This is a genomic window from Candidatus Dependentiae bacterium, from assembly GCA_013821315.1.
Lineage (GTDB): Bacteria > Babelota > Babeliae > Babelales > Babelaceae > JACDHA01.
Genome location: JACDHA010000001.1, coordinates 57,672 through 115,342 on the forward strand (window position 1 = coordinate 57,672; position 57,671 = coordinate 115,342).

At 35.8% G+C, this 57,671-nt stretch carries 57 protein-coding genes (2 of these 57 cut by a window edge); 27 read left to right on the forward strand and 30 right to left on the reverse strand.

The genetic code is table 11. The annotated features are described in order from the left end of the window. Positions 1-99, forward strand: partial view of a hypothetical protein gene (locus H0X48_00300; GenBank protein MBA3953747.1) — the final stretch only. It extends 360 nt beyond the left edge of the window; 99 of the gene's 459 nt are visible here — the last part of the coding sequence; its start codon lies beyond the left edge, outside the window; it ends in the stop codon at positions 97-99. 49 nt (positions 100-148) lie between these two features. Here the strand turns inward: H0X48_00300 and H0X48_00305 are convergent, their stop codons facing one another. Continuing rightward, positions 149-406 carry a hypothetical protein gene (locus tag H0X48_00305; GenBank protein MBA3953748.1) on the reverse strand — a complete coding sequence of 86 codons (258 nt, stop codon included), beginning with the start codon at positions 404-406 and terminating at the stop codon, positions 149-151. Between the two features lie 326 nt (positions 407-732). Here H0X48_00305 and H0X48_00310 point away from each other — a divergent pair, with 326 nt between their 5' ends. The 3 genes from H0X48_00310 (at position 733) to H0X48_00320 (ending at position 2,625) form a co-directional block, all read left to right on the forward strand. Beyond that, positions 733-1,062: a transposase gene (locus tag H0X48_00310; GenBank protein MBA3953749.1), complete on the forward strand. Its 330-nt coding sequence runs from the start codon at positions 733-735 to the stop codon at positions 1,060-1,062. Positions 1,063-1,212: 150 nt separating this feature from the next. Then, the gene (locus H0X48_00315) at positions 1,213-1,440 is read left to right on the forward strand and encodes a hypothetical protein (GenBank protein ID MBA3953750.1); all 228 of its coding nucleotides are present in this window, start codon (positions 1,213-1,215) and stop codon (positions 1,438-1,440) included. A gap of 345 nt (positions 1,441-1,785) precedes the next feature. Next, positions 1,786-2,625, forward strand: coding sequence for an ankyrin repeat domain-containing protein (locus H0X48_00320; GenBank protein MBA3953751.1), 840 nt, complete (start codon positions 1,786-1,788; stop codon positions 2,623-2,625). Positions 2,626-2,923: 298 nt separating this feature from the next. On the opposite strand, the gene H0X48_00325 is transcribed toward H0X48_00320, so the two are convergent. Continuing rightward, positions 2,924-3,895, reverse strand: a complete 972-nt coding sequence (locus H0X48_00325; protein ID MBA3953752.1) for an ankyrin repeat domain-containing protein — start codon at positions 3,893-3,895, stop codon at positions 2,924-2,926. Between the two features lie 9 nt (positions 3,896-3,904). Next, entirely contained in the window at positions 3,905-5,194 is a 1,290-nt protein-coding gene (locus tag H0X48_00330) for an FAD-binding oxidoreductase (GenBank protein MBA3953753.1), read from the reverse strand. Between the two features lie 186 nt (positions 5,195-5,380). On the opposite strand from H0X48_00330, the gene H0X48_00335 reads away from it, so the two are divergent. Then, complete coding sequence (locus tag H0X48_00335; GenBank protein MBA3953754.1) at positions 5,381-6,172, forward strand: class I SAM-dependent methyltransferase; 792 nt, start codon at positions 5,381-5,383, stop codon at positions 6,170-6,172. 97 nt (positions 6,173-6,269) lie between these two features. Further along, a complete protein-coding gene (locus tag H0X48_00340; GenBank protein ID MBA3953755.1) occupies positions 6,270-7,031 on the forward strand; it encodes an NUDIX hydrolase in 762 nt (253 codons plus the stop codon). Between the two features lie 36 nt (positions 7,032-7,067). Here the strand turns inward: H0X48_00340 and murD are convergent, their stop codons facing one another. Further along, a complete protein-coding gene (murD, locus tag H0X48_00345) occupies positions 7,068-8,438 on the reverse strand; it encodes a UDP-N-acetylmuramoyl-L-alanine--D-glutamate ligase (protein MBA3953756.1) in 1,371 nt (456 codons plus the stop codon). Further along, positions 8,435-9,559 (reverse strand): ankyrin repeat domain-containing protein, encoded by a 1,125-nt coding sequence (locus H0X48_00350; GenBank protein MBA3953757.1) that lies wholly within the window; start codon positions 9,557-9,559, stop codon positions 8,435-8,437. The genes murD and H0X48_00350 overlap by 4 nt, the downstream gene beginning before the upstream one ends. Positions 9,560-9,789: 230 nt before the next feature. Between H0X48_00350 and H0X48_00355 the strand changes: the two genes are divergently transcribed. Beyond that, positions 9,790-10,299, forward strand: a complete 510-nt coding sequence (locus tag H0X48_00355; protein ID MBA3953758.1) for a YbhB/YbcL family Raf kinase inhibitor-like protein — start codon at positions 9,790-9,792, stop codon at positions 10,297-10,299. A 25-nt stretch (positions 10,300-10,324) separates the two neighbouring features. Here the strand turns inward: H0X48_00355 and H0X48_00360 are convergent, their stop codons facing one another. Beyond that, the gene (locus H0X48_00360) at positions 10,325-10,825 is read right to left on the reverse strand and encodes a hypothetical protein (protein ID MBA3953759.1); all 501 of its coding nucleotides are present in this window, start codon (positions 10,823-10,825) and stop codon (positions 10,325-10,327) included. A 16-nt stretch (positions 10,826-10,841) separates the two neighbouring features. Further along, entirely contained in the window at positions 10,842-11,333 is a 492-nt protein-coding gene (locus tag H0X48_00365) for a hypothetical protein (protein MBA3953760.1), read from the reverse strand. Between the two features lie 197 nt (positions 11,334-11,530). On the opposite strand from H0X48_00365, the gene H0X48_00370 reads away from it, so the two are divergent. Next, positions 11,531-13,435, forward strand: a complete 1,905-nt coding sequence (locus H0X48_00370; protein MBA3953761.1) for an ankyrin repeat domain-containing protein — start codon at positions 11,531-11,533, stop codon at positions 13,433-13,435. Between the two features lie 341 nt (positions 13,436-13,776). Further along, entirely contained in the window at positions 13,777-16,677 is a 2,901-nt protein-coding gene (ileS, locus tag H0X48_00375) for an isoleucine--tRNA ligase (GenBank protein ID MBA3953762.1), read from the forward strand. Positions 16,678-16,760: 83 nt separating this feature from the next. Here ileS and H0X48_00380 read toward each other — a convergent pair whose 3' ends face one another. Beyond that, positions 16,761-19,019, reverse strand: a complete 2,259-nt coding sequence (locus H0X48_00380; GenBank protein MBA3953763.1) for a hypothetical protein — start codon at positions 19,017-19,019, stop codon at positions 16,761-16,763. Between the two features lie 47 nt (positions 19,020-19,066). Here H0X48_00380 and H0X48_00385 point away from each other — a divergent pair, with 47 nt between their 5' ends. Genes H0X48_00385 through H0X48_00395 form a run of 3 tightly spaced genes read left to right on the forward strand, consistent with a single transcriptional unit; the run spans position 19,067 to position 20,306 of the window. Further along, positions 19,067-19,435 carry a type II secretion system protein gene (locus H0X48_00385; protein MBA3953764.1) on the forward strand — a complete coding sequence of 123 codons (369 nt, stop codon included), beginning with the start codon at positions 19,067-19,069 and terminating at the stop codon, positions 19,433-19,435. Further along, positions 19,432-19,911 carry a hypothetical protein gene (locus tag H0X48_00390; GenBank protein ID MBA3953765.1) on the forward strand — a complete coding sequence of 160 codons (480 nt, stop codon included), beginning with the start codon at positions 19,432-19,434 and terminating at the stop codon, positions 19,909-19,911. The genes H0X48_00385 and H0X48_00390 overlap by 4 nt, the downstream gene beginning before the upstream one ends. Beyond that, positions 19,908-20,306 carry a hypothetical protein gene (locus tag H0X48_00395; protein ID MBA3953766.1) on the forward strand — a complete coding sequence of 133 codons (399 nt, stop codon included), beginning with the start codon at positions 19,908-19,910 and terminating at the stop codon, positions 20,304-20,306. Before H0X48_00390 ends, H0X48_00395 begins: the two co-directional genes overlap by 4 nt. Here H0X48_00395 and H0X48_00400 read toward each other — a convergent pair. Beyond that, positions 20,291-21,040, reverse strand: a complete 750-nt coding sequence (locus H0X48_00400) for an ankyrin repeat domain-containing protein (GenBank protein MBA3953767.1) — start codon at positions 21,038-21,040, stop codon at positions 20,291-20,293. The two genes, H0X48_00395 and H0X48_00400, sit on opposite strands and share 16 nt — an antisense overlap. Positions 21,041-21,140: 100 nt before the next feature. Beyond that, positions 21,141-22,289: a hypothetical protein gene (locus H0X48_00405; protein MBA3953768.1), complete on the reverse strand. Its 1,149-nt coding sequence runs from the start codon at positions 22,287-22,289 to the stop codon at positions 21,141-21,143. A gap of 160 nt (positions 22,290-22,449) precedes the next feature. On the opposite strand from H0X48_00405, the gene H0X48_00410 reads away from it, so the two are divergent. The 3 genes from H0X48_00410 (at position 22,450) to dacB (ending at position 26,831) form a co-directional block, all read left to right on the forward strand. Then, on the forward strand, positions 22,450-23,997 hold the full coding sequence (locus H0X48_00410) for a hypothetical protein (GenBank protein ID MBA3953769.1): 1,548 nt from the start codon (positions 22,450-22,452) through the stop codon (positions 23,995-23,997). Between the two features lie 127 nt (positions 23,998-24,124). Further along, positions 24,125-25,366 carry a C40 family peptidase gene (locus tag H0X48_00415; protein ID MBA3953770.1) on the forward strand — a complete coding sequence of 414 codons (1,242 nt, stop codon included), beginning with the start codon at positions 24,125-24,127 and terminating at the stop codon, positions 25,364-25,366. A gap of 1 nt (position 25,367) precedes the next feature. Then, positions 25,368-26,831, forward strand: a complete 1,464-nt coding sequence (gene dacB / locus H0X48_00420) for a D-alanyl-D-alanine carboxypeptidase/D-alanyl-D-alanine-endopeptidase (protein MBA3953771.1) — start codon at positions 25,368-25,370, stop codon at positions 26,829-26,831. A gap of 18 nt (positions 26,832-26,849) precedes the next feature. On the opposite strand, the gene H0X48_00425 is transcribed toward dacB, so the two are convergent. Together H0X48_00425 and H0X48_00430 are read right to left on the reverse strand one after the other, a co-directional pair. Then, on the reverse strand, positions 26,850-27,263 hold the full coding sequence (locus tag H0X48_00425; protein ID MBA3953772.1) for a PIN domain-containing protein: 414 nt from the start codon (positions 27,261-27,263) through the stop codon (positions 26,850-26,852). Further along, positions 27,253-27,459 carry a hypothetical protein gene (locus tag H0X48_00430; GenBank protein MBA3953773.1) on the reverse strand — a complete coding sequence of 69 codons (207 nt, stop codon included), beginning with the start codon at positions 27,457-27,459 and terminating at the stop codon, positions 27,253-27,255. The genes H0X48_00425 and H0X48_00430 overlap by 11 nt, the downstream gene beginning before the upstream one ends. Before the next feature lie 189 nt (positions 27,460-27,648). Here H0X48_00430 and H0X48_00435 point away from each other — a divergent pair, with 189 nt between their 5' ends. Next, on the forward strand, positions 27,649-28,983 hold the full coding sequence (locus H0X48_00435; protein ID MBA3953774.1) for a pyridoxal-phosphate dependent enzyme: 1,335 nt from the start codon (positions 27,649-27,651) through the stop codon (positions 28,981-28,983). A gap of 62 nt (positions 28,984-29,045) precedes the next feature. Here the strand turns inward: H0X48_00435 and H0X48_00440 are convergent, their stop codons facing one another. From H0X48_00440 to H0X48_00455, 4 genes are all read right to left on the reverse strand, one after another. Next, positions 29,046-29,891 (reverse strand): SDR family NAD(P)-dependent oxidoreductase, encoded by an 846-nt coding sequence (locus H0X48_00440; protein ID MBA3953775.1) that lies wholly within the window; start codon positions 29,889-29,891, stop codon positions 29,046-29,048. A gap of 80 nt (positions 29,892-29,971) precedes the next feature. After that, a complete protein-coding gene (locus tag H0X48_00445) occupies positions 29,972-30,376 on the reverse strand; it encodes a transposase (GenBank protein MBA3953776.1) in 405 nt (134 codons plus the stop codon). A gap of 300 nt (positions 30,377-30,676) precedes the next feature. Beyond that, entirely contained in the window at positions 30,677-31,591 is a 915-nt protein-coding gene (locus H0X48_00450) for an ankyrin repeat domain-containing protein (protein MBA3953777.1), read from the reverse strand. 123 nt (positions 31,592-31,714) lie between these two features. Further along, positions 31,715-32,818, reverse strand: a complete 1,104-nt coding sequence (locus H0X48_00455) for a hypothetical protein (protein ID MBA3953778.1) — start codon at positions 32,816-32,818, stop codon at positions 31,715-31,717. On the opposite strand from H0X48_00455, the gene H0X48_00460 reads away from it, so the two are divergent. Then, positions 32,817-33,095 (forward strand): hypothetical protein, encoded by a 279-nt coding sequence (locus H0X48_00460; protein ID MBA3953779.1) that lies wholly within the window; start codon positions 32,817-32,819, stop codon positions 33,093-33,095. The genes H0X48_00455 and H0X48_00460 overlap by 2 nt on opposite strands. 366 nt (positions 33,096-33,461) lie before the next feature. Here the strand turns inward: H0X48_00460 and H0X48_00465 are convergent, their stop codons facing one another. Then, complete coding sequence (locus H0X48_00465) at positions 33,462-34,046, reverse strand: GNAT family N-acetyltransferase (protein ID MBA3953780.1); 585 nt, start codon at positions 34,044-34,046, stop codon at positions 33,462-33,464. A gap of 167 nt (positions 34,047-34,213) precedes the next feature. Beyond that, complete coding sequence (locus tag H0X48_00470) at positions 34,214-34,504, reverse strand: hypothetical protein (protein MBA3953781.1); 291 nt, start codon at positions 34,502-34,504, stop codon at positions 34,214-34,216. A 220-nt stretch (positions 34,505-34,724) separates the two neighbouring features. On the opposite strand from H0X48_00470, the gene H0X48_00475 reads away from it, so the two are divergent. Beyond that, positions 34,725-35,123, forward strand: a complete 399-nt coding sequence (locus tag H0X48_00475) for a nucleoside triphosphate pyrophosphohydrolase (GenBank protein MBA3953782.1) — start codon at positions 34,725-34,727, stop codon at positions 35,121-35,123. Between the two features lie 93 nt (positions 35,124-35,216). Then, positions 35,217-35,738: a GNAT family N-acetyltransferase gene (locus tag H0X48_00480; protein MBA3953783.1), complete on the forward strand. Its 522-nt coding sequence runs from the start codon at positions 35,217-35,219 to the stop codon at positions 35,736-35,738. A 52-nt stretch (positions 35,739-35,790) separates the two neighbouring features. Here the strand turns inward: H0X48_00480 and H0X48_00485 are convergent, their stop codons facing one another. Further along, complete coding sequence (locus H0X48_00485; GenBank protein MBA3953784.1) at positions 35,791-36,717, reverse strand: transporter; 927 nt, start codon at positions 36,715-36,717, stop codon at positions 35,791-35,793. A 476-nt stretch (positions 36,718-37,193) separates the two neighbouring features. Here H0X48_00485 and H0X48_00490 point away from each other — a divergent pair, with 476 nt between their 5' ends. From H0X48_00490 to H0X48_00520, 7 genes are all read left to right on the forward strand, one after another. Further along, positions 37,194-38,177: a hypothetical protein gene (locus tag H0X48_00490; protein MBA3953785.1), complete on the forward strand. Its 984-nt coding sequence runs from the start codon at positions 37,194-37,196 to the stop codon at positions 38,175-38,177. Next, a complete protein-coding gene (locus H0X48_00495) occupies positions 38,177-38,920 on the forward strand; it encodes a hypothetical protein (protein ID MBA3953786.1) in 744 nt (247 codons plus the stop codon). Before H0X48_00490 ends, H0X48_00495 begins: the two co-directional genes overlap by 1 nt. A gap of 111 nt (positions 38,921-39,031) precedes the next feature. Next, entirely contained in the window at positions 39,032-39,493 is a 462-nt protein-coding gene (gene rplI / locus H0X48_00500; GenBank protein MBA3953787.1) for a 50S ribosomal protein L9, read from the forward strand. Next, positions 39,493-40,872, forward strand: coding sequence for a replicative DNA helicase (dnaB, locus tag H0X48_00505; GenBank protein ID MBA3953788.1), 1,380 nt, complete (start codon positions 39,493-39,495; stop codon positions 40,870-40,872). The genes rplI and dnaB overlap by 1 nt, the downstream gene beginning before the upstream one ends. Next, positions 40,872-41,351, forward strand: a complete 480-nt coding sequence (locus H0X48_00510) for a crossover junction endodeoxyribonuclease RuvC (protein MBA3953789.1) — start codon at positions 40,872-40,874, stop codon at positions 41,349-41,351. Before dnaB ends, H0X48_00510 begins: the two co-directional genes overlap by 1 nt. 77 nt (positions 41,352-41,428) lie before the next feature. Beyond that, positions 41,429-41,869 (forward strand): hypothetical protein, encoded by a 441-nt coding sequence (locus H0X48_00515; GenBank protein ID MBA3953790.1) that lies wholly within the window; start codon positions 41,429-41,431, stop codon positions 41,867-41,869. A gap of 416 nt (positions 41,870-42,285) precedes the next feature. Beyond that, on the forward strand, positions 42,286-43,215 hold the full coding sequence (locus tag H0X48_00520) for an ankyrin repeat domain-containing protein (protein MBA3953791.1): 930 nt from the start codon (positions 42,286-42,288) through the stop codon (positions 43,213-43,215). A 15-nt stretch (positions 43,216-43,230) separates the two neighbouring features. On the opposite strand, the gene H0X48_00525 is transcribed toward H0X48_00520, so the two are convergent. From H0X48_00525 to H0X48_00575, 11 genes are all read right to left on the reverse strand, one after another. Continuing rightward, positions 43,231-44,316, reverse strand: coding sequence for a DNA replication/repair protein RecF (locus H0X48_00525; protein ID MBA3953792.1), 1,086 nt, complete (start codon positions 44,314-44,316; stop codon positions 43,231-43,233). A gap of 216 nt (positions 44,317-44,532) precedes the next feature. After that, on the reverse strand, positions 44,533-45,654 hold the full coding sequence (gene dnaN / locus H0X48_00530) for a DNA polymerase III subunit beta (protein MBA3953793.1): 1,122 nt from the start codon (positions 45,652-45,654) through the stop codon (positions 44,533-44,535). 104 nt (positions 45,655-45,758) lie between these two features. Next, on the reverse strand, positions 45,759-46,541 hold the full coding sequence (locus H0X48_00535; GenBank protein MBA3953794.1) for a site-specific integrase: 783 nt from the start codon (positions 46,539-46,541) through the stop codon (positions 45,759-45,761). 138 nt (positions 46,542-46,679) lie between these two features. Continuing rightward, a complete protein-coding gene (locus H0X48_00540; protein MBA3953795.1) occupies positions 46,680-48,098 on the reverse strand; it encodes a proline--tRNA ligase in 1,419 nt (472 codons plus the stop codon). Between the two features lie 74 nt (positions 48,099-48,172). Next, on the reverse strand, positions 48,173-49,657 hold the full coding sequence (locus tag H0X48_00545; GenBank protein MBA3953796.1) for a serine/threonine protein phosphatase: 1,485 nt from the start codon (positions 49,655-49,657) through the stop codon (positions 48,173-48,175). 77 nt (positions 49,658-49,734) lie between these two features. After that, positions 49,735-51,618 (reverse strand): hypothetical protein, encoded by a 1,884-nt coding sequence (locus tag H0X48_00550; protein MBA3953797.1) that lies wholly within the window; start codon positions 51,616-51,618, stop codon positions 49,735-49,737. A 113-nt stretch (positions 51,619-51,731) separates the two neighbouring features. Further along, a complete protein-coding gene (locus tag H0X48_00555) occupies positions 51,732-52,301 on the reverse strand; it encodes a D-alanyl-D-alanine carboxypeptidase family protein (GenBank protein ID MBA3953798.1) in 570 nt (189 codons plus the stop codon). An 87-nt stretch (positions 52,302-52,388) separates the two neighbouring features. Continuing rightward, a complete protein-coding gene (locus H0X48_00560) occupies positions 52,389-53,087 on the reverse strand; it encodes an ankyrin repeat domain-containing protein (GenBank protein ID MBA3953799.1) in 699 nt (232 codons plus the stop codon). A 53-nt stretch (positions 53,088-53,140) separates the two neighbouring features. Then, a complete protein-coding gene (locus H0X48_00565) occupies positions 53,141-53,788 on the reverse strand; it encodes an ankyrin repeat domain-containing protein (GenBank protein MBA3953800.1) in 648 nt (215 codons plus the stop codon). Positions 53,789-53,823: 35 nt separating this feature from the next. Beyond that, positions 53,824-54,537, reverse strand: coding sequence for an ankyrin repeat domain-containing protein (locus H0X48_00570; protein ID MBA3953801.1), 714 nt, complete (start codon positions 54,535-54,537; stop codon positions 53,824-53,826). Between the two features lie 464 nt (positions 54,538-55,001). Beyond that, entirely contained in the window at positions 55,002-55,901 is a 900-nt protein-coding gene (locus tag H0X48_00575; protein MBA3953802.1) for an ankyrin repeat domain-containing protein, read from the reverse strand. A gap of 290 nt (positions 55,902-56,191) precedes the next feature. On the opposite strand from H0X48_00575, the gene H0X48_00580 reads away from it, so the two are divergent. Further along, positions 56,192-57,671, forward strand: part of the annotated coding region (locus tag H0X48_00580; GenBank protein ID MBA3953803.1) for an ankyrin repeat domain-containing protein (this coding region is incomplete at its 3' end). Its footprint extends 123 nt past the window's final position; 1,480 of its 1,603 annotated nt are in view.

Below are 57,671 nucleotides of genomic sequence, written 5' to 3' on the forward strand. Positions count from 1 at the left end.
TTAGGCGGTGGTTTATTTATTGATAAAAAAGATGGTAAAGTTATTTGGCAAGCGTATACTTTTGACAATAAATTATTTGCAAGTAACACAAAAGCATAAATTTCAAAGAGTTGCTTATATAACTAAGCAACTCTTTAAGAGAAAAATATTAGCAGTTGCAAGGATTGCAGTTACAAGGAGAGCACTGGCAATTATTAGGACTTAAAACTGTTTTTACCGTTTTTACTACAGTTGTTACTAGTGCCCCTTGGGAACACTGACAAGGGTTAGCGCTACAAAGTGGCGCGCAAGTGCAGGCATTTGCATAACCCATTCCAGGTCTTCTTAATTGGTTATTGAAAAGTGGAAATGTTACGTTAGTGTAGGCTGTAAGAGCAAGTAGTGTGTATACTAAGCGAAAATTCATAGAGGTTCCTTTAGAGGTAAGTAGTAACAAAAAAGCGATTGAACTACTCTAGTATAGCTGCTATAAACCTAAAATTCACGTTTTACCTGATTTATGAGTCTTGACGTTCTCGCATAGTTAATGCTGGTGAGATTCTGAATTCAACCGGAGATAGCCATATTAAAAGGAAGACTAAAGGATCAAGTAACCAAAGCAAAGCACGACTGTCAGTAGCTAAAGCTCATGAAAGAGCAGCTGCTGCACGTAACCATTTTCAACATACATGGACAAAGCGATTGGTAGACGAAAACTAAGCTATCATCGTAGAAGATCTCCATGTTAAAGGTATGCTCAAAAATAGAAAGCTTTCTAAAGCTATTAGTGATGCTTCATGGTACTCATTTATAACTAAGCTTGAATATAAGCTCTCTTGGCAAGGAAAATGCTTTAAGAAAGTTGATCGCTTTTATGCTTCAACTAAAACATGTAATGCTTGTGGCACTCTACAAGAGACGCCATTAAATAAAAGAATATACAGTTGCAGTTGTGGTTGGAAAGCATCAAGAGATACTAATGCTGCGTTAAATATTAAAAAGCAAGGCATAGAAAAGTTAAAGGCGGCTGGATATACCCCAGATCATAACGACATGATTTGGTACCCGTGGAGGCCTGTGTAAGACTTCATCTGAAGCTACGGCCTATGAAGCGAGAAGCCTTCTCCTTTAGGTCGAGGAGATATCACCCAGAACAGAAATATATGTCACAACAAAGTTAAGTGTGTAGTCTTTAATGTTATCCCGCCTACCACTCGATGTGGACTAGATAGCATGCCTCTACATGGAACCGCTCAAGACCGAGTTACCCTAACTAAACTACTTAATAGTATATTAAAACGTGAATGTACTAAAAATAATATAGCTATGCTTGATGTATATAACTTTTATGCTTTACCTGATGGAACGCTTAATCCACGTTTAAGTGATAGTTGCATGCATATTAATATGCTTTGTAATTACCACATAAGACAGGCATTAGTAAGAATAGCAAGATCTTGACTAGGTCTCCAGTTACTATAATTGATAGACCTTTGGATAAGTATCTTTAAGTTTGTTAGGTATTATAGTTTTAGACTTATGGCAAATTTTTATACTCACTATAACACTTGTTTTACTAAAACTCTGTAATCAAGGCTGCTTTGACTTTATGTCAATCAAAAACAGCATGCTATCTTACGACAATCCTGTAGATTATTGAATGAAATAATTTTTAAGTGTGGCATTTAATTGTAGTAAAACAAATTGAATTAGTAAACCATATATCAAGTTAAATTATTGTATATTATTAATAAATGATATATACTGGTATAAATACTATAATTATCATAAATAGAAAGGTTGCATATGCAAAACAAAATAAAGATCATGATGTTATCATTAATAAGTATAGTTCCTCAGTTAAACATGATAGCCATGAATGAGTCTCGTTCGAATGCTGATCGTAATAAATACCGCAATGAAATAGCTCTTAGGGTTGCAGCTTATAAGGGTGATAGAAAGAAAGTATTAGAGTTATTAAATGCTGGAGTTGATGTTAATGCAACTAATCCATCTAATCCACAAGGTAATACAGCGCTTGAGTATGCTGTGGAAAAGGGACATACAGATATCGTAAAAGACTTAACTGCTGCTCAAACTCGTGGTGCTAAGATCATTAATGCCTCAGATAAAACAGGGCAAGATCTTTCTCCTATGATGAATAGCGATCTACAGTTTCTTAAGGAAAATGTTATTAAGGAGACTGCTGGTGACAGTGTTTATCCGTATAGAGAAAATCCTACAAAGGAACTTATAAGACAGCTTTTTGATGGTTGGAGTCCATCAATAGAATACATCAAAGATTTAATAGCTAATGGAGCGAATGTTAATGCTCGTGATCGCAATAATTATACCGTGCTTCACCAGGCTGTCACGCGAAATCGTTTAGATATTGTAAAAGAGTTAATAGCTGCCGGAGCTGATATTAATAGCTATAGTGGCGACAGGACAGCACTTATGCACGCCGCTGCTGTTGGTCATGAAGAGATCGTAAAGGCATTGATAGCAGCTAGGGCTGATGTTAATGCTACTGCTCGTGGTGGTTACAATCAGGGTTTGAGAGCGAGTGATTTTGCCCAGAGTAATACATATCGCAAAATTGCAGACTCATTAAGAGCTGCTGAATCTCGTTCTAGACCTTATTAATGCTCATGTCTATAATAATTTTAATGAAGGAGGATATTAGTGTCCTTTCTACCATTTTGTTGAACGTTAAAGTTTAGAAAAGGCAAGAGAAATTTGTCTTAATTCTGTATACTAAAAAACAAGGGCCGTGCTAAGTAGGGCCCTTGTTTTTAGTAAAAGTTATTTGTAAGTTATCAATAGTGTTTTCTGAAGACCCATCTCTCAATTTGATTGTAGTACATACGTTCATATATCTATTTATTATCCTTTGTAATTATCAAATAAGACAGGCGCTAATAAAAAATCTAGAAAAAGTTGGCTAAGTAAAGACATAGTTTGAAATAGCTTGGGCTATATCGAGCGGCACGGTAATAGTTTTTAATTGATCTTGAGCATTAATTACTATAAGTGGCTGTAAGGCAAGTAGCCGAGCTAAAGCAGTGCATGCTGCTTGATGATTTTGTGCTCGATAATCTAAAAGAAGGCTAACAATATGATTTTTAATAGAAGCAGTATTTAAAGGCCATGTTTTTTGGATAAAATCTGAACTTTCTTCTAATTTAGAAAAATAATACTCATGTAGCTCTTTGTTTTTTTTTTCCATATCAAATGCAGGAGCGTTAGCTGCTGTTTGATAAGCACATTCACCCTTTTGGTTTTTAATGCAGGGGTTAACTTTGTATTTGAGTAAACAGTTAATTAAATGAATATTAAGCTGTTCAGCAGCATGGTGGAGGGGTGTATTGCCTGAGTAGTTTTGACTATCTGGGGAAACACCATGCTGCACTAAAAGCTCTGCTATTTTCTCAATTGATTTGCTGTAGTTGCCGGGGTTATGTTTTTGTGTTAACCAATGGAAGCTGAACTCTTTTGTAGTTTGCACTAGCGAGGGTAAAGCCGTAAGAAAAAGTTCAATTACTTGGCTATTAGCTGTTTCTAAAGCATCTTTAAAAATACTAGTAAGTGATGAATAGAGAATGCTTTGTTGATCAGTATGTAATGCTGTATGAGTAAGCAAAAGTTTTAACATAGTATATTCTTTGTTAAGATAAGCCCAAGTAAGGGGAGTATGCATGCCCTGAAGAGTAAGTTGTGCGCCTTTACTTAATGCTTTTTGTACTTTGATTGTATCGTTAGTGTGTAATGCCTTCCAAAGTTGGTTACTATAATACTGTGTAGCTTTATTATTAAGGTATGTCTTAACCAAATTCATGCTTATACTAGCTAATGAGTAGCCTACTAACACTATAAAAATAACAAAGTAATAAGCTTTGGTAGAACCTTCATACATAATGAGACTTTATTTTAAATATTTATTTATAAAATTGCCTAAAGCAAACGATGCTTTTGTGCCTATGATATGCTGTACTCTATGATTTACACCAAAGCTTCGTGAGCTTGAAAAATACGCATCCATATCACTTTTGTTAGAGAGTATTTTTTCAGCACTATAGTTACCTAAAGCAGTTGCCCAGGAGAGCCCTGTTGCGCCACTTATATAATAAATATGTGAATACTGACTATCTGGTTCAGCTAACGGTAATAAATCTTTAGTTATACCAATAAGCCCGGGCCACATATACTCAAACTCAAGCTGCATATGAGGAAATACCTTGCTTATATAACGAGTAAGCTTATTATATATATGGGTTGCATGATGATTAGGATTTTTTGCATACGTTGATAGAATGCTTCCTCCTCCTAACAGTAGGCGATTAGTATGCGCAACTCTAAAATAGTTAAATACTAACTCTGTATCAGTAATCATAAGATTTTTTTCAGGAAACAGACTTTCTATTTGTCTATCAGAAAGTGGTTTTGAAACCATTAAAAAGGTTTGAGCATGATAGACGTCAAGCTCAAATTTATGAAGGTCCGGTAAAAAACGGTCAACAGCAACTATAATATGCTGTGCTTTTACCTGAGCATGAGGTGTAGTAATAGTGTGATCGTCTATACGTAAAGCGGGGGTGTTTTCATAAATTTGCACTCCTAAATTGATTAAAACATCTTTAAAACCTTGGCAATATAAATAGGCTATAATGCCAAACGTTGAGCTATCACGTACAGCATTTGTGTAATATGAGCTATTTATTATGCTAGACAGCTGTGGCTTTGTATACAAGCGACTTGGATAGTTAAGTTTAAGTCGTGCTTCATGTTCACGCGCCACCTCTTTAGCACTATGCTTACTTGTCGAAATAAAGAGCGTATCTTGTTTTTGATAATCACACTCAATACCGTATTTTTGTATATATTGTTCTAGTAAATTGCATCCAGATAAAGAAAAGTTCCATAACTTTTGAGCGCCCTCTATGCCCCAACGGCTAGTAAAGTTGTCTGCTTCTAATTCTGAATCAGGGCTAACAAAACCTGAACTTTTGCCACTTGCGCCAGCACCACAAAAATCTTTTTCAAGTAAGGCAACTGAAAGGCCTTTTGCGCGAAAACTATGAGCAGCTGCAAGTCCCGCAGCACCACCACCTATAACAGCGACATCAATTTGTATGTCGTTAGTAAGCTCTTTTTTAGAAGGATTTTTGAGAGTATACCAATATACTTTATCTTTAGGTAATATAGTTTTGCCCATAATATCTCTTTTATATACAAGTTCAGTATAATGCCTTAGCTAATGTGAGATTAATTAAAATTAGACCTCAAAGTAAAGAGATATGTGCTTAAATAAGTGAACTTAACTAAAAAATTGGTATACTAAAACTTAAGCTGATTTTAAAAATTATCAACAAAAAATTATTAACAATCGTAGGACGATACTATGAATAAAAAAGAATTAATGTCATCTAAGCCCCGTTTTTCTAACTATGGTATTGATGCACCGCTTGTTATAGTAGGTTTTGCCCTAAGTGGGATAGCTCTTTTAGCTTTCGCTTTAGGACTTTATTATACTACGTGCAATTCTTGGATGCACTGTAGCATTTCTTTGTTAGTGCTATTGGCTTCTCTCTATTGTTTAGGTGTAGCTGCTTATATGATATTTAGTAGTCTTTTTGGTAAATATATTCAAAGCCATAAAATGCTTGATAAAATTACTTGGCGAGGTAATGAGCGAGTACTTGATGTTGGTTGTGGGCGCGGTTTGTTACTTATAGGTGCAGCGCATCGTCTTACTACAGGAAAAGCAGTAGGTATTGATACCTGGCGCTATAGAGATCTTTCAGGCAATACTAAAAAAGCTGTTCTTGCTAACGCACAAAAAGAAGGTGTAGAACATAAGGTTTCTGTTTTTGATGCTGACGCTACAGCTTTGCCTTTTGAAAGTGGTAGCTTTGATGTTGTTTTGTCTAGTTTTGTTTTGCATGCTATATCTAACCGCAAAAGCAGAGAAAAAGCTTTACAAGAGATGGCTCGAGTTCTTAAACCCCATGGTACTATTGTTATTCAAGATTTTCAGTTTACTGATCAGTATGTAGCTGCTTATGAGAAGTTAGGTTTTAGTGTACAGCGTTCAAAAGTACAGTGGTTTGTATTTCCACCAGCACGTATAATAACTGTACATAATCAACCAGCCCTTACCCATGAGTCAGTAAACTATACTTTAGTTTCATAGCTCTATTACTTTAAGAAATTCTTGCACTACTAGTGTATTTTAAAATATAATTATAATTGATAATAAAAAATATTTTAAAAAAAATAAAGGAATTTTCATGAAGCAAAAAAGATTAATAGTTTACCTGATTGTAGGTTTTGCAACTTTACTCAACGCAGTATTTACTTTTGCTGCTCTAGCACCAGCACTAGCTTTGTCCAAGGTTCAGTATGGTGGTGCATCAGTTCTTCCTTATACACGCTGGAAGCCAAAAAACCAAGGTGGCAAAGCGTACCTTCTACTTTTACGAGAAGCATCGGGTACGGATAAAGGCACCTATGATGCTTTGGGTGGTAGAAGAGATCCAAAGGAAGAACCAAAGGACACTGCTTCAAGAGAATTATCTGAGGAAGCAATGGGACTCCTAGGTAATCCAGGGACGTTATTAACCTATATAGATAGTCTTGGAAAAAATACTCGCAATGTGGTAGTTAATGATAATAAGCATACGGTAATCTACATTACGAAATTCTCTCCTCAAAGTTTAGGAAACCTTGTAAGTAATTTTTATAGTAAACGTCAGCAGTTATTAACTAATCCTCAAGCTAATCGTAAATTTCTCGAAAAAGATTCCATTGCTTGGGTGAGTTGGCAAAACTTAGAGCAAGCTATAGGACAAGCTCCGCGTAATGCTAACGGACAACTTATCACTCCAATTAAAGTATGGGCAAACGTAGTAGATGCTGCTGGAAAAAAGAATGCAGCACAAATTGATTTGCGACCAGTCTTTGTAAGTAGCTTGCAATCATTTTTTAAAAATGCACAGCCCCCTATTTTAAGACAGGGACATAATCCTAAAGTGAAATTTTATACTTACTAAATTGGTTTTTAACTAACAACAAGAAGGCCTTACTATTTAAGTAAGGCCTTCTTGTTGTTCTAAAGCTTTTACTAATTGCTCAAAACAAGCACCACGCTCTTGGTAATTTTTAAAAAGATCAAAACTTGCTCCAGCCGGTGAAAGAAGCACAATGTCTTTTGGTTGAGCTTGAGTAGCACAAGCTTTAAATGCTGTCTCCAGGCTTAAGTGCTGTTCTGCCGGAATGCCAACTTCAAAGCAGTAAGAATACAGTAGTTCTGATTCAGCACCAAAGCAGACGATTTTTTTTACTTTATTTTTAAGTAGTTGAATAAGTGGTTTGCGATCAACTCCTTTACTAACACCACCAAGCAACAAGTAAAGAGGCTCAGACTGTAGATGATCCACAGCTGCTAAGGTAGCCTGCGCGATGGTAGACTTAGAATCGTTATAATAGCTTACGCCATTGATAGTTGCGACAAGGGCTAGTCTATGAGCTGGTAAATCAATGTCTGGCAAGCTTGTTAATTTTTCAAGTGGCAATCCAAGTTGATCACATACTGCTATAAGTATAACCCAATTAGCCTTATAGGATATGCTTGGCAGCAGTGCACTATCAAAAATAGTTTTAGCACCTAAAGTAGAAGTGTATTTAACGATACTAGTGTTATCAAAATAATAGAGTATGTCGTTAGCTTTTAATACTAATTTATCACTTGAAGATGGCGCTGTAGTGCTAAAGTAGACAAGCGGCTTTTCTGTAAGCTTTGGGATATTTAAAAAATAGGCTCCCAGTTCTAATGGTACAATAGTATGCTGAGCTTGGGTTTGCTGTGCTAAGATTTTATATTTAGCATCAAAATATTCTTTTACAGTACCATGGCGATCTAGGTGATTTGGATAAAAATTAGTCCAGACAGCAACTGTTGGCGCAAATGTTTTACATAACTCAAGCTGAAAGCTTGACAGCTCAAGCAAGCCAACATCTGCCTGCTGTTGTTGCCCAAGTAAATCGAGCATACCAAGGCCTATATTACCCCCTGTGGCAACTTGTTTGCTATAATGTTCTAATATTTTAGAGAGTAAGTGCACAACAGATGTTTTACCTACAGTGCCTGTAACAGCAATAAGTGGTTTATGCCATGCTTGGGAAAATAAATCAAGTTCAGACTGCCATTTATGGCTATACTGATTATATTTTCTTAAATCTATACCAGGACTCGGTATAATTTCGTTGTTAGAGTCTAAAAACTCGTTAAGCTCAGATTCAGGCCTATACATACACGAATGTTTATTTAAAAACGCCTGTTCCTCTTCAGTTGGTAGCCGCTTATCTAAAACTTGAAGTTCTACAGTGTCACTCGCAAGATAGCTTATTACTGATTTTCCCACAACGCCTAAACCCCAGACTCCAATTTTTCTTTTCATAGTTCCTCTGCGTCTATTGTGCTTGTATTTAAAGAGTTTACAAGCTCTTGTAAAAGTTCAAAGTGGTTAGTACTTGTTGTAACTGCAAGTTCAATAGGAGTAAGATTAGAGGTGTTTTCCTTACTTAAATGTTCCCTGCTTTCTTGCATACTCAAAAGAAGCTGTAGTGTGTTTTTACTTTTATGTTTACATGCTAAATGAAGAAGGGTATTTTTTTGCCTGTCCTTGCTTTTTAAGCTACAACCATGTTTAAGCAGTTGTATTACTGTAGTAACGTCATCAATGCCTATTGCATCAAATAATTCCTGAGTTTTGCGAGCAAAGTAGAGTTTTACTCGGCTGTTAGCATAAGCACCTTTGTTAAGTAAATGCACAATCTTACGAGCATCATCTTGTATTACAGCTGTCAATAAATGGCACTGGTTTTGTTGTGCATACTTGTACGTAGGATGACAATTTATTTTTTCGTTTGCAGGAGCATTATAGGCAATTAATATTTCGGTTGCTTTGGCTTTATAATGGAACACAGCGCTGTGTAAAGCGGTTAGTCTACAGGGAGTGTACGCTTTAATATGAGCTCCATACAGTAAAAGAAATTCAAGTGCCCTTACATGGTTATGACGTGCTGCAAGATGAAGGGGTGTAAATCTAGATTTATTACGAGCATTAACCTCTGCGCCATTATTAAGTAGAATTTCTAGTGCTTTTGTATGACCTTGACTAGCTGCTAAATGGAGAGGAGTTGCGTCAATACAATTGCGAGCATTAACATTTGCCTTGTAATCGATAAGTTTTTGTAATGTTCTCAAGGCGCCAGAATATGCAGCTGTATGGAGTGCTGTTTGTCTACTATTATTCTCAAGTTCTATTTCTGCCCCCTGATGGATAAGCAATTCGACTACTTCTGATTGATCATGAGCTGCCGCTTGATGTAACGGACTTATTCCACAATACCCTTGGGTGTTTACACAGGCCCCTTGATGCTCAATAAGATCTTTAATAAAAGTTGTATTATCCGTTTGAGCTGCATCAATAAGCTGCTGATTTGTACTAGGTGTACTAATAGAAGCAAAACCATATGCACTCATTGAGATTAAAAAAAGAATAATGGGTAATTTCATAAAGATGCCTATAATTATAGTAATGGTTTTTATCAAGAGTAGCAGGTCTTTTTTAAAGCTCAAAATTAAATGTATAACTTTATATATTTAATTGTTATCGCAAATGCCTTTTTCTTGGGTAAAAATAGTAATTCTTGCATTTTGATAGTAAAAAGTATTATTCTAAAAGAAATAAATAGGACAAAAGAACTGAGCTCAAGATGAACTATTTCTTACTTACAGGGGTTTTTATGAGTATACTAGACACACAGGCAGTGCCGCTCTTTAAGCTGCTAAGTACGGCGTTTGCGCATGAACAGCCTATTCCTAGAGAGTATACCTGTGAAGGTCGTAATGTTATACCGACCCTTTATTGGCAAGGAGTTCCTAAAGGTTCACGCAGTCTTGTGTTAATTTGTTTGGATCCTGACGCGTCAAAATCTGAGCCTTGGGTGCATTGGATAGTGTATAATATTCCGGTGAATCGTAAAAATATAGGTCCTATTTTAGATAGAAAAAAAGAAGTAAGTGATGGTACACTTCAAGGACGTAATAGTTCCAAAAAAATAGGATGGGACGGCCCTTGTCCACCAATGGGTGATGCGCACAGATACTTTTTTAGACTGTATGCACTTGATAGTATGCTTGATTTAAAGCCTGGAGCAACCAAAGAAGAGCTTCTTGATGCTATTAAAGAGCATATACTAGCTGAAACTGAGCTTGTAGGCCTTTATCAGAGTTCGAAAACTCCTAAATCTTAAGAAATATCCCATCGGTGCTTTTAAGTTATACTTTAAGCGCAGTTTTACTACCTTTACCTAGTGCCCATTTGCTTAATGCAACGGTGAAGGCTATTCCTATTGTGATAAGCACTAAGCTTAAAAAAATCTCCATAAGACTATCAATACCACCTTGTTGAGCTTTAATTTTATGGAAAAATTTGCCAATTTGTGACTCTTGTCCTTGCAGAAAATTAATTGTTTCACCAATTAGTAAACTATATAAAATAAAACTTAAAGGTATAACTCTTTTTTGCAATTGACTTAAGGCTTCCTCATGATATTTAGAATAAAAATAACCTATGATAAATCCAGATACCAAAAGATTACTTATAAACAATACAAGAAAAATAATAGTCTGCCAACCATTTGGTTCTTGAGTTGTATACATAGTTTTAAGCCACTGCAGCGCTAAAGCAGGAAGCATAAATAAAGCACCAAAAGTCAGGGAGACTAGTAAAAAAAACAGTCCTAATACAAGAGGGTTTTTAGAAAGTCGATCAAGCATAATAATCCTTTAGCTATTAGTTATTTTTATGGTGTTGTTGAGCTAATGCTACACGAGTACCCCATCTTAAAGATACTCTGGTTATTAAAATAAGCGCAGGTATAGCTAGGGTAAGAGTAAGTATAAAAAAGGCTGTACTACTAGATTCAGTTCCTAACCCTTGAGTATAATTTTGCACTCGAGTGGCAATGCTTGTTGAATTTAAAAGAGCAAAACCACGTATTGTCTCAAATAACACAGAAAAAGCAAGAGAGCTTATGGCTATAAGATAACTAGAGCTGCGTGTGATAAATGCGTGATAAGTTTTTCCATACAAATATCCTAGTATAAATCCTGAAACGACAAATGCTAGTAATGCTCCCAAGATATCTAAACTACTATCGCGTAGAGCTGTTTGAGCTGTTATATAAGGTGCTAAAGTAAAAGAATAAGTAACACTTAAAGTATAATTAATTAAAGCAGCTAGTAAGCCAAGAAGAACTGGGTTTTTAAAAATGCGTATAAGCATAGAAGACCTTAGGTAAGTAGTTATTAAGTATATTTTGCTAATAGTTTAGTGAGTTGATTGGTGCAAAGTCAATAGTAGCGTTTAGAGCTACCACTTAGAGTATTTTTAATGGCAAATATAATTTGTTGTACAATTTTTATTTTATGTTATAATTAAAAATATAAATTAAAATATTTGATATTAAGTTTGAGGAATAGATGAAAAAATTTATGATAGTATCCACGCTTGTATGTTCTTTAATGTTAACTTTTCAGCTTCTATCAATGGTGCAGCCTGTATTAGGTTCTGGTTATACTCAAAATTTTATTGATCGGATGAGGCTAACTGATTTAGAGAATAAAAAGATTGATGAACTCATGAGAAATGGTACTCAAGAGCACTTAGCTAGTTTGTTAGAGGAAAAAAAAATAGATGTGAATGCTGTATATGCTGGTGGTAAGACCTTGCTTCACTTAGCAATTGAATTAATCCCTAAATTGGTTGAAACACTGTTGAAGTATGGGGCCAACCCAAATATTGCTTGCAATTATGGTGCTCGAGTGCAATTAACGCCTTTGCAATTAGCTTGTGAGCAAAGGCCTATTAATAAGGAAGTAATTGGCATACTACTTAAAAATAATGCTAGCTCTGTATATAATTATGATCAAGCACCTTGGTGTTGGAACAGGCAAGTAAATATATTTGAAAAGTTTGTTGCAGCTGAATATAATCACGGTAAACTATGGTCACTTATTCATTATGCTGTACATTTAGGTGATAAAGAGCTATTACAGGTTATTATTGACAATGGCGTTGATATTAATACCTATTGTGGACACTATGCTCCTTTGCATACAGCAGTTGCTTGTAATAATCTAGAATTAGTCAAGTTTCTTATAGACTACGGCGTAGATGTAAATCTTCTTACAGCCAATGGTCATAGCACACCCCTTCATTTAGCTGCACAAAAAGGATATGTGGATATTGCGCGTTATTTACTAAGTAAAGAAGCTACATCAGATGAAGCTTATGATATTTCAGCTAATTTGCCTTTATGTATTGCTATTAAAAATGACGATATAGCAATGGTCAAGTGTCTTATTGAAGCTAAAGTTGATGTCAATGCTTCTGATGAGGAAGGACTTACAGCTATCATTATAGCTGCAGGTTACGGTAATAAAGAAATTATAGAATATTTACTTGCTAGTAGTGCATATATGGACGATGAGCCTAGTGGTCCAGTTTGCATAGCCCCTTTGCATGCAGCAGAATCAGGGCATATTGATGCTATTGAAGTATTTTTAAAGCATGGTTGGAGAATAAATGACTATGATGATAGTGGCCGAACAATGCTTCATCAAGCCATTTTATTTGGACAAGCAAAAGTCATTGAATTTTTACTTAATCATGGAGCTTCTTTTGAAACAGAAAGCTTTAAGGGTGAATATTTAGACGCACTATTACATGATGAATTTGATCGTACAGAATTAATACGCCCTAATCATTCTAAGTTGTATATTATTCAACAACTTTTAGCGCATGGGGCTCCAGTTTCTGAATTGTCAGCCGATAATGTAGAAATTAAAGAGGCACTTGGTATGCAAAGTAGCTTAAAGCATGCTGTATCAGTAGGTAATTTAAAATCAGTAACCTCACTTCTTAAAAATGAGGGCTATGCTTGCAAAGAAGTACTAGATTTTATTAATGTGCAACGTACTCAATTATTTAATGCTATTGAAGCCAACACTAAAGAAGCTAACAAAACTGTTATACATATGCTTCAAAGAGGCTTTACATTAAATACATGTGATAAAGAAGGTAATACTTTACTTCATAAAGCTATACAAGTGGGTAATCAAGAACTAGTTATGTTATTGCTTAGCTTATATGCTGGGAGAGAACACTTTTTATTAGATGATGAAAATATAGATCCCTTATCATATGAACATGTAATATGCAAAGTATATGTAGATAGAATACCCCAAGCTTTAAACAAGAAAAATAAGGTAGGTTTAACTCCTTTACATTTTACTCCTAACAACCCTGAAATACTCAAAAGTATTATGCAAGTTTGTACGTTCGACTCTTCTTCAACAAGAGTTTTTAAAAGAGCACATCAATAAAATAGTATAAAAACTTGTCTAAAAGTGCCTGCAAGAAGCGGGCACTTTTAGTGTAAGAGCAGGTCAAAGCGCCTGTATTAATTGTAATTATTTGGCTATTGAGCTATTATTAAATCAATAATAGCTTATATACTCTTGTAGCTCAGGAAACTGTAATTATGTTACAATTCTTTCTTTTATTTTTAACTATACCCTTTAGGCTGTGGTTTTTATGCCTTTTTGTAGGCAACTATTTTATACCTCTCTTATCTTCTATTAGTGGGCAGTATTGCCTAAATCAAACTACGATCTAACTACCTTATTTTTTATATAATTTTACTTTGTAATTGAAAGGATCCGCAATGGACTCTCACGATAACTCTAAAAAGAGTTTTAAAGAGACGCTTAATTTGCCCCGCACGGATTTTCCTATACGAGCAAATGCTGCTGTTGAAGATGTTACGCTTCTTGAGCGTTGGCAACAAGAAGATCTGTATCATGCTTCTTTTGAACATAATACCGGTCATGCTAAGTATATCTTGCATGATGGTCCTCCCTATGCTAACGGCAATATTCACTTAGGGCATGCGTATAATAAGATATTAAAAGATATTTTATGTAAATCGCGCCGTATGAGTGGTTATCATGTACCGGTAACTCCTGGATGGGATTGCCATGGACTACCTATAGAACTCAAAGTTGCTCAAGAAAACCCTGGGCTAAGCTCACTTGATCTTAAGAAAGCTTGCCGTACTTATGCTAATAATTGGATAGATGTACAACGTCAAGCATTTAAAAACTTAGGCGTGTTAATGGATTGGGACCATCCGTATATTACTATGGATTATGCTTATGAAGCCGTAACGGTGAAAGCTTTTGGTAAATTAGTTAAAAATAATTTTATCGAGCGTAAAAATAAGACAGTGCCTTGGTGTTTTAATGATAAAACAGTGTTAGCCTCTGCTGAAATTGAGTATAAAGATCGTAAAGATCCCTCTCTTTATGTGCTTTTTGAGTTCAAACAAGCTGATAGTCAACGTTTATTTGGTATAGATAATCCCGTAAGCATTCTTGTGTGGACAACAACACCATGGACTTTACCACTTAATAGAGCCGTGTTAGTAAAACCTAATGCTCAGTATGTGCTTCTTAACGTAAAAGATACTTATATTGTGGTAGGTGCAGATGTTGCTGATAAAATAGCACAGCTTGTTGAAGGTGAAAAACAAGTACTTAAACAATTTAACTCAAAAGAGCTTGGTGGTCTTTCTGTTAAACATCCTTTTATAGATCAAGATAGCCCGTTATTGTTTGATGATTCAGTTGGTACGCAAGAGGGTACAGCATTTGTTCATTGCGCTCCTGGTTGTGGTCCTATTGATTATGAAGTTGGTGTAAAAAATGGTCTATCTATTTATTCGCCAATTAGTGCTGATGGTAAGTATACCCAAGATATAGAGCCAAAAGAGCTTGTGGATATGCCAGTAGCTGAGGGTCAAATTTGGGTAATTCGTAAACTTGCGCAACTTCAAAAGTTATTTTATAAAACAAACATTACGCATAGTTACCCCCATTGCTGGCGTTGCCATAACGGCCTTATATTTAGAGCTACACCCCAATGGTTTTTTGACCTTGAGCGTCAGAATGTAAAGCAAAGAGCTCTTGATGCTATTGAGGCTATGAACTTTATTCCTGATAGAGGCAGAAACTTTTTGCGCGCAACTGTTGAAAACAGGTGGGAATGGTGTTTATCAAGGCAACGCGTGTGGGGTACACCAATTCCAGCATTATTGTGTGTTGGTTGCGATAAAGATTACTTGACTCCTGAGCTTATAGATAAAGTGGCTGAGGGTATAGCACGCGAAGGTATTGAATATTGGGATCGCGTAAATTTAGAAGATTTGATAGATCCAACACTTGCTTGCTCTGGTTGTGGCGTTACTAACTTTAAAAAAGAGTATGATATATTAGATGTTTGGTTTGATGCAGGGGTAAGTCATTACGCGGTTCTTTTTAATAATCCTGCTTTAGCATTTCCTGCAGATATCTATCTTGAGGGTGTCGATCAGCATCGTGGCTGGTTTCAAAGTTCATTGCTTACCAGTTTAGTACTTGAACAAGAGCCATGCACAAAAACTATTATGGCGCATGGCTATACAGTTGATGCTAAAGGCCAAAAAATGTCTAAATCACTTGGAAACGTGGTAGCTCCTCAGGATATAGTCAAACAAGTAGGCACTGATGGTCTCAGATTATGGGTAGCAAGTATTGGTCATGGAAGCGATCCCGTAGTATCTGATGTTCTTCTTCGTAACGTAGCTGAAGTGTATCGTAAGATACGTAATACCTGCAGATTTATGCTTTCAAATCTCTATGATTTTGATATTACAAAAGATGCAGTGCCTGCTGATAAGCTGCTGCCGTTTGATCGCTATGCAGTAACACAGCTTTCAATGATTAACGAAGAGATAACCCAGGCCTATGAGTCGGTTAACTTTACTGATGTATTTCATAAACTGGCTGATTACTGTAGCGTAGAGTTAAGTGCTTTTTATCTTGATATTGTTAAAGATCGCTTATATGTAGAAAAAGCTACGGGTACCGAGCGCCGGTCAGCTCAAACAGCTTTATGGTATATTTTAGATACTCTTACTCGTTTAATAGCTCCCGTGCTTTCTTTTACTGCTGAATGGATTTCAGACTTTTATCAGAAAGACAAAAAAAGCTCTATCCATTTGCAAAATTTTCCTAACACTCAAAAATTAAGAGACTATTCGTTTGGCGGCTTAGAACCTCTTTGGCCTGCTCAAGGTACGCAAGTGCAACAAGGTGCAATAAGCAAAATGCAATTACAACTTGAAGAACAGACTTATTTAGCTCAATGGGCAACGCTTAAACAAGTACGCTCAGTGCTTCTTAAGGCTCTTGAAGTTGAACGTGAAAAAGAACTTATCAAGCATTCACTTGAAGCTAAATTGGTAGTGTATCTTGATCTTAACCAAGAAAATCTTAAGTACCTTGAAACGTTGTTTTCATTATTTACCCGTTATAGCTATAGTCTTGAACAGTTTTTTAAAGAGTTTTTAATTGTATCTCAGTTTGAACTTGCTTCAAGTTCTCAAGGTTTACAGTCAACTACTATGCCTGGAGTGTATGTATTGGTATCTCATGCTGAAGGGGTTAAATGTCCTCGCTGCTGGCAATGGAGTATAACCTCTAATGTAGATAATCTCTGTGAGCGCTGTGCTTGCATTGTATGTTAGTAGAGAGTTTATTAGATTAATAAAAGAAAAGGTCCCAAGTAATTTGGGACCTTTTCTTTTAAGATATATAGCTAGAGGTGCTTTTAAGCTTCAGTGCTCGTTTCTGGTGCTGGTACTATTTGCCCAGCAAGAGGTCTAGGATTACCTATTTGAGCTACTTTTTTTTGTTCTTCACGATCTTTCTGTTCTTGTTCTTTAAGTTTAGGTGGAAACTCTTTAATGCCCAGTGCTTTAGAAATGGTATCAAAGTAATAGTGCGCTTCTCTTGGCCAATCGCGTGCGATAACAAAAGATCTACTAGCTGCTTCTTTTTGGGATTCTTTTTGACGACTTGCTGCTGGCTTTTTTAAGTCAACTTCAGGTTTATCAAGGCCATAGGTTTTAGCTTTTTCTGCATTAAAGGGTGGTTTGCGGTTGAGGCTGCGTGCTTGTTTGCTTAAAGCAGTATGTAAAGTAGTATGCCAAGAAATTATCTTATGACCATGTGGATCAAACACTTTTTCTTTCCACAATTTTTTAAGAGCACCGTTATCTTTTATTTTATTGACCTGAGATCCTATTTTATTAAGATTGCTTAACATGTCTTTGAAATCGGGTTGCAGAATAAAAGCATCAATCGGTTGTAAGACTTCTTGAGCAGATTGTGTGCTATCACGAGTTGTTGGCTTAGTAAAATAATTTTCTGCATTTTTAGCAGCGCTAATAAGAGAGGTGATTTTACTTGGGCTTCTCATAAATCCGTTACTATCACTATCGGCTGCTGTAGAGGTAATTAATTTGCCTTCGCTATCAAATGCATCTTTAATGCCAGCTATGTTTTTTGCTAACTGCTCTATAGTAGTTTCAAGCTTACCTTCTTCTTTATCGCTCATTTTTGGCGCTTTAGCACCTGAACCTGATCCTGGCCTTTGAGGAGCATCTTTTTCTTTAGTATCTTTTTTGTTTTCATCTTTTTTTTCTTTACCTTCGGGTTTGCCAGCTTTGCCTTGACCCGTAGATTTGCCGCCTTCTTGTTTTGAGTCTTGGCCAGAAGATTTGTTATCGCCAAAGGGATTGTTGTCTGAACCATTTCTCAAGTCGCGTGGTGCTTGCTGAGGGGCATACAGTGAACGAGCTGCATCTTGACGAACTTGATTATAAAAATCAGAGAATTCATCTTTTTGTCCTCGTGATTGCATACCACGTGTATCAATTTTTACTGGTTGAGCAAGTCGTTTAGCTGCTTGTTGTTCAAGGGCATCTTGAGCTTTTTTAATCTCGAGCTCTTTAGGCTGATGTTGCTTGATAAGCTGCTCTATATCTCCCAGAACTTTTTGGCTATAAAAAGCAGTGCTTAACTGATCTATTATTTGAGAAAAAGCTTTATGAGCAGTTTCTATTCGTTGCTTGTCGCCGCCCCTGTTTTCGCGTAGCAACCTATCAGTTAGTGCCCGCTGTTTAGGCTCCTTTAGTCGATCATAGGCATCTTGTATAAAGCTAAACTTTAATTTCGCTTCAGTGACTTTTTTATGCCGGTCTTGCTTAGAGATAGTTGGTTTATTTAAACGCCGTTCAATAGTATCGGGGCTATTAGTCTGTTTTAAAGTTTGGAAAGCTAGATCAATTTCATCTTGAGTTGCTGTAGAAAAGAGCCCTAGAGTATCATAAGGATTCTCTTCACTTAGTTTAGAAGGCTCTCTGAGCTTTATAAGTGGTTCATTTGTCGCTGCAACTTGAGCAAGTATCTCAAGATTTTTATAGAGTTTAGAGAATTCTTTGCTTGTTATATAAGTAAGCAAGGGCTCTTCTACTAAAATAGTAAGATAGTACATAAGATCGTTAAGTTCTTGGTGCCAACGCTCAAGCTTATGATTCATCTGAGGGAACTGGCCAGCTTTTTGGCGTACAGATGCTAAGTTTTTAGATAATTCTTTAAGCATGCTACGAGCATTTGTTGGGTCAACAACGGCTAGACGAGTTGTTGGTTTTTCTGGCTGCTTTTGTATTTCTGGTTTTGTAGTATCTTTTGGTATAGTGGGTAATTTTGTGCCCGTGGATTGCGCTTGTTCTTCTTGTTCCATAAACTTAAAAATATCATCTGGATTAAGAGGATCAAGCCCTTTAGAGCGCATTTTGTCGTCTATTTCTTTGCCTACTTTTGCAAGCTCTTCTTGAGCTTCAGGTGGCATATTATTTAAAAATTCAAGAAAATCATTAAGGCCTTGTGAATCAGCATCATTTAAATTAAGCCCTTCAAGATCAGCTGGATTGAGTTGTAATCCTCCACTTATTAGAGGTATACTGCTTACCATAGGTCCGCACGCAAGAGCAAAAGAAAGGCATACATGTTTAAAAAAGTTCATAGAGCTCGCTTTCTGTTACCTAGTTTTTTAAGTACTATTAATTAAATATGTCTATTTTTAATTTTAATTTAAAATCGCATAAAAGTCAATCGTCAGGGTTTATCCTGCTAGAGATTATGGTAGCGCTTATAGTGCTTATAACGTTAAGCATGGCACTTGGTGGCTGGTATAGCAGCGCTCTTACAGCACGTATGCGATCTGACAGAAAGGCGCAAGCACTTATACTTGCAAGTGCCTGCATAGAACAATGTAGAGCTCAAGGAACTATAGTGCAAAAAAATATTCCAGACTATTTTAAGCTCCATTGGCGATTGGTGCCTGACGCTGTTTTGTCTCATTTTGCTACATTGACTGTGTCTGTTAGGTGGTCTAAGTCTGAGGGTATAGAGCTTATTACTGGTATAGTAACCTCATGACCTGCCCTAAGTGTTCAAGAGCTGGTATCACTCTTGTTGAGTGTTGTGTCTATCTTATGAGCTTGATGTTGCTACTGAGCCTACTGCTTACTGTGCTTAGTGCTTTTTATAATCGCATGCAATCTGAGGTATATAGTACTAATACTTTTACTCAGGCTCTTATTGCTTGGCGTGTACTTGAATATGATATAGCAACAGCAGTTAAGCTTGATGTTAAAAGAGGCAAAAACAATCAACTAGAGCTTTTTATTAAAGATAGTAATAACTCCTATAAATGGCATCTTAAAAAAGGTTATTTAGTGCGTGGTGTTTGGAGCGATAAAAAACATGGCTATGTGTCTAATGCCATTGCTGGAAGTTGTAAGGATTTTACTGTTTCTATAGGCAGTGAACTTGTTCGTTTTGCTTTTAATTTTAACGCACAAAATACTAGTATACAGGGTACTGTTGCGCCACGTTTGAAAGCTCTACTATGATCTTGCCACTTGTGTTGAGCGTATTATTTGTTTTTAGTAGCTATCTTTTAGTGCTTTCGCGCCATAACGGCTATTTAATTGCCACGCTGCATGAGTTATGCAAAGAAAAACAGCAGTACTATTACACCGAAGGCTTACTTTCTTATGGTATTGCTCTCTATAAAAACCAAGGGCATACGTGGCACTTTCCTGTAACTAAGCAAGTGTCGTATGGTGGCAAAGAGGGACTCGTAGATTTTACAAAAACAGATGCCCTTATTACCGTAAAAGCCTCTAGTTTACCGGATCATTCGTTAACGCTTACTTGTGTTTTAAAGCTTCATAAAGATGGTACTATTACTTTGCAGGCCTGGCATAAAGTTAAAAGCATAAAAAATAATTACACACAAAGCTGAGCAAGGAGTTGCATACTGCTATAGGGGCTATTGGCTATATAGTTGAGAGGTGTTAATTCCCTTTTATTGCTTTTCATTATGTGCTGCATAGCACCATAGCATAACAAGATTTTAGTAGTTTCTTTACTATGCGCTTGTAGTGCTTTATGAAGCAGAGTGTTTCCTAAGTTGTCTTTAATATGTATGCTCATGCCTCGCTTGAGTAACTTTTTAACTATTTCTGACCTGTCTTGCTCTATAGCTTTAAAAAGTTCTTGCTTTTTACTAGCAAGAAAAGCAAGTGCGTTTTTGTTTCTTGGTGCACCTTGCTGCAATAGTTTTACTACATCTAATATACTATCTTGAGAAATTGCTTTATCAAAAAGACCATTGCAAATTTCGATAAAAGCTTCATTTTCTCTAGACTCTTTATCAATCGAAGCGCCATAAGCCAAAAACAAAGGGATGCATGGCAGGTAATTCTTTTTTAGAGCCCATAAAATTAAAGTAGATTCGTGGGTATATATTTCGTAAGGCGGCGGGAATCTGGTTTGCCATATAACTGGTATAAAAATATCATCAGGATGAGCAACCACCTGTTGCTCTAGGAGGATAGTATCTTGTTTTTTGATTAATGGTATTAATGGATGCTGTGCTTTATAATCATTTAAGAGAAATGGCCCAGGTGGAAATAAAGTGTATACCGTGCTCATAAAACACGCGGTAACTAATAATTTTAAAATAAGTAATTTCACAGTGTATTTCCTGACTTAATAATAAATAGCAAGCTTTAATTGAGTATAAATTTTATAGGTACTAAGTCTAGGTTAGCAACGGAGAGCGTCTAAACTGCTACTATTTTATGGGAGCATACACCTGTTGAGCTACTAAAGCGGCAATGTTTTTATAAAAAGGAGCTTCTTCAGAGGTTAGTCTAGCTTCAAGTTGCTCAATACCTAGTGGTCTAAAGCGATCGTACAATGTGCTAAAGAGTATATTTTTAGTATCGTTAGACAAATTGTAATGAGCAATCGAATAACCTGCATGCTCAGTTAAAAGAGTGGTAAGCAGTTGTGAGTTATAAGAATTCAAGCATATAAGTAAGGGCATTTTAGAAGCACGAGTTATAATTTTAGCAGCAAGTGTATACAGCTTGAGAGGAGCAAAAGATTGTTCAAGAGCCATTTTTAATGTTATATAACGCTCATCTAGTTTATAATTATATTGTAAAGAAAGTAGAAACTTCCCATAGTCATCAAGTGTTGTAAGTACTTGTTTAAAATCTTCACTTGTACTTATAGCTTGTATTTTATCATCTAAAACATCAAGCGCATCTAAAGCAGAAGGATAGAGCTCTGTAGCTCGCTCTTTTAGGTGCTGAATGTATCCCTTAAGGGCAATAAAGCTTATCGGGGTAGTAGAGTGACATGCAAGATCCTGCAAAAGTATAGATTTAACGTGCCTAAAAGAAGTTGAAATGCCTTTTGTAGCACAAGTAAACAAAGTTTTTGTGTTAGTAGGTAAATCGGTAAGTGCATCAGTAAACTTTTTATATTCTAGATTAAAAGCTTGTTCTAAATCTGCTATTGTCCACATATAAGATGATGCTGGTATACCAATAAGAGGGTTTTCTGGTACAGAGCCTTGTGTCCATGCAAGCATACTATATAAAGCACTATAGAGCGGATTTAAACTTATAAGAGTCGTATAACACCGTTGATCTTGTGCATTGCTGTTTATGTTATCTAAAAAATCTATTTTATCACAAGAGTTATAGGTACATACATGTAAAAGTACCGGTTTTATAGTTTTAAAAAACAGATTTAATTGCTCTAGTTGTTCTTCCTTATGATCCTGTAGTTGACCTTCTGTGGGAGAAAGTAACCAGAGTACCTGGCCACTGGTCGAAGTAAGTTCCGTTATACGAGTAATCGTACCACTAAGAGCATAGGGAAAAATTATTAATATTGACAAGATGAGCATAGCTGTTTTTTGATTGTACATATATTCTTTCTTTTTTAGAAAATGGATAACTTAAAAAGTATATACCACAATAGAGCGCCACACAAAAGGCTAAGGCGAGCCTTCTTGACTTTTAGCTCATTATAAATTACAATTAGTAGTATATATATTTTATTAAATTAAATTATTATCAGGAGTTCGTATGAAGTGTGTGAAAATAATAGTATTAATGAGTATTCTCTGTACGGGCTTTTTTGGACTTATAAGTATGAGTCCTAACTCAAATCCAAGCGCGCAAAGTTTAGAGGCTGATGCTTTAGCAAAACAAGAAGAAGCTAATTTAAGTGAAAGCGTCATAGAAATCTCAAAAAATAAAGATCATTTTGATTCCTATGCCTCTGCTCAGTTAACACCGGATAAATTTGATAGCGTTCCTAATGTTCCCGGCTGGTATACACCAAAAGGACATTTGAGCTCTATTTTTGAAGATTTAACTTATTACACTAATAATGCAGAGGTTTATTCAGGTATACGAGCAGGCTATTTTTATGCTCCTGAGTCTAGTAATCCTCGAGCAAAGCCTATTGTTATAGTTGTTGTACATGGTACGGGATTTAGTGCTTTTGGTATTAAAACTGGTGGAGCGGCAACAGTAGATTATTTTGATCCAACAACAGAATCATTTAAAGGCATTTTAAACTTTGCTCGATCTGAAGCTGATAAAGCACAAGCCCCAGTACAAGTAGTGTCATTTCAATGGAGCGGTGCAAATACCACTTCAAAACGTATTGATCCAGGTGCGGTACTCGCTAATGTATTGAAGCGGTATGCTAACTTTAAGATACTAACTATTTCGCATAGTCATGGTGGCAATATTGTTAATATTGCTTCAAATCAACCTAATGTGCCTCTTATAGACACTATGATTCAAGTAGCTACTCCTGTTCGTGATATTAAAGCTGAAGGTGGTATATATGTACCTAAAAACTTTAATACATTGTTCCAATTCTGGTCAAGTAACGATTTTGTTGTACTTGCTGGAGCTGTAAGCTCTTGGGCAGATTTTTATGCAGGTGAAATATTTAAAAGAAGTACCCGTAAATATATACCTCTTATTAACCCTAATAATCCTTTATATAGACAAGGAGCATACAATCCTTTTGTAACATTTCCTCAAGGAATGGTTTATAATATTCGGTCTCAGGTTAATGGTGCTTTTGTAGGCCATTCATGGATTGATGAGTTAACACCAGTGCTTATCCCTACATTGCAGGAGATACGCCAAAATTATAAGGCCAATACAGACCTTGAACTTGACGTTGAAACTAAGAGCCACGAGGTTATTGTAGCAATACGTCACGCCTTACAAGAGACAGTCTACTACAAAGACTTCTTGAAACCTTTAAGTGATATAGATCCTATATTTAAAACTGTACTTGATAATCAAGAACGGCAAGAAAAACAGTACAGCGATCTACAAAAAGCACGTTATTTTGCGTTACATAAAATTGATATGAACCTTGTAGACCCTAAACTAAGAGCTGCAGTACGTAAATTAGAATCTGCAGTGCAAACGGCGGCTTCATATGTACCTAATATTCCTTTAAGTGGTATTCTTTCTTCTGCAAAACAAGCTGCAGGGTCATATTTGCCAACAATATCTTATCGCAATATATGGGGCAATAGAGGGTATGCTCAACCTCAACAACCTCAAAGTAACAGTAATAGTAATAGCAATTCAAATAGTTAGAAATTAACAAGTATCTTTAGTGTCAACATAGTATGGTTCTAAAGATACTTGTTTGAAATAGCAGACATTGTCGAGTATACTCATCTAAAAGTAAAAAAAAATTATTTCTTATCTTAAAGGGTTGTTTATGTCATTGTTTTTTTCAAAAAAAGTATTTTTTATAGTTAGTCTTTATATTCCTCTACTGCATTGTGCTTACAGTCAAGAAGTATTTCTTGGCAATAAAGCGGTCGTTACGGTGCCAGTAGCTGATACAGCGACTAAATCTTTAGCATTTTTAACCCATGGTAAATCTTTAGAACAGGTGTATACTACTTTGCCTTGCTCTCCGGCGACTGGGCCTTCTTCATGTGCTCGTGCACACCAATTTTTATTTAATGAAATTGTAGCAGTAACACAAGAGGCTGGTGATGAAGTTGAATGTAAGGTGAATAATGTGTTTTATGAAGATCCATTAAATATACCGATTTCATCATTTTGGACACTTAAAAAATATATTGCGCTTCTTAAAAATACTAAAAATACAGCAGTGCCTGAGCCTTATGCTTTAGATTGCAAGCAGGTACTGGATGCTCCAAATGTTCTTACGCTTACTTTGCCTTGGCATGACCAAGTAACAGAAAAAACCTATTCTGTTGGAACTCGTTTTGTGCGCGTTAAAGAAAGGGATACTGCTCATGAGTATGGCGTTAAACTTAACGCAGTACTTACTGATGGCAATCTAGAAGCTATAGTATCTATGGTGCCTAAAGATTCTGCTATAATTGTGCATGGCTTAACTTTTCAAGAACGTCAAAAAGTATTTGTTTCTGTTCTTAAAAAATGGGTGTCTTCTCTTGCTGTTATAGCTTACGTATGGGGCGGTGGTAGTTGCATTAAAACATATAAAGATGCAGATTTTTCTTTGGCTTCAGAAAAGCGAGGAGATGATGATCTTACCTATTGGACACGTCCTAATGATGGGATACCTCACTCTGGTTTTGATTGTTCAGGCTTAGTGCTACGTGCTGCGCAAATAGCAGGATTACCCTACTTTTTTAAAAATACTGCTACACTAGCTCATAATATAGGTGAATTAAAAAGCACCGAAGAGCTTGAAGAAGGTGACCTTGTTTTTTATCAAGGACACGTAATGATTGTAAGTGATCTTGCAAATAATGAAATAATTGAAGCAATAGGTTACAGCTCAGGGTATGGCAAAGTCCATGCACTTACATTAGCTAAAGCTTTTGAGGGTATTACTACCTATGCTGACTTAACAGCTGCCTACTTTGCTAAGCGGCCACTTAAACGTCTTAAGCGTGATGGTACTATTGCTCGAGAACTTCCAACTTTTAAATTATTAAAATTACAAAATATAGGTCTGTAATATGAAAAGCTCTAACTTATTTAATAACATTTTAGCTCGTACTGTTTTTATCAGTTTTTTACTTAGTGCTTTTAGCTTAAATAGTGTTAGCCCAGAGCAAAAAACATATATTAAACAAAGTATAAAAAGTTTAATTAACAACGTAGATCCAAATGCTCATATAGGAGTAGAAATTGTTTCTTTAAGGGACCATGAATGCATCTACCAAAAAAATAGAGATCAACTGTTTATACCTGCAAGTGTACTAAAACTTTTTACTGCTACAGCTGCGCTTACTTATTTAGGTAAAGATTATAGATTTATTACTCAAATTTTATCAGATGCACCAGTGACTGATGGTATAGTACATGGTTCTCTTTACATTAAAGGATCGGGTGATCCTTCACTTGAAACTAAAGACATTGTACAGTTAGTAAGTAATCTTAAAGAATTAGGTATTAATGAAATTCATGGAGATATTGTAGTTGATACCTCTGAATTTGATACAATGCATTTTGGCCCAGGCTGGATGTGGGATGAAGGAGCTGCCAGTTTTAACGCTCCTATTGATGCTTTAACGGTAAATCATAACTGTGTAAAAGTTACAGTAAGTCCAAGCCACTTAGGAGCTGCTCCACTGGTAGTTTTAACTCCGTCAACTAATTATATGGGTATAGACAATCAAGCGCTAACGAGTGAGATTGATGGGTCGCCAGCTTTACGTATTGCAAGGCGCTGGTTAGCTAGGGAAAATGTTATAGATATTACTGGATCTGTGGAGTTAGAATCTGTTCCTAAACAAGGTGAGTATACTGTTGAGAAACCAGCTTTGTATGCAGCAACATTATTTAAAGAGTTACTGGCACAAGCAAGTATTGTTTTTAGAGGCACTATACTAAAAGATAGGCCAGTGGCAAAAAATGCTCATATTTTAGCTTCTCATGCATCAGAGCCATTAGAAAATCTTTTAAAGACAATGCTTAAAAACTCGGATAATCTTTACGCTGAGTGTTTGTTTAAAAAGTTAGGAAAAATTGCAACAGAGGAACGTGGCAGTTGGCAGACAGGAAAAAAAGCTTTACAGGGTTTTTTTGAAAACGTACTTGGTATAACTACTGACCGTTATGTAGTAGTTGATGGTAGTGGTTTTTCACGTTATAATTTGATCTCGCCTCATCAACTGGTAATGCTTTTAGACTATATTGCTAAAGATGCTTTGCTTTTAGGGCAACTTACACCTTTATTGCCTTTAGCAGGTGTTGATGGAACGTTAAAAGATAGGCTTAAAGAAGGTCCAGCTTGTCGCAATGTGCAAGCTAAAACTGGCACTATGACTGGTGTTTCCGCTCTTGCTGGTTTCATGTGTACTAAAAGTCGTGAACCTTTAGCTTTTGCTGTAATGATAAATGGTGTTACCAAACCTGTAAGAGAGTATAAGCTTCTTTTAGAGGATCAAATTTGTACACTGCTGGCAGATTTAGAATAGTTTTATATAATGTGTTGTTTATAGTTTAAAGGGATTTGTGACTTTTAAATTAGCTTCAATTACTTGATTGGCATGCATGTCTTCGGTGTACAAAATAGTGCATTTATTTTCCAATGCTGAAGCGACCATAAGGCTATCAAAATAAGAATAGTGATATTTATGAGCAATAAATAGTGCATGTTCAATGGTAGCAAATGTTACTAAAGCAATATCAAAATGATCAGCGAATTCTTTTATAGCGTGACTAATACTTTCAAAGGTAATTGTTTTTTTCTTTCTCATGACATTGATAAATTCATTGATTACCTGAGTGCTAATGACAAATTGCAAGTCTGTATTAATTAATGTTTCAATTGTTTTTCTTTTGGCTATTTCATCAATTGAATAAAGGTAAATTAATACGTTAGTATCAATAAAACATTTAACGCTCATTGGCTTCATCTCTAGTAAAATGAAGATTTTTTGTCTCTATTGCTAGTGCAGAAAATGTTTTATTTTTAGATTGTTTGGGTTGTTCATTTTCAATAAGGATAATAACACGAACTTTGCCTAATAAGCTCTTAACATACTTTTTAGGAACTTTAATAGTTCCGTCTTCTGCTTTTGTAATAAATTCTATTGCTTGCATATTAATTGCTCCTGTTTAATAGAAAAATGTTTAAATTAAGTCTAAGCTATAAATAATTATTACTCAAGGATCATGCATAAGAATCTGTGTGAATTTTATATGATCAGCTATTTATGCATGTTTCCAAACAAGTAGTTGTTAAATATGTTAAGTTAAAATTAATACAAGTACTAGTATCAAGGAAATGTAATGAAATTATTTTGTTATAAAACAGCCTGTCTTTGGCTCAGTATTTTTAGCTGTTTAATTATTAGATTGTCGGCTATGAGCTATGAGCAACAATTAATCAAAGAAGTAAGCAATTATAGGAATTTTTCAAGTGCAATTAGCCAAGATTTATACTCACTTGCAGCGGTGCAAGATGAGCCTCTATGGACTTTGGCTGAAGAAAAATCACCACCTTTGTTTAATGAGTTTCTTGCATTAAAAAATACTATTGGCTTTGTTTCTTTGGGTGACTTTCCTACTCCCATTACTCAGACCCCTCACTTAGCAGCTATTGTAGGTGCTAAAAGTATGTATGTTAAGCGTGACGATCTAAGTGGCAAAAAAACAGGTGAAAATAGTCGGCTCTTTGGTGGCAATAAAGTACGTAAACTTGAATTTTTACTTGCTGATGCTCTAAAGCATAATGCCCAAACAATAATTACGTTTGGCTGTGCTGGCTCTAATCATGCACTTGCTACAAGTACCTATGCTCATGAGCTTGGTCTTAAGAGTATTTCTTTGCTAAGACCGCAACCAAACTCACATATAGTTCGCCGTAATTTGTTATTAGGCTTAAGTAATGGCACTACACTTAGATTGTCTCCCACTGCAGAATTACACAAAAGCGTAATCATTGCTGAACTGGTTAATCATAAACAACTCTATGGCAGCTTTCCGTATGTTATTCCTGTAGGTGGCTCATGCCCTTTAGGTATACTAGGGTTTATCAATGCTGCTTTTGAGTTAAAAGAACAAATAGCTCGTGGCCTTATGCCTGAACCTGATAGAATCTATGTACCTGTTGGCAGTTGTGGCACTTTTGTGGGATTACTTTTAGGTGTTAAAGCGGCTAAGCTTAAAAGTCGGGTAATTGGTGTAACAGTAGAACCCGAAGAGCAAGAACATGAGTTTTTAGAAAAAGTGCTTAAATTATTTAAAGAGACAAACAATTTACTTTATGCTAACGATCACACTTTTACTCGATTTAATCTTGCTGCTAGTGATATAGAACTTTTTTATAAAGCTTGTGGGCAAGAGTATGCTCTCTTTACTCAAGAGGCTGTCGATGCTATAAAACTAGTAAATAAAACAGAAAATATACAGCTTGATGGTGTCTATACAGGTAAGGCCTTTGCGGGAATGCTCGAGCATATTCAAGAGAATCCTGTTGCTCAAGAAGTTGTACTCTTTTGGAACACCTTTTGTGCAGATTCGTTTGAGTCTCAAGTTGTTAGTCAAGACTACCGAAAATTACCTAAAGCTTTTCATCACTATTTTGAAACCGAAGTGCAAGCTTTAGATAACTCTCTTGAATAAAACTGAACGCACTCAAAATGAGCTGTAGGTTGAGCGATAGTGTTATTTGACTTGCTTGGTAACTACAGCCAAGAAAGATAATTATTATAAATATAATCAGGTAAGTGTTTAAGCAAGAAAGAAACTATCCATACTTTGGAAGGCACATATATGACCTGCTTTTGTTTTTTAATTCCTTCAACGATGGTTTTACCTGCTTGCTCTACAGTAACCTCCCAATAAGCTGAAGGATCTTCGCCTAAACGGGAATGCTCAACCGCTACGTAGCCAGCCACTACGTCAGTTACTTTAACGGGTAGGTTGTTTTGCTTTAAATAATTACGTATACCTTCCATATAATATGAAGTACAGGCTTTTGCAGCTGAATATTCTGGGCTGTATGCCACACCTCGTTGTCCACTGGTTGATGAGATTCCCACTAAATGTCCAGAACCTTGTGCTTTAAAAAAATCTAGAGCAACATCTGCCATTGCTATAAAACCTTTTGCATCAACATCGAGAGTTCTTTCTTTTTCAGACCATGTTTTTTGTGGATTAAAGTCGGCTTCATTTTTTGCAGTTGCATTGCGGTTATCAAGGTAGGCACTAATGCTAATAACCATAAGGTCAAGGCCACCCATTTTCTCAATAAGTTCTTGTAGTTGTTGGCGTGCACTTGGGTGTGTCACATCAATTTGTTTGATAAATGTCGGTGTGGCGATTTCTTTCTGTAATGATTCGAGTAAAGATATCCTTCGGGCTACCAAACCTACGTTATAACCTTCTTTGCTTAAAAGCTTTGCTATCTCTCTTCCCATTCCCGAACTTGCGCCTATAACAATAGCTTTTTTTTCTGTAGGTAAACAATCAGTAATGACTGCTCTAAAAGAGCAAGCAACTATAAGCAGTAGTGAACGAAAAAGCTTCATGATTACCTCCTGTAATATAATAAAAATTGTCATATGTTTATAAAAAGGAATTACATAATATAGCATACTATTAATTAAAATTACAAATCAAGGTTATTAAGCCAGAAAATTTTGTGTTTGAGCATCTTAACGCCCATTTTAGATCTATCGGTTGAATTTTTACCGCTAAATTTAGCAAAAGGTGCCTTGGCGCTAGATGTATCAGTGATAAAGCACTTAGGTGAGTCGATGTGCTGTATGGCAGCATCTATTGATTTAAGCAAAACTTTATCAAATATCTTAAATTTTACCCATATTCTAAACCATCCATGAACCGTTGTTGGCTTGCCATAATAATCAGGTAAATTATGCCATTGGCAGCCAGTGGTCAATGTATAGAGAATTCCACTTACTACTAGTTTTTGATTTGTTGGCGGTCTACCAACCTTGGATTTTTTTTTAGGAAAAACGTTTTTGATTTCATTTCTTATATTTTCTGATATCATAAACATTAGAGCATCTGCTTTTTGTTTGATTCAACGGCTATTTTAGCCGATAAACAAAGAAGATGCTCTATTTATTTAATTTTCGTATAAGCTCTAAATATAATTTATATTGGAAAAAATGTTATGAATATGCGTCTTTTATTGTTATTTGCTCTATTTAAAGTATAAATGTTTAGCTGAGTGTTTATGGTATACACAAAGAACTATAGAAAACGGTTAGAGCAGAAGTTATACTAAAAGACAGTTGTGACACATATATCCTATTTTATGCATAACCCAGCTGTTTTAAGCTTAGTGCCATTATTTTCTAGGCTTATAACCTGCATAGTCAGCAATAACTCCCACTATTTCTTTAGGTAGTGGGGGATTGTTTGAAGCCACAGTCCCCGAAAGTGCTCCTAAAGCTGCTAGGCCTGCTCTTTGAAATTCTAAAGCCTTTTTGTTTATAAGCATTTCTATGGCTCTACGTGTTTTGCTATTAGTTATTCTTCGAGCAAGTTCTCGTAGATGATTTATATTTATTTTAATGTCTGGTAAAGCTAAAAGAGTTTCCAGTACTTGAGTATTTTTATTTATAATAGCCAAGTCAATAGGCTGTGGGCAATCGGAGCTTTCACTGGTAATAGTATTATATTCAGCTTGGTGGTCTAATAAATTTTTTATGATATCATACCTAGCGTCAAAACGAATAGCGTGTTGTAAAGCGGTGCAGCCCTCATCATCTTTTATATTAGGCTGAGCTCCGTTTTGTAAAAGAAGTGCTACAGATTTTAGAGAATTATTGTGAGCAGCTGATGCAAGAGGGGTAATGCCAAATTTATTTTGTTTATCGATAAGAGCATTATTTTCTAAAAGTAGCTTGACTATATCACTATCATCGTAACCAGCAGCTAGCAGTAAAGGTGTCGAGTTACCTTTGTTTTTATCTTCTGCATTACTATCAGCACCTTGGCTTAAAGCTTCTTTAACCTTATTGATATTCCCTGTTGAAGTGGCATCTAAAAGTTGTTGATCAAGCTTTATTTGTTTGCTTTGAATAATTTCTTTAATACCTTCAGGCAATAAGGCAATCTGGTCTTTAAACTTAGCTCTATTTTTTAGAATATAATCTACGCTTGTGCTTTTCAATGTGTTATTGTCACTATCCATTGCGTAGCTTGGCTTTGCTAGGCCTATCATTAGGACTATAAGAGGTATAGATGTTGTAAATTTCATTATTTTACTCCGTATTTTAGTATCTATTATTTATTTTTATAGTATATCAGAAATTAAATAATAACTAAATAGTTTCATAATTATTTTTTAGAGCACAGCAAAATTTAAGTAAATCAAAGTTAATTATTTGCCAGCATTTTTCATTTCTAGTAACAGAGCCATCATTGCTTGTAATTGTTTTTTTACATCACTTAGTTCTTCTTTAGTAGCTTTTGTCTCTTGAACAAGCTGTGCTATTTGATTATTTTGATTTTGCACAATAGCTAATAACTCAGATTCTTCATAGTGAGCTGCAAGAATTTGAGGTCTAGGTGTAATGTTTCTCATTCTGTATTTACCAATAAGTCCTTCTATATTGTTTATAACTCTCGTTACAGAGTTAAATTGAGGTTTGCAATCTCTTGTAGTAATAGCATTAAGTGCTTTTATAAGCTTGCTCGTTGTGTCTTTTATGTAAAAGGGCAAATAATTGCCTTGGCTATGTTCCGGGTTGTTCTTAAGTGAATACTGCTGAATATACTTAGTTATTGCAGCCATATTTTTAATATTGTGTAGATCTTCTTCGTCTTTTAATGCAGTAAGCTCTGGATAAAGAGCATGTTGCTGATTAGTGGTAAGATCATTATACATAAGCGTCAAAAGACCATCTACTATTTTAAAACAAACATCGAGTTGTTGTGCTGCTTTAAATATATCTGATGTTGCAGATCTTGATGCTATATGAGTCACTATTTGTTGGTTAAATTCTAATCGACGTGCTTGTTGATCTTCTTTTATTTTTTGTTGTATAAATGGCAGATACTCTTGTGATTGATCGGCCCCTTTTTGGGCATTATTTACAAATGTATTACGTTCTGCAGGATAAGGATCCATTGGTGGACAGTAGCTCGAAAATGCGCTAATACGAGACCGTATGTATGATGTTAGGCTTGATTCCCAACCGCAGTGTGGAGTACCCGGAGTTGAATAGGTATCACTTGATTTTGCATAGCGTCCGCCATACCATATATGCAGGATGTTTTCTGCAAGAGTATACAGAGTATCGAATGAACACTCTTTAGAAATATGTAAAATTTTTATTTTTTGATTGGTATCTTTAACAGTAAAATATGAGTGTATATGCATTGTTGTATCGGTGACACTATATTCATGAGATAGAGAGCCCAAGCCTTTATTTTCCGCTACAACATAAGCTGAATCAAACGGAAGATTTTGTTGCGGCATCATGAGTATTGCAACATTTTGTGAGCAAACACTCGAATTAATGGAAAGCAACCGCAACTATTCAAGTTTGGTGGATGTTAAAACTGATCTTATTAAAATGCAGGAACTTATTGAACAAACTATTGTTAAGCGATGCCAAGGATGCCAAATGGCAAAATCGGCCAAAGGCATCTCTATCTATTTCCCGCTGGATCATATTGAAGATTCCTACTGTACCAATGGTTTTTGCAATAATTCACCGTGGTTAGACTTTTTAAAAAAGTTATCACTCAATAGTTGATTTTAGGCTATAGTTTTTGCATCTATGCTGCTAAAAAACTATAGCCCGTAAATCAAAAAAGAAAATTTGTCCAGGTGTTTTTGTAAATTTACTTCTGCTGTTCCCAATTTTAGACTTACAGTAATTTCCAGATAAGCTTTAAACAATAAGTTTTTCCATTACTTATTGAGTTTATTGCTATTTAATTTTAGCAGTGCATCCCATACCAATCTAATTGCAGGTTCTTGCATGACAGCATGAGTTGATCCAAAAACAACAAATACATTTTTACCTTGAGATATATAATTTGTATACTGTCAACTATACATTGATCTCGCAATATACTTGCTTGTCTACATATTTTATTTAAAGTTTCATTAGCGAAATTTAGGTCGTTAACTGCTTTATATCATAACAAGCATAAATAACGGTATTGCGTATACCTTTATGATGGGGTTTCTGCTGGTGTTTGAGCAGAATCCCTTCTTGAATAAAGTTAAGTTTTTCTGCAATTCTCCTGCTGGGTATATTGTCTTCATCGCATCTAATTTCTATGCGTTGGGCATTAAGTTTTTTAAAAGCATAGGTTGCTACGGCATTTGTAGCTTCTGTTATAATACCTTTATTTGCATACGAAGAGTTAATCCAATAGCCTATTTCAAAGCGTGGGACTGTCCAATCTATAGTATGTAAACTCACTACACCAAGTATCTGCTTTTGCTCCAACAAATCAAAAATATAAAAAGTAAGTTCTTGACCAAGTAACCATTGGGCTTGAGCTTGAATACAAAAGAGTTCTGATTCTTCATGAGTTGGTTTGTGATCAGCCCAGGGCATATACTTAGTTAATTGATCAAAAGAGTTAATCACTGCAGCGTTCAGTAGTATGCCATCTCCGGTTTGAGGAGTGCGTAAAAATAAGCGAGCGGTAGTAATTTGTTTTGGTATATCTTGTAAGGATGGTATTGTCAATGTAAGTCCTAAAAAGCAGCAGCTAAGTGGAGCCCTATAAAGTTATAAAGAGGTTGGTTCAAATTTTTTTTGCATGGACCTAAAATCTTTCACAATTACAAACGTCGTCCCAATTTTGTAATAATTCTGAACTTATGCTATTAGAGAGTATGCTTTAGTATTACTGTTTAAAGTTCTCTATAAGCCCGTAGTAGCTGCTTTACTGCAAATATGCCCAATAATAAAATTAACAAGCCAATAAGAGCCATAGGGATAATGATGAGTAACTGGTTGGTCGTATTTCCTAGATTATTACTAGTGCTTATTTGTTCACTTGCATGACCAAAGCTTGTAGTAAGATTTGTGAAACTAAGAATGCCAATAAAATTAGTTATAATTCTAAGACCATATTCAAGGCATGTTATAAGCAATGCAGTGCTAAGAAAACCTCGAATAGCAGCTTTATAGTTTTCTGCCATTTTTTCTCCTGTATAGTAGGTTATATATTTTTAGTGTAGTGTGCTAGAAAAAAAGAATCAAGGATTTTTCTGTTTTGATAAGCATTTAACCAGCTCTGATTTTTCTTATCAGGTTGCTCAAAGACTATTTTTTAGTGAGCAATTTTAACTTGTTCAGGATGTGTTTTAGAGTATACTTATATACAGCTTTTTTTAATATATTAACAGGAGTGTCATAAAAATGCGTGTGTTTAAACAAAATAAGTTATGGCGTGATAAAGCAATAACACGATTAGAAGAATCAGGCTCAAAAATCCATACACTAGATCTTGCTGATCAAGAATATGATAAGCAATTGCGCTTAAAATTAGTAGAAGAAGCTGATGAGGTATTAAAAGCTCCATCAAAGTCGACGCTTATTGAGGAACTAGCTGACGTATTAGAAGTCATAAAAGCTCTTTGTAAAGCTCATGCTATTACTCTTGATACTGTTAGTGAAGCTCAAGAAAAAAAATATAGAGAGCGTGGCGGTTTTGAGTCTAAAAAGTTTGTGGTAAAAGCCGAGCATCCTGAAGGTAGTTTTGGCGAAAAATATTGCTTAGCAGATCCAGAAAAATATCCGGAAATAGAGCAGTATTAGTTTAATTACTCGCAACAAGCTCCAAAGCAAACAGCCTGGACTTTTTGATAAAGAGCTTATGCGTTGGCTTACTCAATAAAGAAAAGAGGAAGTATGAGTTCTGTTTTAGTAGTAGGATTCTTAGCTGAAGAACAGATTGATCTTGTTGCTCGTGCTTTTGTAACACCCTGGTTAGATTTTACTATGGTTAAAGAGCGATGGCAAAGATACTATTATGAGCAACAAAAGGGTAGTAGACGTATTTGTATTATAAGTAAGCAGGGTATACCTATCGGTTATGGAACTTTAGTATTCAAACCCCAGTATTTCTATTTTAAAGAAAATAATATTCCTGAAATTAATGATGTATGGGTAACGCCAGAAGAGCGATCGCAGGGTTTTGGTAAGCTTATTATAACCTATTTGGAGGAGCAGGCTAAAATTGCAGGCTATATCCGTATTGGGCTTGGTGTAGGCTTATATTCTTGTTACGGACCAGCCCAGCGTTTATACTATACATTAGGTTATCAACCTGATGGCAAAGGTATAACGTATAACTTTCTACCAGTTACACCTGGCGAAGCTTATTGCGTTGATGATGATTTGATTCTCTGGTTAACAAAAACTATTGAATAAAACTATAGTAGTATTACGTCACAGTGGGCTTTATAACTTAACATGCACTAGGTTAAAAATGCTTAACAAAGTCTAAAACGAAGCTTTTGCCCTGAGGTCGATTGCGTACTAACTTCTCCCAATATAAGTGAGCAAATAGTATGTTGTCCTGTGAGACAAAGTAGACAGCGCCAGGCCCAATTCCGAGTACACGTTCACAACTGTTAGGCATGATTTGTCCTTTAACCTTATTATTTTCTAGCTGTTGTAAGAAGTAGCCGTTAAGGCCAATAAAGAGCTTATTCTTAAGTAATCCATAAGCGGCAGCATAATTAAGATGTACAGCATCGCCCGGCTTGAGGCCTGTTTTGTGTGAAGTGCTTGACCATAAATAATACAAACGCCAAGAAAGTGCTACATGAGGCGTAGCAAAAAGTGTTGCTGCCCAATAAGGGTTAATAAACTTAAAGCTAGTGCTTGGGTTAATGGTTTGAAAAGGCTCTCTGTTTTTACCTGCAGGAAATGATGCTGCAAATTCTACTCTATGCACAAAAAAAGGGCGTCCGTGTATAAAGAGAGGTTCCCACTGTAAATAAAGACCTGTATTTATGTTGCCAAAGCCGGCACCGCTACTCGTAAGACCAAGCTGACTTTTGCTTATTTTGGATTGTAATACTAAGGGTATAGATACATCAATACCACCGTATGCTCCAAATAATACTTTTTTATGCGATTGGTAAGTGCCTTGTATTCCCGTAGATATAAGTGTAAAGCTTGGTGATTGTAACAATGGGCTTCCAAGTGGTTTTCCGAGATTATTAAGAAATCGTGTAGCATGATAATAGCGACCATACTGTAGCCAATACCAGCCCGGTGCTGATCTAATGGGACCACCATCAAGAAAGTTAGTTAATCCTAGATTAACTGCAGGTAAGCTATAACTATAAGCGTTTGGCAATCCAATAGTGATAAAATATAAAGAGATGCTACGAATATTCAAGAGAATTCCTTATACTATAAAAATTAGTATCGATAAAAATTAGTATCGATTAGATCATTTGGTTTTGACTCTATAAAATTTGCCTTTTATTAGCAAGCAAAGAGCACAGATATTATTTAAGCGCAGCAACTGGAACGTAAACTTGAGATAAAGTGTATGGTATACTTTAAACTACTTGTAATATAAGAGAATTTGTTTTAGGATTAGTAATAGTAGTTACTAACTGTAGTACTTAAAGGAACTTCTATGTATTTATTTACCCTATCTACTAAAGCTTACACATCTCTTAGTTCTTGCAGTCATTTTCCCTGGCGACCTGCATACTAACCATTCTTTTTTTATATTATTTTATCTTTTTTATTTTTATTTCATTTTTTATTGGTGGTGGCCTCCGGCCATATACAAGTTAATCGTATTTTTACAAGCTAATCGGCACTGTATTACCACTATAAAAATTAATTATAAGGATAAAAATCATGAAATTACTCTCTCATTTTATAATAACTCTATGCCTTCTAACAGCGTTCTCTCTTTATTCAGCACAAGTAACACTAGTCGATTATAATCAAAATGACTGCTTGCAGTATCATTTACCTACAAATCCTACTAGTATAGCAATTTTTGGGGCTACACCACGTTATTCATTTATGCTTAAATATCAGCAGACATTGTGTGAACATATACAAGGCTTAAATGGTATACGCGCAAAAAGCAGGCTTTTAAAAACTGTTAGCCGAAAAGTAAAACGTAGTTTTAAAGAGCTAGGGCTTAATATAGGTTATGAAAATATGTATACCTATTTTGCCACTATGCCCTTTGATCAGTTGGTTGATCTGTTTTTTAATTGCGCTATAGATACTGCTGCTATTGTTGAAAATGCTGCTACTCTGTTACAAAGTAGTACAGCTCCTTTGCTTCATATCCTCTTTCCTCATTATTTTGATGATTGTATATCTTTTTATAAAAACGGTCTTTTATCAGAGCAGCAGGTATATTATTTTTTGCTTAGAAGTGCTTATTTTTATAAAGATATTTATGAGAATTTACTAAAGAGTGTAACCTTAAATAGTACTTGTTGTGTGCAAAATATAACTATTGTTATACCGCCGCTTTCTTATTTTAAACAAGTGCTTGAGGTAGAATATAAGCCTGAGCTTAAAAATATTACTATTGCTTCGTTGCTTTACAACTTGCTTTTTGATACTTCTTTGTCTGCTCACCGTTATATTCTAGTTAATCCAATAGCTGAAGAAATACAACCTGTTGCTACAGAGCTCTATAAAAGAGGAGTGGAGGCCCCCTATGTGCAAGTGCAAGAGCTCAAATTATATAGACAAGGAAGCCGATCGAGAACTTTTACGCCTTATGTTTTACAACTACCTAAAGCACCTACGCAAATAAGAGAGTCCGTTCTTATTTGTCCGGATTTGTTGGATTATTTGCAAAGTAAGGTGTCTTAATGTATTATTTTAAGAATTTTCTTGTACTCAGCAGTATTTTGCTGCTGAGTATATATGTATTTAAATTTTCTTATAATACTCATACGGCTTTTAGTATTCAGCAAGCAACTTGTTTTATTCCTCAAGTGTCTACGCGCCGCTTAGGAATTATAGGATGTACCCCGCATCCTACATACTACCTAAAAAAGAATGGGTATATTCTCTCTTCTTTTAACAAGCTCGCTCTAAATGACTTTTTAGATAGAGAGTATCTTGCCGATTCTTATAGAGAGCTTTTTGTCTTATGTAAAAAGCACTGTATAGATGAATTGCTTATTGCTTATTTGCCGATTTATTTTGCAGATTTGGGGCTAACTTTTAAAGATAATACAAGTATGGTTGTGGAGCGTTTTTTTAAAATTATCATGCCTGAGCTACGTGTAATCATTGAACAGTCTTTGCAGTTGTCAGGTTATACGGGAAAAGTATCTTTAGTATTGCCAACATCTGATAAATTCGCTCAATTACCTTTAAGGCAAACAGTAGATATATCTATGCGTATTCGTTATTTGGTAAAGCATATGCCGCGTATACGCTTTTCCCCGAATTTACAAGAGATAGTTATTATTAATAACAAACAATCAACAGAAACTAATGAAAATGCTGAACTGATAAATCTGTTACTCTATGAATATGTGTTAGAAAGACCGCTTAACTATACAACTCTTTCATTATCTAAAACAATATTTCATAGCTATGTATAAGGGACGGCTGAATTATAAGATTTTTTGTTGTTGAACTTTGAGCTAAATCTAAATTTAGTCTATACTTAGATACCTGAACAGTAATTTAGATAGCATCAAAAGGAGAACCTCATGAAAGTATTTTTGCTCAAAGATGTTGAGAGAGTAGGAATTGCTGGAGAGATTATAAAAACCTCAGAAGGCTACGCTCGTAATTTTTTAATTCCTCAAAAGCTTGCTTTAGAAGTTACTCCTCAAAATGAGTCTTCTTTTGCTAATAAAGTTAAAACTATAGAACATCGCAAGGAAGTAGTTGAAAGTAAAACTTCAATGCTTGCAGAAAAAATAAAATCTATTGAACTTGTTCTTAAGCGCAAAATGCATGATGGTGACAAGCTCTATGGCTCTATTAGCGCAAGTGATATAGTAGATTTGTTGGCAGCTAAAGGAGTAAGTGTTTCTAAAAACCAAGTAGAATTTGGAAAAGCTATTAAAACCAAAGGTATCTACGAAGTGGTTATAAAACTCTCTTCTAAGTTGCAACCTACGTTAAAACTAAAAATTATGCCAGAAAGCCAAGGGCCACGAGCATAATGCTGCAAAGAAAAACGTATTACGATAAACAGTCACTTGTAGCAACCGAAAAGCTACTTGGTAGAAGCCTCCCCTTTAGTGTGGAGGCTGAACGCTCAGTTCTTGGATCGCTACTCTTATATAACGGTCAGTTAGATACAGTAAGCGAAATACTCGTGCCTGATGACTATTATATGCCTGCCCATAAAACTATTTATGAAGCCTTGTTGTCTATTGAATCTCGTAAACAACGCATAGATATTATTACGCTTCAAGATGAACTTGAAAAAACGGGCCATTTAGCCAGTATAGGCGGAGTAATGTATTTGCTTTCGTTACAAGAGGATATTCCCTCTGTAGGGCTTCTTGAGCAGCACGCACGTATTATAAAAGAAAAAGCTGTTCTACGAGAACTTATATCTTCAGCAACACAGATAATTACTAATTGCTACAGCCAAAATGAAAAAGAAATTGAAGCTGTACTGGATGAAGCTGAACGTATAATTTTTAAGATATCGCAAAAGCGGGCCCAGCAAAATTTTATACAATTAAGTATTTGGATAAAGCAAACCTTTCAGCATTTATCTGATATTAAGGGGCATGCTAAGGGTATTACAGGTATTCCAACAGGATATAAAAAGCTAGATGAGGCGACTTCTGGTTTTCAAAATAGTGATTTTATTGTTCTTGCTGCTCGTCCCTCGATGGGTAAAACAGCATTAGCACTGAGTTTAGCCCGTTATGCTGCTGTATCAGGTTTTACGGTGGGCTTTTTCTCTCTTGAGATGTCTGCAGAGCAGTTAACGCTCCGTTTAGTGTCAGCTGAATCGGGTGTGTCGCATGGTAAAATTCGTAATGGCAATGTGAGCTCAGAAGAATGGGAAACCCTTACTCAAGTTGCAGGAGAGCTTTCACAACTTAAATTATTTATTGATGACACTGCGACACAAACCATTGCTGATATTCGTGCTAAAGCTCGGAAGTTGAAAATGGAACACAACTTACAGTTTTTAGTTATTGATTATCTACAATTGCTGCATGGTACGCGTAAGTATGAAAATCGCCATCAGGAAGTATCAGAGATTTCACGTTCATTAAAAGCTTTGGCTAAAGAGCTTAATATACCTGTTGTAGCTTTATCGCAGCTTTCTCGTGCGGTTGATAGTAGAACAGATAAGCGTCCTATGCTCTCTGATTTACGTGAATCAGGTGCTATAGAACAAGATGCTGATGTTATTATGTTTTTATACCGAGATATTGTCTATAGACCGGACACGGAAAACCCTGCACTTGCTGAATTAATTATTGGCAAACAGCGTAATGGCCCTACGGGTATGGTACAACTTCATTTTCAAAATGATCTTACGTTATTTAGAGATGTTATAGAAGAGGGTGGTTAATGGTAGTATTAGGTATTGATCCTGGATTTACCTCTACTGGTTTTGGCATACTTAAAAAAGAAGGTGGCAAAGCCTTTTTACTTGACTATGGCTGTCTTAATTTACCAAGCTGTAAACCTCTTGATGCTCGGATAGCTCTTTTTTATGATTTTTTTGTACAAAAAATTGAAACATGGCAGGTTACTCATATCGCACTTGAAACTCCTTTTCTGGGTAAAAATGCCCAAACATTTCTTAAATTAGGATACCTGCGCGGTATTCTCTATCTACTTGCCTCAAAATACACTCTTTCTTTACATGAATTTGCTCCACGTGAAGTCAAACTTTCAGTTACTGGCTTTGGAGCAGCTCAAAAAGAGCAGGTCGCTCGTGTTATACTTCGTCTTTTTCCTACAATGAGTATGCCAAGCAAACTTGATGTAACTGATGCTCTAGCCGTTACATTATGTGGTGTTTGGAAAGCGTCTCTGCGAGCATAGTGTTGCATTTGGTTATGCGTTTTAGATACAGTTGCTTATACAAGCGGAGAGCTTTTTAGAAGGGGGAGTTTTATAAGATGAAGCATTTGTATAAAAGTTGTTTGTCTGAAGGTGCTCTTGTAGACCTTCAGGAGTCTTTTTTAGAACCGGGACTTCATGAGATACAAGTAAAGCATCATGACGCGGGCGTTGTTTTTATAACTAAGTTTTTACAAACACTTACACATTTTACTGGTAGTAATTGTGGAATATTATACGCGCGCACAAATACATCTTTTGGTTTAGTTACTCAGCCTAATCAGGGGCTTATTAAAAATATCTATGATGAGCTTGAACATTATACCCAGCAGACTGATGGTACTGAAGCGTATCTTCTTACCCATTTTTATTATGACCTATTAATTATTGAGCTCTCTCCTGTATTAGAACAGGTTAAGTGGTTTAAGAAGTTTATTCACTTATTGGTCTCTCTAAAATTTACCCAACAGATTCCTGTTTTGGTAATTTCTTATCTGTAGGCTAGAAAAAAAGGCATAAAAAAACCACCGTATTGACTAAAAGCCAATACGGTGGAAAAAAGGAGAGTAGTAATGAAGCCTAAGTTAATGTTAAGAATTTTGCCCTTAACTATTATTAATTATGGACTATATTTCAAAAATGTCAAATAGATTTAGAGCAATTACGTTGTAGATAAGCCATTTTTCTTATGTATGACTGATGATCTCATGTAATAGATAAGAAATTTTCTCTAAATTTAAAATACTTCTGACTTTAAGTGCGTTTTACATTTTTTACCTATAAAACCATACAATGCTTGGTGCTACAAGTTTTAAAAATAGTCTAAGCCGCTAGATTTATGGATTCTAATTATAAATATTGATCTATTATTGAAAATAATAAATAGATAATATACTATAATTAACAAAGGAGAGCTATGGCGCAAAGTCTCGTATTTTTAATTCTCATGATAGTGCAATTAAATGTATTAAATGGATTATATAGTGAGGAATTATTTCATGTAGCAGAGTCTGGTAATGTAGAAGAAGCTGAAAAGCTTATAGCTCAAGGAGCTTCTGTTAGTTATGTAAATAAACAGGGAGGAACGCCTCTAGGCAGAGCGGTATTTTATGAACATATACCGTTAGTAAAGTTATTGTTATCTAAAGGTGCGGGGTGTGGCTTCAGGTATGTAAATGATAGCCTAACACCGTTGCTTACAGCAATTACTCAGAAAAACAGTATACTTGTACAACTTCTTTTAGAGGCTGGTGCAGATCCTACAAGTCCACGTTATATACAGGGTAATGCACCATTGCATTGGGCAATACGCAGCAATTGTCCAGAATGTGTAAAATTATTGCTTCAAGCTGGCGCATGCCCTTTTGTTCAAAACAATGCCGGTGAAACTGCTTTAGATCAACTTAAAACTGTTATATATGAAGATAAGCAAGTGCTTAGTAAACTTTTAGAAGAGTATGTAATTACGATAGATGAGATAAAAGTTAAGCCTACAGAGGCACTTTTATATACGCTTATTGATAGAGGGTATCTAAAATTAGCATTACAGGTATTACAAAAACTAGCTCCTACGGTTAAGCTAGTAGAACGGTGTAATAAAATAGCTAAAAAAAGATATACAAAAACAAAAGAAAAAAGTTACCAGGTCTTAGGTAAGCATTTGCAACAGCACGCATTACGTTGTTTTTTAATATATATTTTGTCGCGGCTGAATTTTACAATAACCGAGCAAGTGTTAGGAAATAAGCGGGTTATGTTTCCTCTAAGCCCTAGCGAATCTCTAGGTGAGATTCCTAAAGAGATAGTACATATAATTGCTCAGTACGCTGTGCCTTTATCTTCTTAGCGGCAATTGCTTATCTTAAAGCTCATTATGCGTAGCATTATATTTAGAAAGTTCTTGTTCAAGAAAACTGTGACGTACAGGGGAGGTTATAACAGTTTGTGCTGCTAGGGGAATAAGAAGTTCAAGAAGTGCGGCTGCTTTAGTCGTATCCAGATCGGTCATAAAATCATCTATAAGAAAAACAACTGAGTTGTGAGCCCGTTGATTAAGCATAGTAACTTGAGCAAGTTTAAGTAAAAATACAATAAGCTTTTGTTGTCCTCGAGAAGCATAAATGCGGGATGATTTTTGTTGAAACTCAATAGTAAAATCATCTAGATGGGCTCCAAAAAGAGTTCGTTTTTGATAGAGTTCGCGTTCTAAAAGAGCAGGGTAATAAAAAACAAAATCGGCACCGGATTTTTGCGTAGTAATAGTGTAAGGCCGTGCATATTCATATACCAACTTTATACTATATTCAGCACCTAGAACTGGACCACTTAAACTAAGAGCTTGAGTTTCAAGTGTATGTAATAATTCAATACGTTTATTTTGTAAAATACGTGAAAGATGCCAGAGCTGCTCAGTCCAAAGCAGATAAGATTCATGATCGCCTTTATAATGAGCAAGTAAAGCGTTACGATTATCAAGAACTTGTTTGTATTTACGGAGTATTAAGGCGTAAGCAGGGTCAAGGAGCGTAAGAAATTGATCTAAAAAAGTTCTACGCAAGTTGGGTGACCCTTTAACGAGCATAAGATCTTCTTCTGTCATAGTAATAGCTTTATAAAGGCCATATAATTCTTTAAAGGAGCTTACTGTTTTTTGGTTAATTTTTACTGTGCGGCGATTATGTGCAAAAGATACAGAAAGCATATCAAGAGATACAGCATCTGATGCTATGGTTATAGTGGCATTAAAACCAGTTGATCCCAATTGAGCCATTTCTTTTGGTACTGAGGTTTTAAACGATTTAAGATAACAAGCATAATGGAGTGCTTCTAGTACCGATGTTTTGCCTGCTCCATTGGATCCTGTAAGGAGTACTACAGAGCTATTAAAATCAATGTGTAGGGAGCTAAAACAACGAAAATGCTTAAGGTCTACTGAAAGGATACGCACAAATCTCTCACTCTTTACTCTCTAACTAGCTTATATACTTTAGTATACCATAAAAACAGAAACTAATATATAAGGGACCTGGGTCCCTTGTGATCCCTAAAGGACTTAAAAAGAGTTTAATACAAAAGCCAGATCATTATGATCTGGCTTTTAATCTTATGGGGGATATAAAGGGGCGTGCCCCTTTAAGTCTTAACTCTTACTGGTTGCTTAGCGTTAACCTAAGGTAGGCGATACAGGCATAACTAAGTAGGTCATACGAAATTCGTTTGTATGAGACTCAAAGATAATGGGACTGGTGCCATTTTTAAGATAAAAAGTAATATCACTGTCAGAAAACTCTTGAATGCCACTGAGCAAATAAGGGGCATAAAACCGTATGTCGATACCATGCTCGTGCGGGCTTTGTACAGGTAGCTGCTCGTCTAGAGTGCCCACTTCTTTGTTTTGCAGTGATACACGTACATGTTCTTGAGCAAATGAAAATTTAGTTGCTATAAATTGCCCAGAAAGCAAACAGGTTGAGCGACGTAACGTTTTAATAAACCGAGATCGCTCTATAGTAGCTGGTAAAAATGCTGTTTTATCTAAAATAGCCCGATACTGAGGAAATTGATCTGCAAGGAGCTTGGTGAAAAAATTAAAAAGTTCACCAGAGAAGACGAGTTGATTGCCGCAGACACCTAAAAAAAGTGTAGCGTCTTGTGACGTTTCTAAAATCTTTTTAAGTTCAAATATAGCACGTCGAGGTAGCAGCCAATGGCGTGCCTCTTGTAATACTGTATTTTGAGTGTTAACTTGCGCAAGACAATGGCCGTCGGTCGCTGTCATAGTTAAACCTACAGGGCCTATTTCTAGAAGTAGGCCATTAAGAGCAGGATTAGCATTATTCTGAGGTATCAAGAAAGCTACATTATCAAGCAGCGTACGCATAAGCGGCGCATCAAGATGCATAAGGTTTTCAATGCGTTCAGGAAAGGGCGGAAATTCTTGAGCATCTTTTATATTAAGTGCTAAATTAACTGCACCAGCGCGTAAAGATATTTGGCTTTGAGTAAGTTCACAATCAATATGACCTTCAAGCTCTTTTACTACTTCAAAAATACGTTTACCTGATACTAAAAAAGAACAGCTTTCAACTAAGTTGCTTTCTTCAAGAGTACAGCTTGTTTGTAAACTAATTTCTAAATCGGTGCTTTTAAGCACTAATTCTTTATGACTTACTTGAAAGAGTATTGAGCTTGTAGCATCTAAAGCCGTACGCTTAGAACATATAGGCTGCATAGAAGACAACAGGCCTAACAATAATTTTTGATCAACAATAAATTTTTTATCCATGGATTACTACACTAATAATGGTGTGAAAATTAAGGCATTAGATAAGTAAGTATATCATAAGCCACTAAAAGAGTGAATGAGACTCACTGCGTATAGCAAGAATATTAAGATCGTGGATGTTTTTTATAGAGTTCTTTAATATCATCATCAAGCAATTGAGTAAAGCTTTCAGGAAGAGGTCTTTTTTTAGTGCCTTCTTCTAACATGTTTTTGACAAGTACCCAAGCTGCTTGACGTGAAAAAGGCTTAATTTTACCTCCCGATTGGAGTGCAAAAAGATATTCTGATACAAAAGGTATTTTTTGTAAATACACTTCAAGAGCGCTAAAAAACGCAGGCGAGAGATCTATGGTTTTACTACCTGTTTTGGGGCAAGCATACTGTAGTGTATATGTTTTAGGGCACAGGTTGTTTTTTTTCAAAAGTACTAACTTATTGATAGTTAAAGAAGTATACGAAAGCAGGTAAAGTAAAGTAAAATTGCGCAGTTCTCTATACGGTAATTCCTGATACTCTTCAAAGCTTTTGTTTTTGTATGTATGTAATATAGTTTGTACTGTTTCAGGAGAACAAAGAAAAGGTACATTTTTATCCGTTGGTACTACAAAGCTTAAGTCTGGTAGATTACACTTACTATGTAAATAGGTACACAATAACTTTAAGACACAAAACTTACGTACTGCTGTAGCAGTGCCTAACTGTCTGGTGTGAAGTAAGCTAAAATAGTCATTTAGCAGGCTAGCAGTGATTTCTATAAGTTTACAGTTTTTATACTCAAGATACTCTATAAACTCAGCCAAATCTTTTTTATAAGAACGGTAACTTTGCTCTGATAATTTTGTATGCTCGATCAAAAATGTTTCAAATCCTACTAATACATTGTCCATAAGCAACCAATAATTTTAATAAGCCCAAGAGTTAACTAATTAACTAATCTATTTTATAAGGGGCTCGCCCCTTATGATCCCTAATACTCTCTAGAGCTACTAGAAGTAGCATAGCTACTTCTAGTACTGTACTGTAAGTTAATATGCTTTTGCAACTAATATATCGTTAGCACTTTCTTTGTCGCAATTAAAACAGGTAGGAAATAAGTTTTCATCAAGCACGCAGCGTATAGTTGCTTTTGCCTCTTTAATAAGATTTTCACACTCAATGCTACCGCACCAGCCTGTTTGATAAAAGCCACCTTTGGATTCTAAATCTTTTTCAAAATCAACCAGTTTGGCTTTTTTAAACCAAAGAGTTTCACGATACAAAAGAGCTCGTTCAAATAATTGCTCATGAAAGCGTTTAAGCCGCTCAGCTATTTTAGTTTGAATGTCAAAGAGATCCACTATATCTTTAGTGCCCAGCAAGCGATCAACTATAACTACCTGGTTTTTTTCCAGATCTCGTGGCCCAATTTCTATGCGTAAAGGAACGCCCTTGAGCTCCCATTTGTAGAATTTAGCCCCTGGTGTTGTATGCTCTTCATCATCTACTATTACACGTGTTGTAGCTTTAAGGTCAAGAGCAAGTTGATGAGCAGCATTTAATACACGGTCTTTAGAATCTGCGCGTAATATAGGTATAATCACCACTTGAACAGGTGCTATCTTTGGTGGCAATATAAGACCTTTTTCATCACCGTGTACCATTACTACTGCGCCTATCAAACGTGTAGTGGCACCCCAGCTTGTTAAATATGGGTATGCTGTAACGCCTTCACGATTTTGAAACGTCATGTCAAATGATTTAGCAAAACTTTGGGATATCATGTGAGACGTACCCATCTGTAATGCACGACCATCCTGCATAAGACCTTCAACTGTTAAAGTAATATCAGCGCCAGCAAAACGTTCGCTGTCTGGTTTACGTGCAGGTACTATAGGAATAGCTAAGTAAGTTTCTATTAAGTCACGATATTGCTCAAGCATGAGCTCTACTTCTGCTTTAGCTTCTTCGTATGTTTCATGTGCAGTGTGGCCTTCTTGCCACTGAAATTCAGTTGTACGTAAAAAAGGACGCGTACGCATTTCCCAACGAACTACGTTTGCCCATTGGTTGATTTTAATAGGCAAATCCCGCCATGATTTAAGCCAACGCGCAAACATGTAGTGTATGATAGTTTCTGAGGTAGGGCGTACTACCAAAGGCTCTTCAAGTTCTTTGCCTCCTGCAAACGTTACCACTGCAACTTCAGGCGCAAAGCCTTCAACGTGTTGTGCTTCGCGTTTTAAAAACGATTCAGGTATTAATAACGGAAAGAGTGCGTTTTGATGACCTGTATCTTTTATTTTTTTATCCAGTATATCTTTAATATTTTCCCACAGAGCGTAGCCATAGGGTCTGATAACAATGCAACCACGTACAGGAGATTGGTCTGCAAGTTCAGCAGCATAGACGACTTCATTGTACCATTCGCCAAAGTGCGTTTTGATATTAGGTAATTTAGTACTCATAACGTAAGAGCTTTCTTGTAGAAAAAGTTTTTATATTATTTTAGTATACTCTATTTAACTAAAAGCGAAACTTATTAAAGACCGGTATAATGCATTGTTAAATCCCATTGGTCAAAGGTATCAGCAGTTTTTAATATGCCAAAGGCATCATAGCTAAATCCTGGATAGTCACCGTTAGGAGTACCATAACCTGTTTCCGGAGAGACTAAAAAAGTACAGACAATACCGTCCCACAGTTTCATATTCTGCGTTGTAGTATCGCGCCATAGTTTGCCAACGCCTCTATCTTCTGGATGCAGGCCGTAGCGGTCAAGAATAAGCTCCATAAGCGGTTGCCAGCAATGATTATGTTGGTGGCCTCTGAAAATGCCTCGTAAAGTGTGGGTTTTGCCAGAGCCATTGTTAAGAACTTGGCCTGTTGCTTGTTTGCCAAAATTATAAATATTGGGACCTCTGGTTAACGATGGCTCTATAGTGCCTTGTGGGTCAACTATAAAGTCATTCCACAAAAATCCTATATCCTGATATGATTTTGTTTGAAGAAGCATAGTGTCTTTAAAAGATACTTTATCTAAGAGCTTTTGATCAAGAAGGCTACTTTGGCTTATGCGGTTAAGATCGGTTAATCGTTGATACTTTTCAGTTTCTACTGTAGCTAAGAGTTTGCGTGGATTATAACCTATTTCTATTCCTCCATGGCAGCATTGAATAAAATCATGAGTACCGTTAGTGGGGTTGCCGGATCCTAGATACAATGCTAAAGGCATAAAGTCGTACATTTTCGATAGATAGAGCATAAGAGTTTGTAGCTCTAAATCTGTATGGCGAGAACTGAACTTGCGCTGGAACTCAGAGAAAAATCCGTGAGTTATATTAAGAGCTGGATCTTCGTGGTTGCCTCGTATTAGATGCACTTGTAATGGATTGGCAATCTTAAGGCACATGAGAGTGTATAGTACCTCAAGGCCATACAGTCCTCTATCTACATAGTCTCCTAAAAAGAGCATATAAAAATCTGGGCGTATAATTTTAAAACCGTTATTTGAATCAAAATAGCCTTGAGTTTGTAAATAGGCTAGGTAATCGTTAAGAGAATGAATATCGCCATGTAAATCACCATGTAATGCTATAGTTGAGCCTGAAGGAACAATTAGTTTTTGTACATAAGGTGCAAAACCGTGTCTATCAATGTTAAAAAAATAACTGTCTGATTGGCAAAGAGTAGCGTTGTTTAACCATGCACGTGGATTGCTTAAAGAGCTTTGCTTGATAACCTGCACAAACTGAATAAATGTTGAAACTAATGATGGTAGATCACTAGCATATTTGTCTTTTGCGAGAGTGTTGTTTGTGATAAGTTCTTTATAAGTAGGTAATTCTTTGCATTTATTAAACCAAAGCTTGAATGGCTCAAGCTCGTGTGCACCCTGTTGAGTAATACTCAGTTGTGTCTTAAAGGGAATAGTAAGGGTATCTTTTTGGGTACTAGAGTCTTTGTCGTTATCCATACTAGATAGATTAAAAGCAATACTTAAGAGACATAAAAACATAAGATTCATATAAAAGCCTTTCTTGTAATTATAAAAGGATAGTATACCATTTTTTTATAGTATTAAATCTTTATAGGTATACAAGTTTAATTATTTATTAGAAGAGCTTTTTTGGCAATAAGCTTTTCAATTACGTCTAGAATGGCTTTATGTTGTTGCTCAAAAATAAACTGTGTAAGCCCGCTGAGTTTATCAGTTTCTTGTGGTTTATAGTTGAAATTAGGTGTAGAAGTATAGGTTACTTTTAAGGGATCAAATGTTGGATCATAAGCATTATTTTTAATTGCTGGCATATATATAATAGTAGGTACCCCCGCAGTAGTACTTGAAAATACACTTAATGGTTTGCGAGCTATATCTTTGTAGCTTGGTATAGCTGGAAAGGGTAGTCCAAGGGCCTTAGCGCGTACTTCGGCTGCTTTCAAAGCTGGTGCTCCTTCAAGGTCGCCTGAACTGTCAAGTATAATAATAAGGTCTACTGCTCGCTTAGGTGCTAGTAAAGGTAAAATAGCTATATTGAGGCGTTCTCCAGTAACGAGTTGATCGTAGCCGCCGTCAACTAAGGGTAGAAGTGTATTCTCCTGTTGAGGTATAAAATTAAATACTTTAGCTGCGCCTAAGCGAGCAGTTGTAAGAGATACAGTTCTGCTTGTGCCTAACGCAATACTCGCACCTGAGCGAACAACTGCTGAAAATTTCTTTTCTAGGAGCTCTGCTTGTTGTGCATCTTTAGATAGTTGTATAAGTTCTTTAGCTAATTGAGGATTTATGAGTTTTAATAGGCCACAGTCATGTATGATAAGTTGTAAAAAAACACGAATAACGGTTGTAAAGTCAAAAGCAAAAGCAGATCCCCAAGTACCCATTAGATAGCCTAGTGTTTGTTGCGGTTGCTGTTGTAAGGCGATATTTTTCACTGTAGAAGAGCTCGGTAGACGTGACAAAGCAGATGGCACTAAGACTGAAAACCCATTAGAAAACTTTCTGCCAAACGACCAGGTAGGGATAAATGCTTTTTCTTGATCACTGCCTATTTCAAAAGGACTAAATTCAAACCAAACGTTTGATTTACCAGGTGTACCTAAAACAGCAGTTGAAAGAGGCAGAGGATAGGCTCCTGTTTCTACTTTAGGCACAAGAGCAGAAAGTGTAGCAAATTGTTTTTGGCTGACCACGTTCTGAAGTAATGTATTGGCCAGTAAAGCACCATAAAAATCGGTAAGTCCTATATGCTCACTATAGAGGTTTTTACGTAGTATGAGTCCCACTAATTGTTTTATGCTTTCTTTATCTGTTGGTAAATATTTAGGTATCGCTTTATTTATTTTAGTTTTTAAGCTATCTAAGTAACTGGCAACTGATTGTCCGGATAAAATCCACGGGTTTATTGCCCAAGTAGAACCTGAAAGACCCGTTATATAGGTAGTTGCATCAAGCAACCCGGTTTTTTCAGCACCTTTGAGGCCTCCAAGGGTTTCTATCATTGCTCGGTAACCACCGCCACTAAAGGCAAATGCTATGCGTGGTACTTGTTTATCAGTTAAGGGCCGACCTACTAATTTTTCTAGGGCTGATTTGGTAATCTCTTTACGAGCTTGTAAATAATTGATTTCTGCTAATGGCAACGTAGTTTCTCTGCGTACGGATGCTTGTCTATCAGAAAAAGTATCTTTGCTCGTTACTTGTTGCAGTATTTCAACAATATCTTTGCGTGGCAGTAAATTAACACAAAAGTCACCTGCTGCTGTAGCGCTCGAAGAGACCGTTTCTTTTATTTTTCCTGGAATTTTACTTACTGTAATGCCCGCTTGGTATACTTTATCTTTAATAGTTTGAGCTGTATTACCAAGAGTAGTTACTATTTTTTGTTTGGTAGATACAGAAGCATTTTTACTTTCACCATATACAGATACGTTAAAAAGAAATAAAAGTAAGTGCCCAATGACATACAGTACGTTGTTTTTATTCATAAAATCCTGGCAGTTAGAACAATGTGTCTTAACTATAATCTTATGATATTTATTTTATATTTGTCAATAATATATTATTTAAAACAAAATAAAAACAAGGCGCTTAGCTGCTTTTAGTGAGGGTGCCATCGCAGGTGCCAAGGCTCATAAGTATACTCTGTTTGGGTTTTAGGATAACTAATTTTAAAGTTATACTTTGAGGAGTTCTTTTCAAGCCACGCAACATACTTAAGCTTGGGATCAGCTGAAAAATGGTAGTTGTTTTCGCTTGAAAGTATATCTACGGTAGTGCCTAGTTGATGCTCTGAATGTCCTGGTTTAGCTGAATAGGTATTTGCTTCTTGTTCTGCTTGTGCTTGTGTCCAGCTTGGGTGGCGTTGAAGTTCTTTAGTGGTCCAGCTTTTAAAAGTAGTTTGTTGTTGGATATAACTTCTGTAACCAGAAACTACTTTTAGTTTTAAGCCATCTTTGTCTGCAGCCTTTAACAGCCGTTGAAGATCAGGTAGTATTCTTTTTGATACGCTAATACCATTAAACTTAGTAATATCTTCTGGAATGTAGGTGCCTAAAGAAATTGTTTTGCTAACGGTATATAAAGAAGGATCAGGTAGAGAGTTTTTTAATGCTTGGTTGGTAACAGTTAGGTTTGTTATACATAAAAGTACTAGGGGTGGTATTTTCATACGAATCTCTTTTATAGAAAGAGCGCGCTACTGGTTGTTAGTACTGTATAAGAGAGTGATCTGCGCGCTTTATTATATTTTAATCAGTTATTTTAATTGCTTATAGATACTTAGATTTGCCTTAAGAAATTCCCATTTTAGTTTTTTGATTTTATTTTCAGCTGTATAGGTAATTTTATTTAAAGTCATGACCATGTTGCTTTCAACAGGAGTATGGTCATTGATGATTTTTGCAATATCTATATAACTTGTATCTTCTGTTGCCTCATATCTAATTTTAGCTAATTTTATATATTGTTGGGCCTGTTCTTGTGTAACGACAAGTCGATTTGCTTGGAGCAAATAGGTTACTATACGAGCCCATCCTAAGTGCACGGATTTGAGGAGTGTATTATGAGTAGGATTAGTAAGTGCTTCATGGGTAGTTTTTGGGTAGAGTTCTAACAAAACAATGAGCTCTGGCTTGTTATAAGTGGTTGCAATGTCAAGAGCTGTTTTATTTTCGTTGTTTTGTATGGCTGTATTGGCTCCATGCTCTAGTAATAGATTTATGAGTTCAGGATTACCATAAGCTATTGCGTTATGAAGAGGAGTGTTACCTAGTGCAGATTTTGTGTTGATATCTGCTCCTTTTTTTAAAAGCTCTTTGCATGCTTGAGTGTTAGATGAAGATACCTGTATGAGCAATTGTTTATTCAACTCAATTTTTTGAAGAATAGATTGCTGGTCCATGCCAAAAACTAGAGAACTTATAAGTGTAAGAAAGATAAAAACGCATTTTTTCATAGTGGTCCTTCGATGTATTACTATGTATAGTACTAAATTTATTGTTTAGTTTATCACGACAATATTATTGGTAATATCTTGTCTAAAGCAAGAGTAAGGGGGTGGCGGTTGATTTGGTACGACTTTATATTTTGCTTTATATTTTTGTACGCTTTGCTTCTTGTTTTTTTGTATTGAGCTTCAGCCATTTTTATATAAAGAGTAGCTTCTTTTTTTGACAAGTTAATGGCATTTGTTTCTGCTAATAAATATTCTACTATGTAAGGCCACCCAAAGTGTACTGCTTTAAGAAGAGTGTCTTGACTTGGTTGGGTAATGGCTTCATGCCTAACTTGAATATAAAGTTCTAAAAGTGTTACTAAGTTTTGTTTGTTATTTATAACAGCTTTATCTAAGGGTGTTTCGTTTTGGTGATTTTTTGCTAAGGGGTTTGCATTATATTCTAGCAAAAGATTTATGAGCTCAGGGGTGCCATGTTGAATTGCATTATGAAGAGGAGTATTTCCATTTTCCTCTGACTGGGTCTGTATATGCGCGCCTTTACTAAGTATTTCTTTAGTTTCTTCAACTAAGCCATAAGCTGTACTTTCTAAGAGCAGCATGTTGAGTTGGTTTATTTGAATGTTAAAGTTTATTTTCACGCCAAGGGTATCAGCGTATATAAAGAGAGAAAAGATAACCAGGCATTTTTTTATGTTCATAGTATATTCCCTTTTAGAAGTTACTTGTTCTTTTTTTAATGTATAGATTGACGAGCTTTGCTATTTCTCTTTTTGATAGCATTATTTTTAATACTTCTCTTAAGTTTTTTTAATTGTAGTGCAAGTTTTTGGGTATTTGTTTTTATTGCAGAGGCACTTTCATAGTGAGAAAGAGTGTATTCAAGTAGGTTTTCTTCTATAATTTGATACTCTTTATGGCCTGTTTTGTTATATCTGATTTTTGCGTATTGTATATACTGTGCAACGTGCTCATGAGGCAAAATAATACTATTATTTTTTAGTAAGTACTCTACAATGTTAGACCAGCCAAAATGTACTGCTGTAAGAAAAGTGTCTTCAGTAGGGTTATTTATCGTGTCTTTAAGAGTGTTGGGATAAGTATCGAGCGTAGCATAGAGTTCTGGCTGGTTAAGATCAAGAGCGTTCTCAAGAGAACTTTTGTTATCAGTGTTTCTAAGGTTAATATTGGCGCCATTTTCAAGTAACATATTTACAAGCTGGGGAGATTGTGCGCAAAGTGCATAGTGAAGTGGCGTATAGCCATTGAGTGGTGATTGTGTATTAACCTGAGCGCCTTTTTGTAAAAGGTCTCTCGCTTCTTCAATTAAACCGATAGAGCAAGTTGCTAGTAGTTGCTTGTTAAGTTGATCTTGCGTTGTGGATTGATCGTGCATTGCAAGAGAAAGTGAGCACAGAAGAGAAGATAAAGTAAAAAAATACTTTTTCATCGTATTTCCTCAATTGTTTATTAAAGGGTTTATATACTATTTACTATATTTAATTATAACTTGTAAATATTTTTTTACAACTCCTCGTCAAGTCTCCCCTTTTTTTGATGTTATATATACGCTGTTCTTAATAATGAGAATACACTAAATAAGAAAAAAAATACTTGATTTTTCTAATATTAGCGCCTTATGGAAGGTGCGTTTTGGTTTTTATTCTATTTTTTTGAGTAACTAGAGCTTTGGGGTGGTAATTAATAGGCTATCTAATATCGCCGTTTTGTTTCAAGTAAGCAATAATTGTGTCGCATGAGTATGGTTTCTATTCATACAAAAGAAGAGAGCAAAAGTTTACAAGTTAATGTAGAAACTTTTGCTTTTAATAGACGAGTGTAATTTTAAAGTTGGTGTTATCTGAAGCTACGCCCTATGAAGCGAGAAGCCTCCTCCTTTAGGTCGAGGAGATATCACAGCGTGTATTTAATAATAAGAGGTACTAAGTCTTGGGGTAACATGGCGTCTTTTTCTTTTGGACTTAGTTTTGGTAATACGCGGAGAGCTTGAGCATAATTTTTAAGTAGTCGACCTATGAGTTTATAGCGTATCTCGAGATCTTTTTTATAGCCAGTATATGCTAATTGGCCATACTCATTTATTTGTTGGGCTGTTTGGGACATTGTTTTTAAGATTTGTTTAGTTAAATAGAAGTAGCCATTTTCAATAACTGTTGTTAGTAGTTTTTCAGTTGGACACAGATGGGCTTGCATAAAAAATGGTGAATAATTATTTAACAAGTCTACGATAATGCGTTTGTTAGCTATATCTTCTGGGCTATTATGCACACTTGTATCTTCAGCTAATTGAACGGCTGTCTTACCTAAATAATCCTTAATAAATGGATTGGCGCCACCTTCATAAAGCAGAATTTTAACTTGTTCTTTAGCGCCACTACGACAAGCTTCGTGTAGCGGTGTTAAGCCTTTACCTTCAGGTTGGTGTACATTGGCTCCAGCAGCTAGGAGCGCTCGAGCTATTTGTGCTCTCTCTGTACTATCAGCAATGCATGTCATACACAGTGGTCCACGATTAACGTTATTGATTTTGTTGGGATTAGCTCCTGCATTGAGTAGAGCAAGTGCCACTTTCAGGCGGGTATGGGTACAGGCTAGCCAAAGGGCTGTTCGGCCATATTCATCAGAATAATCTTTATCGGCGCCACCTCTAAGTAATTGGTTAACTAGAGTTTCATCTCCTTTATAGGCAGCTTGCTTTAGTTGCTCTCCTAATTCTTGTAATTGTGCTGTTTGATGATTCATGCAGTGTAGTTGTGCAAATAAAGCACTAAAGAGTACTATATATTTTTTCATAAGAATATCCTTAGATTAAAAAACGATGCTTGTTATTAAAGCACTGCAAAGCTCAATGCTTTAGTATGGTGATTGGGTGTTCAAGACAATATAGTATAGCATGGGTAAAAGAAAAAATATTTTTGGTAGCTTGACTAGAAATTTTAGAAATAGTTAGATAATGCGCACTAATAGAAAAATATGCTGAGCGATTCTGGTGCTTAATTTTGACAAATACAAATTTTAATAGTATGTTAGATTAAATAAATTATAATACATATACTGCTATTTAAAAGAAAGAATATTTTTGCATGAAGAAAATCATTATAGCATTATTGCTTATGCCGCTTATGGTTATAGCTAATAAAGAAGAGTTAGATAAAGCTCTCCTAGAAGCATGTAAAAAAGGCAATATCAAGCAAGTTCAGCAATTGATCAAGCAAGGTGCAAGTGTTCAAGCAACAATGTCGCGTAATTCTCATACAACAATGAGCATAGCTATTGAAGGTGGTCATAGAGATGTTGTAGAGTTGCTTCTTGAGCATGGTGCTCAGGTTGATACTGCTGATTGCCGTAATAATACAGCGCTGCATAAAGCGGCTGAACATGGTAAAACTGATATTGTTAAATTGCTTCTTGCAAATGGTGCCAAAGTTGGTGAAGCAGGAATTTTTGGCTATACTCCTCTGCATAAAGCTGCTCAAAATGGTCATGCTGCTGTAGTTGAACTGCTACTTGAGCATAACGCATCTTTATTTCTGACTGATCATAAGGGAGTTACACCGTTTTGTTGGGCTGCTCGGAAAAATCGCCTTGCTATAATAAAAATATTTCTAAAATTCTTAAAAAAGAATGGCAGGAATGATGAAGAAACTATTATCGAGTATAATAATGCGCTTCATGAAGCTGTTAAAGCTGAAGCTGCTAAAAAGAATACTCCTTTGGTAAAGCTATTGATTGAAAATGGTGCTCAACCATCTGCTCATGATTTAAAGACTCCAGTTGTAAAGAACAATCATGCGCTTCTTAAACTGCTGATCAATACTCATGCTCATTTAGATAAGAGTGACCCTCAATCAAATCTATTTTTATCACCAGCTTTACATCAAGCTACAGAAAAAGGTAATCTAATTGCCGTTAATACTCTGCTTGATGCTGGAGCCGTTTTAGCTCCATCTAAAGAGGAAGTAGGGTACTATAAGCCAAATAGCTTGCTTGGAAAAGCTGTTTGTGGAGGATATATAGATTTAGTAAAACTATTTCTTAATAAGTCTGCTAATCAAAATAACTGTTCTACTTTTAGTGATATAATTCAAGTTCAAGAGGAGCCTTTACTGCATTGGGCTGTTGGCATTGGTAATGCTGGTATAGTTGAATTGCTTTTAAAAGCAGGAGTGAGTCCAGATGCTGTATATAGCCAACATTTAAGTTTAGGTGCCGGGTATTCACCAGTAACTTTGCCAGTTGCACCTATTCACATAGCTGCACTGTATGGGTATACAAAAATAGTACACATGCTCCTTAATGAAGGAGTTAATCCTTCAGCTGCTATTAAAATTGATAGCGAAGCTGTGAGGAACTTTCCTTATATTAGGTTTTATGAAGGTAAAACACCATTAGACTTAGCTCATAGGGGCCAAAAAGATGAGAGTGTGCAATTTTTAAAAGAGTATTTAGAGGTAGTAGAGCAAGTTGAAAATAACGCAACTAAAGAGCTTTTAGATCAGATGATTAATAAACCGTATGTAGCTCTGGTGTTGGCTCTATTAATATGTAAATTGCCTTTAAGAC

Excerpts from the sequence above, each read along its gene's own strand:
- H0X48_00305 (MBA3953748.1), bottom strand. The coding sequence starts at position 406 with ATGAATTTTCGCTTAGTATACACACTACTTGCTCTTACAGCCTACACT.
- H0X48_00310 (MBA3953749.1), top strand. The coding sequence starts at position 733 with ATGCTCAAAAATAGAAAGCTTTCTAAAGCTATTAGTGATGCTTCATGG.
- H0X48_00315 (MBA3953750.1), top strand. The coding sequence starts at position 1,213 with ATGCCTCTACATGGAACCGCTCAAGACCGAGTTACCCTAACTAAACTA.
- H0X48_00320 (MBA3953751.1), top strand. The coding sequence starts at position 1,786 with ATGCAAAACAAAATAAAGATCATGATGTTATCATTAATAAGTATAGTT.
- H0X48_00325 (MBA3953752.1), bottom strand. The coding sequence starts at position 3,895 with ATGTATGAAGGTTCTACCAAAGCTTATTACTTTGTTATTTTTATAGTG.
- H0X48_00330 (MBA3953753.1), bottom strand. The coding sequence starts at position 5,194 with ATGGGCAAAACTATATTACCTAAAGATAAAGTATATTGGTATACTCTC.
- H0X48_00335 (MBA3953754.1), top strand. The coding sequence starts at position 5,381 with ATGAATAAAAAAGAATTAATGTCATCTAAGCCCCGTTTTTCTAACTAT.
- H0X48_00340 (MBA3953755.1), top strand. The coding sequence starts at position 6,270 with ATGAAGCAAAAAAGATTAATAGTTTACCTGATTGTAGGTTTTGCAACT.
- murD (MBA3953756.1), bottom strand. The coding sequence starts at position 8,438 with ATGAAAAGAAAAATTGGAGTCTGGGGTTTAGGCGTTGTGGGAAAATCA.
- H0X48_00350 (MBA3953757.1), bottom strand. The coding sequence starts at position 9,559 with ATGAAATTACCCATTATTCTTTTTTTAATCTCAATGAGTGCATATGGT.
- H0X48_00355 (MBA3953758.1), top strand. The coding sequence starts at position 9,790 with ATGAGTATACTAGACACACAGGCAGTGCCGCTCTTTAAGCTGCTAAGT.
- H0X48_00360 (MBA3953759.1), bottom strand. The coding sequence starts at position 10,825 with ATGCTTGATCGACTTTCTAAAAACCCTCTTGTATTAGGACTGTTTTTT.
- H0X48_00365 (MBA3953760.1), bottom strand. The coding sequence starts at position 11,333 with ATGCTTATACGCATTTTTAAAAACCCAGTTCTTCTTGGCTTACTAGCT.
- H0X48_00370 (MBA3953761.1), top strand. The coding sequence starts at position 11,531 with ATGAAAAAATTTATGATAGTATCCACGCTTGTATGTTCTTTAATGTTA.
- ileS (MBA3953762.1), top strand. The coding sequence starts at position 13,777 with ATGGACTCTCACGATAACTCTAAAAAGAGTTTTAAAGAGACGCTTAAT.
- H0X48_00380 (MBA3953763.1), bottom strand. The coding sequence starts at position 19,019 with ATGAACTTTTTTAAACATGTATGCCTTTCTTTTGCTCTTGCGTGCGGA.
- H0X48_00385 (MBA3953764.1), top strand. The coding sequence starts at position 19,067 with ATGTCTATTTTTAATTTTAATTTAAAATCGCATAAAAGTCAATCGTCA.
- H0X48_00390 (MBA3953765.1), top strand. The coding sequence starts at position 19,432 with ATGACCTGCCCTAAGTGTTCAAGAGCTGGTATCACTCTTGTTGAGTGT.
- H0X48_00395 (MBA3953766.1), top strand. The coding sequence starts at position 19,908 with ATGATCTTGCCACTTGTGTTGAGCGTATTATTTGTTTTTAGTAGCTAT.
- H0X48_00405 (MBA3953768.1), bottom strand. The coding sequence starts at position 22,289 with ATGTACAATCAAAAAACAGCTATGCTCATCTTGTCAATATTAATAATT.
- H0X48_00410 (MBA3953769.1), top strand. The coding sequence starts at position 22,450 with ATGAAGTGTGTGAAAATAATAGTATTAATGAGTATTCTCTGTACGGGC.
- H0X48_00415 (MBA3953770.1), top strand. The coding sequence starts at position 24,125 with ATGTCATTGTTTTTTTCAAAAAAAGTATTTTTTATAGTTAGTCTTTAT.
- dacB (MBA3953771.1), top strand. The coding sequence starts at position 25,368 with ATGAAAAGCTCTAACTTATTTAATAACATTTTAGCTCGTACTGTTTTT.
- H0X48_00425 (MBA3953772.1), bottom strand. The coding sequence starts at position 27,263 with ATGAGCGTTAAATGTTTTATTGATACTAACGTATTAATTTACCTTTAT.
- H0X48_00430 (MBA3953773.1), bottom strand. The coding sequence starts at position 27,459 with ATGCAAGCAATAGAATTTATTACAAAAGCAGAAGACGGAACTATTAAA.
- H0X48_00435 (MBA3953774.1), top strand. The coding sequence starts at position 27,649 with ATGAAATTATTTTGTTATAAAACAGCCTGTCTTTGGCTCAGTATTTTT.
- H0X48_00440 (MBA3953775.1), bottom strand. The coding sequence starts at position 29,891 with ATGAAGCTTTTTCGTTCACTACTGCTTATAGTTGCTTGCTCTTTTAGA.
- H0X48_00445 (MBA3953776.1), bottom strand. The coding sequence starts at position 30,376 with ATGATATCAGAAAATATAAGAAATGAAATCAAAAACGTTTTTCCTAAA.
- H0X48_00450 (MBA3953777.1), bottom strand. The coding sequence starts at position 31,591 with ATGAAATTTACAACATCTATACCTCTTATAGTCCTAATGATAGGCCTA.
- H0X48_00460 (MBA3953779.1), top strand. The coding sequence starts at position 32,817 with ATGAGTATTGCAACATTTTGTGAGCAAACACTCGAATTAATGGAAAGC.
- H0X48_00455 (MBA3953778.1), bottom strand. The coding sequence starts at position 32,818 with ATGATGCCGCAACAAAATCTTCCGTTTGATTCAGCTTATGTTGTAGCG.
- H0X48_00470 (MBA3953781.1), bottom strand. The coding sequence starts at position 34,504 with ATGGCAGAAAACTATAAAGCTGCTATTCGAGGTTTTCTTAGCACTGCA.
- H0X48_00475 (MBA3953782.1), top strand. The coding sequence starts at position 34,725 with ATGCGTGTGTTTAAACAAAATAAGTTATGGCGTGATAAAGCAATAACA.
- H0X48_00480 (MBA3953783.1), top strand. The coding sequence starts at position 35,217 with ATGAGTTCTGTTTTAGTAGTAGGATTCTTAGCTGAAGAACAGATTGAT.
- H0X48_00490 (MBA3953785.1), top strand. The coding sequence starts at position 37,194 with ATGAAATTACTCTCTCATTTTATAATAACTCTATGCCTTCTAACAGCG.
- H0X48_00495 (MBA3953786.1), top strand. The coding sequence starts at position 38,177 with ATGTATTATTTTAAGAATTTTCTTGTACTCAGCAGTATTTTGCTGCTG.
- rplI (MBA3953787.1), top strand. The coding sequence starts at position 39,032 with ATGAAAGTATTTTTGCTCAAAGATGTTGAGAGAGTAGGAATTGCTGGA.
- dnaB (MBA3953788.1), top strand. The coding sequence starts at position 39,493 with ATGCTGCAAAGAAAAACGTATTACGATAAACAGTCACTTGTAGCAACC.
- H0X48_00510 (MBA3953789.1), top strand. The coding sequence starts at position 40,872 with ATGGTAGTATTAGGTATTGATCCTGGATTTACCTCTACTGGTTTTGGC.
- H0X48_00515 (MBA3953790.1), top strand. The coding sequence starts at position 41,429 with ATGAAGCATTTGTATAAAAGTTGTTTGTCTGAAGGTGCTCTTGTAGAC.
- H0X48_00520 (MBA3953791.1), top strand. The coding sequence starts at position 42,286 with ATGGCGCAAAGTCTCGTATTTTTAATTCTCATGATAGTGCAATTAAAT.
- dnaN (MBA3953793.1), bottom strand. The coding sequence starts at position 45,654 with ATGGATAAAAAATTTATTGTTGATCAAAAATTATTGTTAGGCCTGTTG.
- H0X48_00535 (MBA3953794.1), bottom strand. The coding sequence starts at position 46,541 with ATGGACAATGTATTAGTAGGATTTGAAACATTTTTGATCGAGCATACA.
- H0X48_00540 (MBA3953795.1), bottom strand. The coding sequence starts at position 48,098 with ATGAGTACTAAATTACCTAATATCAAAACGCACTTTGGCGAATGGTAC.
- H0X48_00545 (MBA3953796.1), bottom strand. The coding sequence starts at position 49,657 with ATGAATCTTATGTTTTTATGTCTCTTAAGTATTGCTTTTAATCTATCT.
- H0X48_00550 (MBA3953797.1), bottom strand. The coding sequence starts at position 51,618 with ATGAATAAAAACAACGTACTGTATGTCATTGGGCACTTACTTTTATTT.
- H0X48_00555 (MBA3953798.1), bottom strand. The coding sequence starts at position 52,301 with ATGAAAATACCACCCCTAGTACTTTTATGTATAACAAACCTAACTGTT.
- H0X48_00560 (MBA3953799.1), bottom strand. The coding sequence starts at position 53,087 with ATGAAAAAATGCGTTTTTATCTTTCTTACACTTATAAGTTCTCTAGTT.
- H0X48_00565 (MBA3953800.1), bottom strand. The coding sequence starts at position 53,788 with ATGAACATAAAAAAATGCCTGGTTATCTTTTCTCTCTTTATATACGCT.
- H0X48_00570 (MBA3953801.1), bottom strand. The coding sequence starts at position 54,537 with ATGAAAAAGTATTTTTTTACTTTATCTTCTCTTCTGTGCTCACTTTCT.
- H0X48_00575 (MBA3953802.1), bottom strand. The coding sequence starts at position 55,901 with ATGAAAAAATATATAGTACTCTTTAGTGCTTTATTTGCACAACTACAC.